Here is a 41355-nt window from a genome sequence, read left to right as displayed (position 1 = left end):
GTTCATCTGCAAGGCGTGGGCGTCACAACCGGAACGCTTCAAACTCGATCCGCTCCAGCAAATGCCGGGACTAAACAGCTAGAGCACTCCCGCCCTCTAAAGCGATTTTACATCATCCGGAAACTGGGCGCAGATCGAACCACCGAGGCAGAAACGGAGAACGCCAGCTCTGCGGAGTAAGGTACGGACTGCAACAACATTGCGCGACGGCGAAATTCGCCGCCGAAACTACGCTATTGCCGCCGTTTGTACCCTCACTCCCACTCAATCATCAACAGGAATGCTAAATACATGATTCTTCGTGTAAATTTCGTCAACTTCTTCTCAATATACCGTCAAAAATACCGTCGGATTCCTACGCTGTTGAAAAGGCTACAACAATGTAGCCGCTCGTTCGGCATGCACACTTTTGACTGCATCATCTATCGCGAATGTTTCGAGTAGCCCAGCCGGCTCAGTCGCAAGATGTTATGAATCGGACGCGACGGCCATAATCCGCACGACGGCTCCGAACTCAGCGTTCCAGGTACGCTCCGTCGGTGCGGCTTCATTGCAGAGCCCGGGTTTGGCGAACAACGGTTCCGCGTCGTGACGCGCCCCTTACATTTGACCTACATATATGAAAGGCGGATGGTGGGACACTCAGCAGATACCAACAGCATCGTGGCCGGAGAGACACTTCTTGTAGAAGATCACGGTATATCCGTGCAACGTCCCTTCCCCGCGGCTAATATAGCCAGCCGTCTCATAGAGTTTTTGAGCCCCTTCTTGGATTGTGGTCGTCTCGAGCACTATGTATTTGAATCCGAGAGCAACGGCTCGCGATTCCAATTTGCTAAGAATTCTCCTTCCAAGCCCTCGTCGTTGAAAGGCGGGATCGACCCGCATACGTTTGAGCTCTGCGATTTCTTCGTCGACAGGCTGCAATCCGCCCATAGCTGCGAGCTGGATACCAATATGCCCAACCACGAAGTCTCCGCCAGACTCGATATATACTTCTCCGACATTACGCAAATCATCCTCCCACACCCCTTCCGGACCATACACACCAACAGCCTCGGATGCACTCCTATGCAGGTGCCATACATTATCGACATCCCCACGTTCAAACCTACGAAAGACCACGTCGTCTTGAGACATCGACCATCACCTATTGAACGCCGGCGGGGCTGGAGCCGCGCCAGTTTTCACGCAGACAATTGCGCCAGCTAGCTTTGATCCGCCGCCGTTAGCAGCCGTTGTGAAAGCACAGCGGCCATGCTTTCCGACGCCTCAACTCCAGCGATGGGGCGACCTGGTTCAATCGTATGTTTAAAAGCCGTCTTCCGATGCATCCGGGTGAACCGATCCAGCGCATCGACACAGGATGCGTACAGCTCTCGGATTTCAGTGCCTTTCCGCTCCACGACGGGCGAGACGGTTGCTATTTTAGGAAAGGCTGCTTTGCCTTCAAGCCAGCCTGGCCAGACCCCCGCGCGCCTCTTATCTGATGACAACCAGCCAAAGACCGCACCAATGCATCCTCTGGGATAGTATTCTGACAGCCGATAAACATCCCGATAGAATTGCGGTTTTTGGCGGAAGATTTCTTCACCGACGAGTAGTACAGAGACCGCGACAACGCTGGCCGAGAACCGGCCACTTGGAGCCAGCCTATTCTTGAAAGGGTTTTTTCCGTAGAACTCGCGAAATTCGCCAAATAGACCAGGCGACATATAATCATGAAAGCGCGTCAGAATGTAATTCGCCGACTCCAGGCGCTCTAGGCAAGACACTGGCGCGCATCCGCCCTGACCTCGTCACGCAACGCAAGCAGGGTGTCGATTGCAAACTGCAAGTCTCTCTCAATGAGTTGGTGACCCAGGCAAAAATCTCGCTCCTCGACGCCAGCTGAGTCGAGACAATATACGCGCGGATCGCTCTCTACTGGATTGGTAAGGATCATATCTTCATAAGAAAGAACATCTATGCTAGGCTGCCGCTTGCAACTTAAGTCTGCAATACGCCTCAGACGCTCCCCTACCGCTAACTCGGCATCGTCATAGTTAAGTCCCGCAAATGCAGACATCTGGTAAGCAATATTCACGAGATATTGGATGTCTGTCTTGGCGACTCCAAACTCCGACTGGGTCAGATTCAGCAGGTGCGCCTCGTAGTCCTCTCCCGCTAGCATCATGTTAATGCTACGCCCAAGCGCCTTGACCGCTTCAGCTCGCTGTTCACTATTTTTGATCTCCGCGATACGGTGCGGGAGTTGGTCGGCGACAAAATCGCTAACAATGCCAAGCGGGCGTATTCGCAGGCGGTGATTGATGTTGTCAGCTCGGTGAGAGAAGATCCCCCGCACGGCCCGCTGATCTGGCAAGGCCGCGGAATAACTCGGCACGTTCATTTCTTAAGGGCTCCTTTGGGTCTTTCCTGGGAAGTCAAGGCGCGATGGAATTGCGCTCGGCAACATCGCTGTCAGCTTGTTGTGCGTGGCGGAGTTCGATGAGCGGCCCCGCTCGGTGGTTTCCAGACGCGGACAAAGGTTAGGGAATGGACTTATGGTGCAGGTCTGTGGCATCGATTGATCGAATCGAAGTCATTTTAACTCCGGCGTAAGGATTGCGAGACCCCGTGGTCGTGCGAGTCCTTTGCGGCGACCATGCAACCGGCATGCCAACAGAGGTTTTTTGCGGGGCTGCTCTTGAAAGACGGGAAAACATGGCACGACTGCCCCGCCGACAGAATACTCGCGGACTCAGCGTTGGTTTTCGAACAACCCCGTCTGTAACCGCACACGACTGAACTGTAAGACAGTTGTCGAGCACGTGAAAATAGATGCCTCGTGCGCCCTACAGATCACCCCTAAGTAGTAACTAGAAGCGGTGGGGCAGGCCGAGACCTCTCACGACAAAGGCACTCTGTTAGCCTAGGCGCCTGCCGAACGCGTGGGCGACGTTGGCATCAACCGGCGGGCTGATGCGTCGAGGGCAACAAGCGCGCCTGCCGCAACGCTGCCAGATCAGCCGAGCCGGTGCAGAAGCAAGCGACGGCCAACTGGCGGATGACGATCTCGAAATGCGCGACAACCGCCTCGGTGGACACCGTCGCCGCCCGCAGCACGCCGGCCGCCTGCCCGGCGATGTCCGCGCCCAAGCGGATGGCCTTGGCCACGTCGACGCCGTCGCGGATCCCGCCCGACGCGATCAGCTTCACCGCTGGCAGCGCCCGACGTACCACCTGCACGCTGGCCGGGGTCGGAATCCCCCAATTGGCGAACGCCATCGCCACTGCACGATCGGCGGCATCGCGGGCGCGCTCGCCCTCCACCGCGGCCCAACTGGTGCCGCCGACACCGGCGACATCGATCACCGCCACGCCCGCCTCGACGAGCGCAGAAGCCACCGACGCGGACAGGCCGGACCCCACTTCCTTGGCCACGACGGGCACGCCCACGCTGCGCGCGACGCGAGCGATCTGCGCCAAGACTCCGCGCCAGTCGCGGTCGCCCTCCGGCTGTACCGCTTCCTGCAGCGGATTGAGATGGACTATAAGTCCATCGGCCTCCAGCGCATCCACCGCCCGGCGCGCCAGGTCCAGCCCGTCGGCCTCGCGCAGTTGCGCGGCGCCGATATTGGCCAGCAAGGGGATGTCTGGGGCCAGGCGGCGCAACTTGCGCGTCAGCCCCTGAGAGTTGCGGGATTGCAGGCTCACGCGCTGCGAACCGACGCACATGGCGATCCCCAAGGCTTGCGCTGCCTCGCTCAGATGCCGGTTGATCGTCTCGGCGCGCGGCATGCCGCCGGTCATGGAGCTGATCAGCAGCGGCGCGCGCATGGTCTTGCCCAGGAGCGAGGCACGCAGGTCGATCTGCGTCAGGTCCAACTCGGGCAATGCGCAGTGTGCGAAACGGATGTCCTCCCACCCGGCGGCGACCGTGGCCGGCGCCATTCGCGGATCCAGTAGGATGTCAAGATGATCGTCCTTGCGCTGGCTCAGGGCGGTGTCGTTCATGCTCGCTCCATCAGTCGCATCGGGCGACGGCGTTGCGGCGGATCGGACCGATGGCAGCGCGCGCACGCCGCCGCCTCCCGCGCGTTCAGGACGGCCCATGCTGGCCTGCGTCGCTGCTATAGCGGCTAGGCGAGGTCTGGTAGTACTGCGCGCGGATAGCCGCCATGGCCTCGATCAACGGTTCCCATGGCAGGGGTAAGCGTGCTTCCGCCATCACCCGGTGCAGCATGCGCGTATGGCCGGCCAGCTCGTCGTTGAGGAACTCCAACACGGGCATGGCCGGATAGCGCTGCAGTAGCAGGATCGCCGCGTTGTCGGCGTCGCCAGCCGACCTGTCCTTGTCGCGTCCATGCAAATCGTTCTGCAGGCGCCCTATCGCAGAGATGAGCCGCAGGACCTGGCGAAACGCCGGGCGAGAGCGCATGGTCGCCATGTCCAGCCCCCACAACAGCGACAGGCAACACAACACGTTGCTGTAGGCGATCGAATCGATGCCGTTTTGCAGGTACTCGGCGTAGGACCAGCGTTCCGCCCCTGCCGCCTGCGCGTCTCCCCCGCGCAGCGCCGCGCAGTAGCACCGAGTATCGTCGAGAAGCTGAGTATAGTCGCGACGGTCATAGGCGAGCGCGGCCAGCGAAGCGCGCAGCACAGCACAGCCCTCGAATCCGGGGAGCGCGCACGGCACGCCCTGCCCCAGCGCCTGCTCTACCGCGGCGAGTTGCTCCGGCGCGATCAGGCCAAGGTCGTTGCAATCGTCGAGCCAAAACAGCAGCGCCAGTTCGCGATAGAACGCCACGATCAGCGTTTCGTCCTGCGGATCGCGGCCGGTGCGGGCGCTGGTGTCGCGCAGGCTCGGGTGGATTCGCTGCAGGATGTACTGGCCGCCCCTGACCGCTTCCAGGGCATGCTCGTCGGCGAATCCGATCAGGGAACGCCCCCACTCCAGCACCTGGGGCAGCGCGCGTTCGGGCTGGATCATGGCGCCACTCCTCGTCCCTCGGCTAGAACGCGCCGCCCCCAACGAAGCGCCAGCCATAACCCGGCGAGTTCGGCCACGCGCACGACCCGGGTGGGGCAATACAGTTCCTTGCCGATCCACAGCGGCGTCTGCGGCAACACATGCGCCGCATAGCGGGCGAGCATCCACTCCAGCGCTCGCGCCACCGCCTGCGCGATGCGCCGACGCCCTGTCGGCCCTTCGCTCCCGTCCATCACGTGCAACGCGAACAGCGCATAGGCAGTTTCCTCAAACGTGGACGCGTGACCGGCGCCCCAGCCGCCGTCGTGGCGCTGCGCCTGCAGCAGCGCCGCCAGCGCGCGCTCGTCGCGCCAACGGGCCCTGCCTTGCGCCAGCGCAGCGACCGCATGCGCGGTGGGATACAGCCACGAGACGTGCCATTTTTCGTTGTCCCATAGACCGTGCGGATTGCGATTGGCCTCGACGTAGGCGGTGGTGCCGGCGGCGGGCTTTCCCAACATGCGCAACGCATGCAGGGCGTGGATGTTGGTCGACACCGATGCGTTGCGCTCGCCGGGGAAGGTGACGAATAGCTCGCCGATTTCGAAATGGCGCAATGCGTCGACCGACACGTCCCGGCCTCCAAGGCGCAGGACGCACAACGCAACGGCGGTGTCGTCCGCATCGGCCGCGAAGTGCAAGGCCGGACCCAGACCGCGCACGCCCAGGCGGGCGTCGAGCTGCAGGACGATCACGCGCACCGCCTCGGCGAGCGCGGGATGCGCGAACAGCCCGGCCAGATGCAGGGAGTACAGCGACCAGCATGGCTCGAATACATTGATCGGCCAGACGTTGGGAACGACACCTTCTATGCCGCTGCACGTCGCCCGCGATGCAGCCTGCAGATACGCGTCGGCGCGCCCGACCTGCGGCGTGCTCCCCTGTGTCGCGGCGTGCGCACGCCACGCGGCGGTGGCCGCCGGACTGATGCCGATGCTGCCGTCGTCATCCGGGCATGCGGCGGTCGACGAGGTGCCCCAGGCCTCCCAGGAGTGCAGCAACGGATGGCCGCTCGGCAACGTCGCCACCGCACCTAGCTTGACCAGGCGCGCTTGCCGCAACGGCAACAGCGCCGGGTGGCGCGGAAACGCCACGCCGCCCAGCAAGGATGCGGCCTCGCTGCACAACTGCGGAAGAATCAGCTCCGCGCCGATCGGCGCGTCTTCCGGCACCGCATGCGCATAAGGATCGGGCTGGCGCTCGAGGAACCGAGTTGCAGTCTGGACTGCATCGGCAGCCCCGGGAAGAGGATCGGCACGCTGCAATGCCAGCAACGCCGCCCAGGTGGGCGCATGGCGGAACAGCGGGAAGTCCGTGCTTCCCCATCCCCCATCGGCTTGTTGCTGCGCGATGAGCCACGCGTAGGCATCCTGCCGACCGGTGACGTTGCCGTGGAACTGCAGAACTCGCGCCGTGTCGTAGACGGACGGACCGACGCTGCCGCCGTCGCTCATCTCGCTCAGCAGATGGCGCAGTTCGGAAAGGATCTGTTCGGACAGCGCGTTCACGCGGGATGTTCTTTCTGCAGGCGGTTGACGAGAATCAGGTTCGGGCAGACGCCGCGCACCTCGTCGCAGCCGTCGCCCGGCGCATGTGCAGCCCCGGACGGCAGCCCTGCTCCGGCGCGGGGACGCGCGCCAATGCCGGCGCCGGTCCGCCGAATAGGCTTGCGCGCAGCGCGCCGTGCGCCGCGGCCGCGCTGGGCAACCGTTGACCATTGCCGCGGACTCGGACACGGCGCAGCATGCACCGCTGCCGCCGGCCGATCGCTGCGGCACAGGGGCGACTCCATGCGGACGGGCGAGCTCATGCGCAGGGCGTGTGCTGGAAGAGATACGCTTTGGCCCGCTGCAGCATCTGCCCCAACCGTTCCGCACGCGGTCCCAATGGGGCGATGGCCTCCCCGGCGTCGCGCAATAGATCCAGCGCGAACTGGCGCGCTGCCTGCAGGCCCATGATCGAGGCGCAGGTCGGCTTCTGGGCTGCCGCGTCCTTGCCGGGGGTCTTGCCCAGCGTCGCGGTATCCGCTGTCGCGTCGAGAACGTCGTCGACCACCTGCAACGCCAGGCCGAAACAGGCGCTGTAGCGATCGAGCGCACAGTACAGCGCAGCGTGCGGGGCATCCTCCGCGATGGCGCATAGCGCGCCCATGCGTACGGACGCGCGCACTAGCGCTCCGCTCTTCATCCGGTGCATCGCCACGATCCTGTCCAGCTCGACGTCCTTTCCGACCAGCGACAGATCCATGGCTTGACCGCCTGCGGCACCCTCGGCGGACACCGCCTGCGCCAGTTCGCGCACGAGCGCTATACGGTTGTTGCCCGGCGCATCCAACCTCGCCAGGGCCAGAAAGGAGTGCGCCTGCAGCGCATCGCCAACTAGGATCGCAGTGGCTTCGCCGAACTTAACGTGCACGGTCGGAAGGCCGCGGCGAAGCACGTCGTCATCCATCGAGGGCAGGTCGTCGTGGACCAGGCTACAGGCGTGCATCATCTCGATGGCTGCGCCGACGTCGTCGAGCATGTGCGCCGGCGTCTCGGCCAGTGCGCCGGCAGCCAGACAGAGCAAGGCGCGGGTGCGCTTCCCGCCGTGCAAGGTGGCATAGCGCATGGCCGCCATCAACTCGGTCTCACCGTCATTTTCGGCGCAAAGGAGACGCGCCAGCGCCTGTTCGACCCGCTTTGCGCCGTCCTGCATCCAGATCTCCGGCAGCAGCCTGCCGGACGCGCCGCGCGCCTGAGCGCCCAATTCCCCGGGCGCGGAAACGCCAGTTCGGTCGTTGTGTAGCGTGGAACCGGTCTGCATGTTGTTCATAGTCCTTGTACCTGACACGGCCACTGCGAGCTCCGAACCGCCGCGGTATTGCCGGTGTCGCACTGAGTGCAGCGCGCCTTTCCGGCGCCGCTGCCCGCCAGACGGGGCATGCGATGCCAGCTCATGAGAATCCGATGCGGACTGCCATGGACGGATGTGCGGTCGGGTAATAGCGTCGGCCTTTTTCGACACCGCTCAGCAACCGCGGCCTCACCCCGGCCCCGTGCATGGTCAGCGCCAAGGCGATGCAGAACTGCACCATTTCCAGCCATACCAAGTGGTAGCCGATGCAGACGTGTGGGCCGGTACCGAACTGCAGCATGTCCACCGGCCGGATCGGCCCTGTGCGTTGAAGCCACCGCGCCAGCTGGAACTGATCAGGCGACTCGTGCAGCAGCGCCGAGGTCGAGAAATGCAGCAGCGGGATGCACAGATGGGTGCCCGCCGGAATGCGTCGTTGGCCGAGTTGCAATTCCTGCAGCGCGCGACGCGGCAGGAGCGTGGTCGCCGGATGCATGCGCAGCGTCTCGCGGAACAGCGCCTCGGCGACCGGACACTGCGCCAGGTCCGCGTGCCGGGTCGGTACCGCGCCCACGCGTAGCGCCTCCTCGACCAGGGCGTCCCACAGCACAGGCTGCCGAGCCAACTCGATCACCATCCAGGCCATCGTCGAGGCGGTGGTGTCGTGACCGGCAAGCAGCAGCAAGCGGATGTTGGCAACCAGTACGTCATCGGAGAGCACATCGTCACTGCGATCGAAGGCGCTCACCATGTCGTTGATCAACCCGGTGCGCGCGGCATGCGCGCGCGCGTCGCGGACGAACTGGCGCAGCTGCGCATCGATCCAGTCGCGGGCGGCGCGGCCGCGCCGCAAGGGCAGTCCGGGAAGGTCGATCGGGGGCGCGACGATCAACTGCAGCAGTTGCCGGTACTTTCGATGCCATCCCGGCAGATCCTGCGCGGGGATTCCCATGAGGCTGAAGATGAGCTTGAGCATCAGGTCGCCGGTTTCGCGCAGGATGGTTACGTCGCCGCGGTCGCGCCACGCCTGCACCCGCGCTCGGATGACGGGCGCGAACAGGTTGCCGATGCCGGCCTGGGTCAGCCCCTTGGGCAGGAACGCCGCCTTGATCGCATCGCGCGCCTGGCGGTGCGGGCCGCCGTCCTGGGCTACCAACGTTCCGCCAAGCAATTCGGGCGCGATCTCTTCGATCAGCGCCGAGGACACGTCCTTGTGCCGGAGCAGTGCGAACGCATCCGGATCCACGCAGGTCATCAGGTGTCCGGCAGGGCCGAAATCCAACCAGAAGTGGCTGCCCAGCGTCCGTTCCCCGCGCCGCAGCAGGCGCGGCAGGTCGCAGACGATGGCGGGAAGATGCCCGACCAAGGGAAAAGCGCCGGGCATGATTGGAATGTCGTGCCGCAGCCGGTGCCGACGGTCCAGTGGGTTGAGCAGCATGTCCATCAGCAGCGCGGCGCCGCGGCCGCTTCGGGGATGCCGCCGGCAGGCCGCGCTGCGGGGCTGTTGCCACCGTCGGCGAACGTCGGCACATGCGCCAGCATGCCGCCGTCGACGCACATGACCTGGCCGGTAATGAACGCAGCATCTTCGGAGAGCAGGAACGCCACCAGCGCGGCCACGTCCTCGGGGCGGCCGACGCGCGGCAGGAGCTGGTGCCGGCGCAGATGCCATTGCATGCACTCGTCCAGCTTGGCGAGGAGACGCTCGGACATGATGAGACCCGGCGCAACAGCGTTGCAGCGAATCTGCGCATGACCGTACTGGGTGGCGAGCGAGGCCGACAACATGTTCATCGCCGCCTTCGACGCGGCGTAGGACGTCTGCGCGGTGTCACCGCTGAGCCCCTGGCACGACGACATGTTGACGATCGCGCCACCGCCGCGGGCGATCATCCGTGGGATGGCCTGTCGGCAGCAGAGCAGCGTGCCGCGCAGATTGGTCGCCATAGTCTCATCCCAGACCGCCAGGTCCAGGTCGAGGATCGCGCAGTCGCGTGGGGTCAGATGCATAGCGCTGGCGTTGTTCACCAGCAGGTCGACCCCACCGAAGTGCCGCTCGGCCGTCTCGAATAGCGCTGCCACCGCCTCCGCATCGGCGATGTCCGCGGCCAGGGCCAGCGCGTGGCTCGCTTCGGCCGCGATCTGCGCGGCGCAGGCGATGGCCGCCGGGCCATCAATGTCGGCCGCCACCACTCTGCCGCCCTCTCGTGCGATGGCGAGGGCGCATGCCTTGCCGATGCCGGCGCCGGCGCCGGTCACCACGGCCACCTTGCCTTCAAACCGTCCCACCGTGTCCTCCTGAGTTGCCTTGGTTTTCGCGGCGTGCCGCTCAGTCTCCGCCGGAGAAGGCGCAGGGTCGGCGCCGGCGCGCTCGTCATCGCTAGCGTCGCTTTCGATGACCCGAATGGCGGCGACCGGGCACTGGCTGGCCGCGAGCCGCACGGCGGCGTGCAGCGCCTGCGGGACCGTCGCCACGCATGATTCGGCCACTCCGTCCGGTTCGCGCTGACGAAAGGTGCCCGGCAGCGTCAGCGCGCACTGCCCGGTGGTTCCGCACAGATCCTGGTCGACCACGACGCGCATCTCAGCCCCCCTGCGCATGCAGCCGCACCGGCAGCGCGCGGAACGTCCTGAGGAACGCGGAGGGCTCCCTGGTTGGCTGCTCGGCCAATGCCATCGTGGGAAAGCGCGCCTGGATCCGCGGCAGGCTCTCGGCCAACTGCACCCGGGCCAATTGCGCACCGAGGCAGAAGTGGATGCCGTGGCCAAAGCTCAGCATGATCTTCCCGTCGGTCGACATGCCAGGACTGGTGCCGTAGAACCGCGCGGGATCGAAGCGGTCGGGATCGGCGAAGGCGTCCGGGTCGCGATTGCCGGCCGCGATCAGCACGCGCACGTCCGCATTCTTCGGGATTACCACGCCGCCCAGTTCGATGTCGCGTTGGGCGATACGCGGAATGGAGCTGAACATGGCGGGCGCGTCGCAGCGCAGGACCTCTTCGACGAATGCCTTCACTCCCACGGCGTCCCCCTGAAGCCAGTGCCGCTTTTCGGGAAACGCCAGCATCGCCAGGACCCCATGGTCGATGCTCGCAGCAGTGGTGGCGAAGCCGCCCAGCAGCATGCCCCACAGCATGCTGATCAACTCCGCATCCGACAGCGTGTCGGCATCGTCGTCGTGCGCGCCGACTAGCATCGACACGATGTCGTGGCTGGGATCGGTGCGTTTGCGCTGTATGAGGTCGCCGAAGTAGGCCTGCACCCTGGCGCTGGCCGCGTCCGCCGCGGCGAGCTGGGGATCGCTGGCGTGCGGGCTCAGGCCTTCTAGAATGGCGCCGATGCCAGTGGCGAGCCCGAACATGTCGTCCTTGGGCATGCCGAACAGTTCGGCGAAGACCAGCATGGGCAAGGCCAGCGCGAATTCCCGATGCAGGTCCACCGCCTCCCCCCGCTCAAGCGCGGGCGCCATGCAGTCCAGGCGCTCTGCGACGATGCGCGCGATGCTCGGCCGCAGGTTGTCGATCTCGCGCATAGTGAAATCGCGCGAGATCAGCCGGCGCAGACGCGTATGCGTCGGTGGTTCCTTCATCGCTAGCGTGGACGCCAGCAGACTGAGCGACAGGCTGGTCGCCGCACGCGGGAAATAGCGCGCCAGTTCGCCCGGCGCTGGTCCCCGAAACGCATCGCCCGTGGCCTTGAGCACCCAGTAAATATCGACGTGGCGGCTCAACAGAAAGAGGCCCGACGCCGCGCGATGCACCGGATCGTGCTCGCGCAACCACCGCATGAACGGATAGGGGTCGTGGATACACGCTGGCGACGCCAGCTCGGCGAAGGCATCCCCGCATGCTGCCGTGGTTTCTTGCACGTCCATCTTGATTACCTGTTGGCTAGCTGATCTGACCGGCGCGTTCTAGGCGCGCCGGCAAATTGCAGAGAAGATCGCGATTCCGGGCGGCGTCCGCACATCACCAGAGCACCGGGAACTCCTCGAACCCGCCAGTGATGATCTCCTTGCGCAACTTCAGCGCTTCGGGCGCCACGGCCAGGCGCAGCGCGGGAAAGCGCCGAAAGATCGAACCGACCACCACCTTGAGTTCCAGCCTGGCCAGCGCCATGCCAATGCAGTAGTGCGACCCGTGGGAGAACGCCAGGTGGGGGTTTTCGTCGCGTCCGATATCGAAGATTTCCGGGTTATCGAAATGGCGCGGATCGAACGACGTCGCCGGCAGGCCGACGAGCACCTTGCTCTCCGCGGGAATATGCACGCCCGCGATAGTCACGTCGGTCCTCGGATAGCGCATGACGCCGTCCCAGCCCGCGCCCGGCGGGTACATGCGCAGGATTTCCTCCACCGCTTTGTCCACCAGGGATGGATCGCCGACCAGGCGTTCGCGCTGTTGCGGATGGCGGAGCATGGCCAGCAGGCCGAATTCGATCTGCGCAACGGTGCTCTCGTGCCCCGCCACCAGCATGCCCGCAGCCAGGCCGATCGCCTCTTCCTCGGACGCCTTGCCCTGGTCGACCGCCGCGAGCAGATCCGTCAGCAGGTTGTCGCCCGGATCCTGGCGCTTGTCCGACATCTTGCCGCGAATGTAGGCGCGCAGTTCTTCCCAAGCCAAGCGAGACGCGCTGCGCGGACCGCTTTCATGCTGATGCGTCATCACCTCGTCGGACAGTCCGGCGAAAAAAGCGTGATCCTCATAGGGCACGCCAATCAGCGCGCTGATGACCATGGCCGGAAGCGGAAAGGAGAGGTGGCGCTTCAGGTCGGCGGGCTGGGGCTGGGCAGCCAGCGTCTCGAACAACTGCGCGGCGATCGCCTCGACCTGCTGCGCGAGCAGTTTCACCCTGCGGTTGCTGAAGGCCGGCGCCACGATCGTGCGTAACCGGTCGTGCTCGCCCCCCTCGTGCGAGACCAGCCACCCCGGCGAACCGAGAATTACTGAATCCGGAGTGAATGCCGCTGGGGGCATTCCCGCGGGGCGGAACGCCGCATCGGACAGCGCCGCCTTGGCCTCATCGTAGCCTGTCACCCACCAGCCTTCGTGCCCGGACGGGAAGCGCACGCGGTGGATCGGACCGTTGGCGCGTAGCGCCAACATCTCGGGCGAGGGCTCGATGTGATCGACGCGCCACATCGGCAACGTCGGCAGTGGTTTTTGGGACATCGTGGCACTTCAGTCTCTAACCTATGGAAGGGCGAAAGGCGCTGCGGGCAGCCAATGACGCGAGACGGCATGTGGACGTCCGCGGCGTAGCCGACTTATCCTGCGCCTTCGAATTGAGGATAAGGCGAGTGTGGTAGGCCGGCCTTTGAGTCGTAGCCGGCCATCGACATTTCGTTCACAAGGGTCGAAGAGGGCGGCAGCCTGTTTGGCAGCGGCGGTTTCGCCGGGGTTCCCTTTCCATAGAATGCTATCTGATGCGGATTTGACATTTTCGGCGGCTCCGGCTTGCAACGAAGGAGTTTCAAAACTCGTGCCAATTTGGCGACCCAGCAGAGGAAAAAATATTTTACTATTTTCAGTGAGTTAGCCTGAGGCCAGACAGCTCGGCGAAATAGGTCGGTGTCGCGGACCCGACAAAAGGCGACAGAACAGGTCGGAAAGCGCTCACGCCAGACTGGCGACTTCATGAGTTGTCTGTCCCGGAACGATGGCAGGCCGGCTGACCTTTTTGAACCAAGGGCCACCTCTCATGTAGTCATCTGGGGCGAACGAGGCCTGCTCGATGATAACGTCTGCCTCGCGGGACCCATTTCGGATGTCATGCAGATGATCTGCTGAAGGATCGTGTGACTGGCAACGTATCGACGGAGATTCGCTAGCGCGGCCTCTGCTGCAGCGAAGCCGTCGATGAAAATGAGGAATTGGCGAAGGCCATCGTCGAGACGGTCGGCCGAAACTGATCACAGAAGGAGCGGCCTGAGCCGTAAGCGTTTGGGTGAACACGTCGCGCCGGCCTTGAGCTGGGCACGGTTGGGCTTACCGCCCAGCTCTCTCACTTACCTACCGCACAGACCGACCGCTTTTGCGCTTGGCCGGCGCGTGCTCATCGGCCCCTACGCTGTCCTGATTATGAATGACTGCCAACTCGTCCCCCATTGCGGAGATCAAGGCCGCGACGCGGCCGCGCGCGGTAGTTGCGTGAGTTCCTCAATCAGACGCCGGCCTTCCGCGATGGCAATAAAATCGATGCGCTCGTCGACCGGCAGAGGCGGAGCGTTGCGGCTGGTCTCGTTGCCCGGCCAAGCCTTCGAAGAAAAGTGCGATCCCATAACACGATCGTTGCCCGCGGCGAAGGAGCAGGGCAGACGATCAAGTCTGCCGCCTAAAGGGGGCAAGCCCCTACCGCCAATTGGTCAAGATGACCGGGCAAGCCCCCCGGCTATGTCGAGCAGGCGGCAAGGCAGGCGCCAGCGGCGGGTCCAGCCTGCGAACTGGCAGGCCGTGGCCCGCCCCCAGCCGCTGATTGGAGAGATGTTGCAGAAGGAGCGGACTCTGGCTGAAAAGGTAGTGAGGCCGGCGACAGGCTGGTCAGCTTGTTCGAGTCGCATGCCAAGATCATCGCCAGGGCGAACGCCGCAAGCGGCATGTCAGCAATTAATGGGCGTCGCCGGCGAGCTCATTGACGTGATTTTATATTTCTGATTCGTTTCAACTGCGGCTCAGGTCGACACTCTTCACCTGCCGCTCTTCCACGCCGCAGGAATGCAGGGAAATTCACGTTCCTGCCAGCGAGCATGCGCCAGATACTCAAGCGCGATTGCCTGAGAAAGGTAGACGATCTGAGTTGGCTGGATCGCACGCGGGAGGTCGCCCAGTGCGATTCCTAGGGTTTCGGCATACGCTATGACTGTACGGTAGCCCGTGAGGCCTCGCAGGAACACATGCGAGCGCGGGTCAGGCCACAATTGACCAATCTCGTTAAGCATCGAGCGGCAACCATTTACGGGAGCTAACATTTCACGGACGCGCGACCTCGCTTTGGCAATGTAGTCCGCGCGTGTTTTCAAGTGGAGGCGTTCGTAAGTCCAGCGGTGCGCTTTCCATTTCTGATCGGCGACCATTGCCCGCAGGAGTGAAACCGAGCCGCCTTCCAAGATAAGCAACGGCACGTGCTGATCAAATTGCGCTACATGATCGTGCAACAGGGAGTTCGCCTCTGCGGCATAGATCTCTCCAGCAATAACTGGCCTTTGAGCAAGGTAGATTCTACGGGTGAACCGCAGTTCGGCGTTTGAGGGTCGGCCGCTTCCGACAGCGAGTTCGGGATAGCATTGAATTCGGTCTAGAACGAGCACCGGCGCGCCCGTACGCTGAGCGAGCTCGAGGGACGCGGCGGTTTTGCCGGCCGTCGTCGGTCCAATAATGAGATGCAGTCGCGGACTCATGACAGCGCAGCAGCAAGACGATGATTCCGGACGTGCGCAAACGCGTGTTGTAGCCAAGGAGTAGACTCGGAAGGTTTCTCACTCTGATATCGGGAGAGTGTCGGAGGAGGAAGGCAGGTCCAGTCACTTACCTCAGCCGGGTTGCGCGCCGGGATTCCGTTGCATACAGCCACGCACAAATGATCAATTTCGCGCTCGATCAGTCCAGGTTCGACGCGCGCCTCATATTGAAACACGCCGGCTGGCCGCTGTCGGCAATCAAGTCCCATCTCTTCTTCGAGCCGGCGGTGAGCGGCAGTCAAAGTCGCCTCACTTGATCGGGGATGACCGCAGAACATATTATACCAACAACCCGCGAGTGATACTTCACTGCCGCCCGACGCTGCATCAGAATTCCAACCGACCTATTGACCAAAAAATCGACAATGCTCGGTGCAGAAGCCTCTTTTGTTTAGCAGTTACCTTGTCCTCGTCATCGACGAGCACGACTTTTTCCAGCGGGACTTGGAGGAGCCGCTCCCAGCCGGTATCGCAGCCGTGCCCTAGGGCCTCCTCATCTGTTTGCAGATGACTGAACCGAATGAACGAGCGATGACTGGCGCTGCAGCTCGGTACAAGGAAAGAACACGGTTAGGCTATATGGTGTCGAGCTTCGCCGCTCGGGGAAGGATTTCCAATCTGGTGCTTTCATCGTTTGAGCATGGCCGAGATGACATGCCGGACAAGGGGAGCATGTTGGGCGAACCGAAGCCCAGCATGGCGTGCAAGCCGTGCCACCGGTTGCTCGCTCGAGTAGAGACCGACGAGTATATTCGTAGCATGGTAGAGAGGCGCCGCAGACAGGCGCAGCCACCTTTCGTATCTGTGCAGCATGGCGGGATCGGCAATGTCACGGCCGTGGCGCCTTGCAGTTAAGACTGCATCGGCAAGTTGCTTTTGGCTGCTGAGACCGATGTTGAAGCCATGCGCAGTCACCGGATGCATTCCGATAGCAGCGTCCCCGATGAGTGCCGCGCTCGGAGCCTTGAATTTGTGCGCCCACGTGGTGACCAGCGGATAGGTGTGGCGGTTGCTTGCCAATTCCATCTTCCCGAGACGGCCTCGACACCGGTTCGTCAATTCCAAGAGGAACAAATCGTCGTTGAAGGCAAGCAGTCTGTCTGCCTCGCTTGAGGGCAGAGTGAGCAGCAACGAGGACATCCCCTCCCCGACAGGCAACATCGCTATCGTTTGATGATGATCGAACCATTCGGTTGCCACCTGGTGATGGGCGCCCTCATGTCGCACCCGGCAGATCAGCATCGAGTGGCCAAGCCGATTAATGTCGGCGCCGATGCCGAGCAGATCACGCGTGGGCGACAGGCGCGAATCCGCGGCAACAACAAGCCTGGCGCTCAACTGCATGCCGTCAGAAAGCGTTATCACTGCTCCTTTGTGGCTGGTCGTTGCACGGACAACCGGGTGGCCGCACAGCAGAAGTGGATCATCACGCAGCCGAACGACTTTGAACAAGGCATCGCGAATGCGGCAGTTCGGGACCAAGATTCCGAGGGGTTCTCCAGACGCTGTGGGAGCGTCAAAACGCAGTGCGAAAGCGCTCGAACCGTTGAGCACGCGCGCGCCATAAAGCGGCGATTTCTCCGAAGCTGGGATCGTATCCCAAGCGCCGAGCTGGCGAAGGATTCTGATGGAGGCGGAAGTCAGAGCGATTTCGCGGCCATCGAAAGGCGCATTCGCGAGACGGTCGATGGAGTTCTGTTCAACAACTGCCACCTTGAGTTGGCTTTGGGCGAGCGAAGCGGCGAATGAAAGGCCGACCGGCCCGGCTCCCACGACAACAATATCGAAGCTATGGTTAGGGCTGCACATCACCGTACCGCCATGGGTGGATTGTGCAGGGCAGATACAGGTTACGCTCGGACCGGTGCTGTGCGCCGCCTTCGGGCGACTGCGTCGCCCCAAGGCGCAGGGCAGTAAAACCCGAAGCATACCATCGGTTCAATCGCGGACGCGCATGATTGGACCGGTCATAGTTTCTTCGCAGCCAAGCGTAAGGCCAGCCAGCAAGCGAGCTTCTCACAGTGCCGGCTGTTGACGGGCAAAGCGCCACAATCACGCTGCGCACAGGGTCGGCGCGCGTCAGCCCAGACCCACGGAATGATCTGGCCGCCGCCCGCGCTCCCACATCGCCTAATCTGGCTCTGCTCATTCTTCGCGGCCGTTTTGATCGAAAGCGCGCGCGGCTCGTCGAAGCAGCAGAGCCGACCGCTACGGTGAAAAGCCAAAACCGTCGAGACGGTGACACTGGCGACCAAACTCCACTGAGCATTCGTTCTCCCTTGCAGGGCCGATAAACCACGGTGATGAGGAGATAGTCCTGATCTGAATCAGTCAGACGCGTTGGAAGGTAGCGCGGGCTCCCGCTCCACTGGTGATCGCGATCTCGCACTCCCGTACGCCGCGAACTCCGCACGTGCACTGGCAACGCAACCACTGTCTGAGAGAGGCTTTTCACAATCAACGTCAAGTCGGGCCTGGGAATTGCAAGCTGCTGAGCATCCGCACCTTGTTCCAGAACATGGACAGCGGCTTCATTCAGCGTTCCAGATCGTCATCCTGGTCGATGAGGATCCGCTCGGCGGCGCCGTCGAGATCCTGATATTGACCACTGCTCAAGGCCCACACAATGCCAGACAGCCCCAGCGCGCCGAGAAGCAAAGCCACCGGAATGAGATAGACAAGCGTCGTCACGACGGCTGCGCCGATGCATGAATGCCGGAACCAGCGGCTGTCGAAGAAACTCTCGTCATCCGGTTCGGCGCAAAGCCTTGCAGACGCAACGCGTTCCCGATCACAAGCAGCGAAGAAGCGGACATGGCAATCGCTGCGATAAGAGGCGTGGCGTGGCCCAGGATGGCGATCGGCACGGCGACGGCGTTGTAGACGATCGCAATGGCTATGTTCTGGCGGATCAGGTGCCCCGCCTTGCGCGAGACGTCCAGCGCGAGCGGCACTGCCAGAAGACTTTCGCGCAGGAATACGAAGTCGGCCGCATTGCGGCCAACGTCGGCGGCGGTGGCCGGTGCGATCGAGACATGCGCCGCGCTCAGTGCAGGCGTGTCGTTGAGGCCGTCACCAACCATCAGAACCTTGTGTCCGTCCTTGGCCAAGGTCTCGATGCCTTCGACCTTGCCTGACGGCAGCAGGCACGGAGCGAAGTCGTCGACACCCAGCATTTCTGCAACTTCGGCGCATGCGCCCCCAGTATCGCCCGACAGCATCTGCACCGACACCCCGGCGTCGCTCAATCGCTTGATCGCCGCGCCGGCGTCGGCGCGCAGCGCATCCTCGAAATTGAAGGTCGCGACAATGAGCCCGTCTTTTGTCAGCACCGTTCCGCCATAGCCATGTTTGCCTTCGCCGCCGGTCCGGGCCTTCCATCCAGCCCATCCGCGTCGACCTAGCCGCCAGGTGCTTCCGGCGTCGGTGGCTTCGATGCCAAACCCTGGATGCTCAGTGACGGCATCGAATTTGTGTTGCCCGCCAGGAGCGGCAAAGCCGGTTATGGCCTTTGAAAACGGGTGACGCGAATGCGCTGCCATGTCTCCCGCGATTGCCAGCATGGCCGGATCGATCGACGATGCATTGACCAGCCGGGGCTGGCCGAGCGTGAGGGTCCCGGTCTTGTCGAACACTGCTGTATCAATTGTCGCCAGGCGCTCCATGGCCGAACCGTCCTTGACCATGATGCCGTTCTCGAACAGGCGCCGCGCGGCGACCACCTGCACGATCGGCACGGCGAGGCCGAGCGCGCACGGGCAGGTGATGATCAGAACGGCAATGGCGATGGTTGTCGCCCGGTGCCAGTCGCCCGTCGCCGCCATCCAGCCAAGGAAAGTCACGAAGGCGGTGAGATGAACCACCGGAGCATAGAGCGCTGAAACGCGATCGGCGATCCGGCGATAATGCGCGCGGCCGCCCTCTGCGGCTTCCATGAGCCGAACCATTTCCGCCAGAAACGAATCTTTCGCGGCGGCTGTCGCCTCAATCGTCAGCGGGCCGGTCAGGTTGAGGACACCAGCCTGCACGGGCTCGCCTGCTGCAACGCTTCGGGGCGTGCTCTCGCCCGAGACAAGCGAACAGTCCAGATCCGATGCCCCTTGAAAGATTTTACCGTCGACGGGTATCCTTTCGCCGGCAGCAATCAGCAGCTGCATCCCTGGTTCGATCTCGCCAACCGGCAGATAGTCGCGTGCGCCCTCGCCGCGCAGCACCATGGCGCCACGCGCCGCAAGCTGCGATAGGCCTTTCACGGCGGTCCGGGCACGCTCCCGCATGACATGATCCAGCGTGCGGCCGATCAAAAGGAAGAACAGCAGTGATACCGACGCGTCGAAATAGGCGTGATCGCCATGGTTGATCGTCTCGTAGAGGCTCATCGCGTAAGCGAGCGACACCCCAACCGCGATTGGCACGTCCATGTTCATGCGGCCATGGCGCAGTGCATTCCAGGCCGAGCGGAAGAAGATGCCGCCGGCGAAGGCGAGCGCCGGGATGGCAATCAGCGCCGAGACCCAGTGAAACAGGTCGCGGGTAGCCCCTTCGGCGCCGGACCAGACCGAGACCGAAAGCAGCATGATGTTGCCTGCGGCAAAGCCCGCGACAGCAACGGCGCGGATCAGCTCGGCAAGCGTCTTGTCATTTTTATCGATCTCGGCGGCGAACAGATGCGCCTCGTAGCCCAGTCGTCCCAGTGAAGCGACGAAAGGCGGCACCTTGTCTCCACGCCATCGGATCGCGACCCGCTTCGTCGACAGGTTGACACGCGCGCCTTCGACATTATCGAGTTTCGCCAGCGCCGTCTCGATCGTCCGGATGCAGGCTGCGCAATGAACCATCGGCACTGAAAGATCGGTCTGACGAAGATCGTCGCCAAGCGAGCGGCTCGCGAGCCTGATTTCCTGGCTGGATGGCAGCACCGATGCCACGCTGCCCAGGTCCAGCGCCATTTCGGCGCCCGGTGCACAACAGCTCATTGCAGCGCTCCATGGGAGATCATGATCCGGCGGACGTCGCGATACGGTTTATCCAGGCCGGCGTCGGCGTCGATCTCGACGATCCAGACGCCGTCCTTGGGCATATGCTGCGCGGCGAATTCCTGGCCGGAGCCGAGCGCGAGCGTGACAGACTCGTCCTCTTTCTCGTAGGCCGGATGACGAAACAGCACCTTGACGCCATGCAAGGGAACCGGCTTGCCGGCGACGTCGGTGAGGCCATAGCGAACTTCACCCCATGCGATGGTCAGCTTGCCGGTCCAGCCAAGGGCTGCCTGTGCCCGTCCTTCCGTGGCCTTCTTGTTGAATTGCTGGCTCGCCACATAGGTGTTTTCGACGACGAGGCCAGTCCAGCTTGTGCTGGCGAGCGTCGCCATGGTCAAATTGACCGCGATGATCACGCCGAAAAAGGCGAGGATGATGGCCAGCATGTGCCTGCCGGTAAATTCACGAGGCTTTTGTACATTGGCGGTCATCTGGGGGCCTCCGGCGCGTTGAAGGTGGCGGTGTACTCGTTCGATTCGAAGCTGGCTCTGTCCTCGACGCGGAACTTGAAAGTCTGCGCCGGCGCGCGGATCTGGCCCGCGGGCTGGCGCACGAAGACCTTCAGCATTTTCAGGCGGTCGGGTTCGACCGGAATGGCGAATGAGCGGCCTGCCGGGATGTCGTCGCCGACGACGACCATGTCGGCGCCTTCAAGGCCCTGCATGGTGACGACGAGCGTCCGCGGCTCGGGGATCATGTTGAGCAGCTTGACGGTATAGCCATTGCGGATGGAGCCGTCGGACAGCGTGACGAACTGAGGATTGCGATCATGCAATACGTTCAGTTCGAGCCGATCGCGCGTCAGCAGCGAAAAGAGCAGGCCCAGGCCGATCAGCGACCAGATGCCCATGTAGACGTAGGTGCGTGGCCGAAAGATCTTGCGGATGTGAAAATGCGCTAACTTGTCGGAGAACAGGCCATCAGCGGTCCTGACCAGCGGCGGGTTGACTGAACTGGAGCCGCCCGCGGTCGCCAGCATCATGTTGGCGTTGTAATCGGAGAGCGTCGCGTAGGAAATCAGTCCGCGTTCCCTGCCGAGCTTGCCCATGACGCCGTCGCAGGCGTCGATGCAAAGCGCGCAGGTGATGCATTCGAGCTGCTGGCCGTCGCGAATGTCGATCCCCATCGGGCAGACCGCGACACAGGCATTGCAGTCGACGCAGTCGCCGACCGACTGTCCCGCGGCTTGCACCTTCTTGGCATGACGCGAACGCGGTTCGCCGCGCCAGTCATTGTAGGTGACGGTGAGAGAGTTTTCATCGAGCATCGCCGCCTGGATGCGGGGCCACGGGCACATATAGGTGCAGACCTGTTCGCGCATCAGACCGCCGAACGTGTAGGTGGTAGCCGTCAGGACGGCGACGGTGATGTAGGCGACGGGTGCGGCGGTGCCGGTGAAGAGTTCGCCAACCAGCGTCGGCGCATCGGCAAAATAGAAGATCCAGGCGCCGCCGGTCGCCACCCCAATGACCAGCCAGACGGCGTGCTTCGATACGCGCAGCATCAGCTTGCGGGCGGTCCACGGGCCGGCATCGAGTTTCATGCATGCGTTGCGATCACCCTCGATGGCGCGCTCGACGACCAGAAACAGATCGACCCATACCGTCTGCGGACACGCATAGCCGCACCAGGCACGCCCGACAGTCGAGGTAATCAGGAAAAGACCGACGCCGGCCATGACCAGAAGGCCGGCCACATAGTAAAATTCCTGCGGCCAGATCTCGATGAAGAAGAAGTGGAATCGCCGGTTGGCGAGATCGAGGAGCACGGCTTGGTCTGGGGCAAATGGACCTCGATCCCATCGCAACCACGGTGTCAGGTAGTAGATGCCAAGCGTGATCGCCATCACCAGCCATTTGAAGCGGCGAAAGCTGCCTGAGGCGCGCTTGGGGAAGATTTTCTCGCGTCTGGCATAATGCGGCTGGCGCGGATTGGGGGAATTCATGGCCGAGGCTTCGAGCCGTTCTATTCGCGTACTACTGCACACATGCGTCTCCACTCCCAGCCAATGTCCGAAGCGTGCCGCATTGATGATGCGGCGCAGCCGAAATGGTGTCGAGGCCCGGCTCGCGCCGGGCCTCGTCGCTTGGCAGGGGGAGGCCGAGAATAGGGCTTTCCTTCCTATTCTCCGCCGCCAAGCGAATGGACATAGACCGCAAGTTCCTTGACTTTGATCTCGCCGAGACGGCCGACCCAGGCCGGCATGACTCCCTGTTTCGGTGCACGGACCTGCGCGGCGATGGCTGCCTCGCCGGATCCATAGAGCCAGATCGCATCGGTCAGGTCGGGCGCGCCGAGCTCCTTGTTGCCCTTTGCTTTGTCGCCATGACAGCCCACGCAATTTTCAGCAAAGACCTTGGCGCCGGGCTCGATCAGACTTGCGTCCTGGACCTCGCCGGAAAGGCTGGCGACGTAGGCGCTGACCTGAGCGATCTGGTCAGCGGCTATGATGTCGCCAAAGGCAGGCATTTCCGACAGGCGCGTGTCCGGATCGGACGCGAAGCGGATCCCGTGCGTAATTGTCTGCTGGATCTGCTCGGCCTTGCCGCCCCACAGCCAGTCGTCGTCGTTGAGATTGGGAAAGCCCTTGGAACCTTGGGCGCCGGAGCCATGACATTGGACGCAATTGATCTTGAAGGCGGCGCTACCGGCGGCAATGGCGAATTCGCGCAGGGCATCATCCGAGACGATTTCCCAGACACTTTTCGACTCCACCGCCGCGATGTATTTGCCCTTCGCTGCTTCCGCATCCGCGAGCTCGTGCTTGACGTCATTGCGGCTCGAATAGCCGAGAACACCCGTCGTCGCCGAGTGCAGCAGCGGCCATGCCGGATAGGCGATCGTGTAGCCGATCGCCCAGACGATGGTGGCGTAGAAGATGGTGATCCACCAACGCGGAAGCGGGTTGTTCAACTCCCGGATGCCATCCCATTCGTGGCCGGTGGTTGGGACCCCAGAGATTGCATCGATATGCTCGTCGCTCATGATCACTCGTCCTGAAGCGGAATTCGGGCAGCTTCGTCGGCCTGAGCGCGGCTTCCGGGGCGGAGCGCGAAGACACTTGCCCCCGCAAAAAAAAGCGCCATGGCAAGCAGACCCCAGCTATCCGCAAACTCCCGCATCAAATTGTAATCCATGGAAAACACTCCTCAGCGGTAGCCGGCGGCTTCGTCGTAGTTCTTGAAATCGACCAACGTGCCGAGCATCTGCAGATAGGCGACGAGGGCGTCCATTTCAGTGACTTGTTGCGGATTGCCATCGAAGTCGCCCACCTTTGCTTTCGGATAGCGCTTCTCGAGGCCGGAGGTGTCGGCATTCGGGTCAGCCTGCGTTTTCAGATCGGCATTGGCGTTGGCAATCATGTCATCCGAATAGGGGACACCGACGCGCGCATTCGCAACCAGATGTGTCGAGAAGTCCTTCACCTCGATCGGTGCGTCCTTCAGGAAGGCATAGCTCGGCATGACCGATTCCGGCACCACGGAACGCGGATCCGAAAGATGCGCGACATGCCATGCATTGGAGTAGCGGTCACCGACCCGGGCCAGATCTGGCCCCGTCCGCTTCGATCCCCATTGGAAGGGGTGATCGTACATCGACTCGGCTGCCAGGCTGTAGTGGCCATAGCGCTCGACCTCGTCGCGGAACGGCCTGATCATCTGGCTGTGGCAGACATAGCAGCCCTCGCGCACATAGATGTTGCGTCCGGCAAGTTCGAGCGGCGAGTAGGGACGCATGCCTTCCACCTTCTCGATCGTGTTGTCGAGATAGAAGAGGGGTGCGATCTCGACGATGCCGCCGACGGTCACGACAAGAAGGGAGCCTACGAGAAGAAGGGTGGCGTTCTTCTCGATAATGGCATGTTTGTCCATCAAGCCCATTGGTTTGGCTCCCTGGCAGGCTGCAGGACAGGCGCGGCACCCGACATCGGCCTCTCCTCACGCTGGTGGCCGAGGATGGTCATGGCGATATTCCAGGCCATGATCAGGGCGCCGGAGAGGTACATCGCCCCGCCGATGGCGCGCATGACATAGTAGGGGTGCATGGCGGCAACGGTCTCGGCGAAGGAGTAGACCAGGAAGCCCTGCTCGTCGTATTCGCGCCACATCAGGCCCTGCATGATGCCGGACACCCACATGACCGCGGCGTAGACGACGATGCCGAGCGTCGCCAGCCAGAAGTGCCAGGTGACCAGCCGCAGCGAATAGAGCCTGTCGCGGTTCCAGAGCTTCGGAACCATGTAGTAGATCGCGCCGAAAGAAATCATGCCAACCCAGCCGAGCGCGCCGGAGTGCACGTGACCGATGGTCCATTCGGTATAATGCGACAGCGAGTTAACCGCCTTGACAGCCATCACCGGGCCTTCGAAGGTCGACATGCCGTAGAAGGCGACGGCCATCACCATCATGCGGATGATGGGATCTGTGCGGAGCTTGTCCCAGGCGCCGGACAGCGTCATCAGGCCGTTGATCATGCCGCCCCATGACGGCATCCACAGCATGATCGAGAACACCATGCCGAGCGTCTGCGCCCAGTCGGGCAGAGCGGTGAAATGCAGGTGGTGCGGCCCGGCCCAGATGTAGAGGAAGATCAGTGCCCAGAAATGGATGATCGACAGCCGATAGGAATAGACCGGCCGGTTCGCCTGCTTGGGCACGAAGTAATACATCATGCCGAGGAAGCCGGCAGTCAGGAAGAAGCCGACGGCGTTGTGGCCGTACCACCATTGCGTCAGGGCATCCTGGACCCCGGAAAAGGCGGAGTAACTCTTGGAGCCTAGGAGAGAGGCCGGCATCGACAGGTTGTTGATCACGTGCAGCATCGCGATGGTGACGATGAAGGACAGATAGAACCAGTTGGCGACGTAGATGTGCGGTTCCTTGCGCTTCAGGATCGTGCCGAGGAACAGGATGAGATAGGCCACCCAGACGATGGTCAGCCAGATGTCGACATACCATTCGGGTTCGGCGTATTCGCGGCTTTCGGTGATGCCGAGCAGGTAGCCCGTCGCGGCCATGACGATGAAAAGCTGATAGCCCCAGAACACGAACCAGGCGAGATCACCGCCGAACAGGCGGGCGCGACAGGTGCGTTGAACGACGTACAACGACGTGCATAGCAGCGCGTTGCCGCCGAAGGCGAAGACGACGCCGGACGTATGCAGCGGCCGCAAGCGTCCGAAATTGAACCAGGGCTGAATGTTGAGATCGGGATAGGCCAGCTGCAGCGCGATGACCACGCCGACCAGCATGCCGATGACGCCCCAGAACATGGTGGCGATGGCGCCGTAGCGGATCGGATCATCCATATAAGCGGATCGGTCGATCGGAGTTGCCGGCTTGAACTCCGTGTTGCGCAACAAGATCCCGGTGAAGGCAGTAAGGGCAAAAAACAGCACCCACATGTGCTGGCGGAAAGGTCCGTCAATGCCGAAGCCGGCAGCCACCAGGGCTGCAAAAGCAAACAAGCCCACCACGACGATCGCTGTCCCGAATTTCATCGCAACTCCTGATCCCGAATCGGGCGGACGCCCAATCCGCTGTGCATCAATTGCGCAGCTGGCCTCTGCTCGCCCTGATCCATGTCAGGCGCCAGGTTTGTTCGGTAGAATCGAGTTCGCGCAAATCAGAAGGTGGCATACGGAAGCGCGCGACGGGCCTGCCCCGCTCACGACAAGTGGATTGAAGTCGAGCGAACGTCGAGGCGGGCGATATGTCGAGGCGTGCCCTCCGCGACTTGGAAGTACTGCTGCTAGCGTCGCTTGGAACGGCTCGGGAACGACGTAAATGGCGACATCGTCACTACCATTGCGGGTACGAGGACCTCAACGATCAATGCTTCATCGGCGAGCGAAACACTCATGGCGGGTGGCTAGCTTATCCGATAAGGGTCGCGGATGCTCTCGTGTCCATGCTACCGGGGCTCGAAGGCTGCAGCGACCGTTCGAACGCAGCATGTCCTGCCGCGGCTTCGGGGTTGGCGGCGCAGACCCCGCCGCTTGGGGTTATTCAAACTGCCGCGGCCTTCGGCCGCCGCAACGCTGCTCCAGCCGGCCGACGCTCTCCACCATCACATGGCGTTTGTTCTCGATCCGGATCACGCCTTCAGCTCGCAATCGAGTCAGCTGCCGGCTCACGGTCTCATTCGTCAGTCCAAGGAAATCAGAGATGTCGGCACGAGTCAGCGGCAGATCGAAGGACGCCGAGCTGGCAGTCGGATTAACATTGGAATCGATATTCAGGGCGATCATGAGAAGAAAACTCGCCACCTTTTCCGATGCCGTCTTGCGTCCGAGCGTCACCATCCATTCGCGTGCTGCGTCAAGTTCGTCCAGCGTCTGCTTGAGCAGGCGGCGCTCGAGTTCCGGTGAATCCTTCATCATCCGTTCGAGGGCTGGCTTGGGGAACGAACACAGCGTGACAACAGTTGCCGCTTCCGCACTGATCTCACTCTCCACCTTGAAGGGTCGCCCCAGAAAATCCGGTGCAAACTGGAGAGCTACGATCTGCTGGCGCCCGTCCGAAAGGCTCTTCGTCAGCTTCACCACGCCTGAAAGCACATTCGAATAGCTGCCGACAGCCTCGCAGTCGCCGATAAGTTCGACTCCTGGCTCGATCTTATGCCGCGACGAAGTCTTGGCGAGCCAAACCAAACGCTCTGGATCGAGCGCACCGCAAATACCACGACGCCTTCCCTCGCAAGAGCGGCAAAGAACGGGAATGCCGGAACTGTGAATGTCTTGCCGTAATGTCATGCGCTCGCTCTACCCTCTCCCAAGCACCGACAGGATAGCAATCCAGGGTAGAAAAATCCTTGCGGCAGTTTGTCCGAGCTGCACTTGATCGAAATCAGGGCGTTGGCCGGCCAACCAGTCAACAGTTCCAGCTATGCAAACATGGTGACCACGACATGCAGTCGAAAGTAGCTGCCTGGATTGTCGAAAACGTCCCTCGCTACACCAGCTATCCGACGGCACCGCATTTCCATGGGGGCGTCGATGCTGCGGCTTATCGTGGCTGGCTGGAGGCGCTCGGCGGGGACGATGAGATATCGCTCTACGTGCACATCCCATATTGCGACAAACTTTGCTGGTTCTGTGCGTGCCACACAAAGCAGACACGCCACTACGAACCGGTTACTACCTATCTGCGGTCATTGCATGCTGAGATCGCCACCGTCGCCGGTCTTGTCGCAGGCAAGGGCCGCGTGCGTGCTATCCATTTCGGCGGCGGTTCGCCGACGATGCTCAAACCCGAAGATATGGTGGCGTTGGCAACCGTCCTGCGCAACAGCTTCACATTTCTTCCCGGCGCCAAGATCAGCGTCGAAATCGAACCCAACGATATGGACGAAGCCCGCCTCGACGCGCTTGCCGAAATCGGCATGACGAGGGCGAGCCTCGGCGTGCAGGATTTCGATCCGAAGGTGCAAAAGGCCATTAATCGCGAGCAGACCTTCTTGCAGACCAAAACAGTTGTCGACGGCGTTCGGTCCCGCGGCGTCGAATCGGTCAACCTGGACCTGCTCTACGGCTTGCCGCACCAGACCAGGGAGAGAGTCCTGTTTACAGTCATGCAGGCGCTGACGCTGCAGCCGGACCGGATCGCCCTTTTTGGCTACGCCCATGTGCCATGGTTCAAGAAACATCAGACCATGATCGACGAGGCCTGGTTGCCAGGCCCGGAGGAGCGGCTTGCCCAATCGCAACTGGCAGCACGCGCCATCCTCGACCAAGCATACGAAGCAATCGGGCTCGACCATTTCGCCAAACCGAACGATGCGCTGGCCCTGGCGGCGCGCGCCGGGACTCTGCGTCGCAACTTTCAGGGCTATACCGAGGATCGCTGCGAAACTTTAATCGGCCTCGGCCCCTCGTCCATCAGCCAATTCAAGCAAGGCTACGTCCAGAACATGCCTTCAACCGGCGAATATGGCCGCATGGTGGATCAGGGTGGGTTGGCTTCGGTCCGCGGAATTGTTTTTTCCAACGACGACCGCGCTCGCGGCTGGATCATCGAGCGGCTGATGTGCGATTTCGGCTTCTCGGCAGTCGAATTGGTGGAACGCTTCGGCAAAGCCGGCCAGAAGCTCCTTCTCCGGTCGAGTACCGTGGCCCTCGACAACCCCGTCCGATTGCTTGAACTCGATGGCGACCGTTTCGTCGTGCCGGTGGAAAGTCGTCCCTTTGTCAGGAGCGTCGCTGCGAAGTTCGACAAATATCTCGAAAGCGGAAAGGCCAGGCACTCGGTGGCAGTTTGAGCCAGAGTGCGTCGCAGACCGGGCAGGGTCCATCATCGGTGACCTTTCGCCATGCCACGATGTTGTCAGCGCACCCCTCTCGTTGAAGAATCAATGACAAGCACGCAGGGATACGAATCGGATCGGAAAAACCTAAGCTGACGCGCTGCATCCACGCTGCCTCCACACGACGCTGCCGCCTTAATGGTTGTCTTCCCGGTCGAGATCGGCCGCCGCATGATGGCGATGGACCATCGCTTGGCGACAGCTCGGCCTCATATGGATGGACCCGCCGAGCGGGCGGTGCGCCACCATTGCACTTGACCAACTCTCTGCTGCGGTCATTTGGAATCTGAAGCTGGCTGAGACCGCGACTTGCCCGGGACGCTGGCTGTCCCCATACCTTCTTTTCTGGCCTTGGCAAACGCTCGGTCGCCTTCCAGAAATCCCGCCAGCATGAAAGGGATGAGTTCCGCCACCGTTTCAGACTCGCCGTAGGTCTGACGATAGAGCGCAGCATACGCATTGAGTTCTTGGCTCAACTCCGCGCTCACAGTGATGGTGATCTTCAAAGGCGTTCGATCTGGAAGCTTACCAAGTTTCAAGTTGGCCATAATCACTCCCGTTCAACTTTGTACGGCCGCAGCAAAAGGTCCTTGTGCACGATGACGCGCAGCGGCCAGCCTGGTCGGATAGTGATGGTGGGCTGAACATTGAGATTCTTCTCAGTTATGCGCTGGCCGGCTCGACTGACATTCTGCTGGGCGGATTCGCGGATCGCCTTGACCAGATCGCTTTCATTGTCTCCGAGGCTCAATTCGGTGCCCACGCCAAGCAAGGTCGCAAGCGCAACCCCCTTGATCAGCTGCCAGGTGTGGAAATCCACCTTGTCCTCAAGCCCTGCATATCCGGCGCTGTCTGTTGCCGGCAGATTGTCGATTTCGATCGAGGAACCGTCCGGCAGGATTATTCGCTGCCAGACCAGCAATGCGCGCCTTTGCCCAAACGCCACCACGCTGTCATAGGTGCCGATCAGCCGTGAACCTTGTGGAATGAGCAAGATGCTGCCCGTGACTGTGTCTTGGACATTCTCTGTGACCTGCGCGACGACAAGGCCGGGTAGGTCGGAATTGATGCCGGTGATCAGGCTAGCCGCGATCACGCTGCCAGCCATCAGCTGGTAGGGCGAAGCAGACGTCTGCAGCGCATGCGGATTGTAGATCCCGCTTGTGCTCCGCTGACTGACAAAATCCAGCTTGCGCTGTTGGTTGTTCTGATCGCCTTCGGCTGGAGCGACGGAAGCCGATGCGCCTGTCGCTCCCGGTTGCGGAACCGCTTCAGGCCGCTGCTGTACACTCTCCCCGCCGCCGGCGAGATCTGTCGGTCTCGGTCGATTGTCGATTCGGAACAACACTTGCGACTCGCGCGCTTCGATCGCCTGCTGGGCAAGGCGTTGATCCTCGGCGGAGACCTCCTGTCCCGGCGCGATGCCGAGTTGGCGCTGCCGCTCGAGGATGGGGCGGCCGAGATCACCGGGTAGCGGCGGTCCAAGCACCGGGGCCTCAGACTTGACGCCGGAATAATCCCTGGGCAGCCCGTCGAGTCCGTCGGCGGTGGGCTTGTGGTCAGGATGGTAGAGGTCTTCCGCATGCCCTTTGAATCGCAATGCCGGTCCCTGAAGCGCAATCATCATGACGCCCAAAATGGCACCGCATCCGGCGGCAGCGATCGCGACAATCACACCTCGCCTGAAGCGCACAGCCGCGCGGGGTGAGGCGCGCAGCTGGAGCTGGTCGGGATCAAGTTTCGGCGGCGCATTGGAGTGGGACGTATCGGTCATGAGCCTTGTCCCCTCACCTGCCAAAACCGGCAAAGAGTGGCATCCGACGCGGCAATTGCCGACCGTCAATCCTTGTGATGCGCACGACCTGCTGCGGCTTGGCGCCGAGGCGCAGTTCGGCCGCGGCGAACAGGCGATCGACGATGTAGTAGTTGCCGCGCATGCGGTAGTTGACCAGCTGATTGCCGCCGTCGGCCCCGACGATGAAGAGCGGCGGCGCCTCGCCCTGATCGATGCGGCGCGGGAATTCGATATAGACCTTGCTGCCGTCGTCAAAGGCCCGTGTCGGTCTCCAGGGCGGTGTATCGCCGGCTATTGAATAGCGGAATCGGATATTTTCGAGCGCAACATTCGACGCGACCGGCGTAGCAGCCTCGGCCTGAACGTTTCGCCGACGCAGCGCAAGGATCTGGTCTTCGCTGTAAGTCCAAGAGATGGCCGCCATTGCGGTCTTCTCCGTGCTTTGGAGCTGCAAGTGATAGGTGCGTCGATCCGTGGTGATCACCAGATTTGTGGTAAGCTCGGGCGCAAACGGCTTCACCAAAACATGGGTGCGCTGACTGTCAGCGGTGCCACTGACGGTATCGCCTATGACCCACCGGACCGTGTCCCCGGCGGACACGGCTGTCAGCTTCTCGCCCGGCTGCAGAGCGATATCGGTGACGCGCTCCGGCGCGGCAAAGAGCTGATAAAGCGCACCGTCGGTGAAGGGATAGATCTGGACCGCGTTGACATAGCCATACCTGGTTGGCTGTCGGGTTGCGGCCTTGTTGGCATCGGCAACGCGTTCTTCAGGTGAGCGCTTGTCGTCGGCGACCTTGACCGGGTCAGGCTGCAACTGGCCGGGCAGCGGTAGCGGCTTTGGCACCTCGACGATCTTGACCGGTTGCTCCGGCGGCTTCTCGATCGACGCTGCTTTGAAGTCGGCAGCGTCATAGGAAATCTCGGGCGGTGGCACCGGCTTGGATGCGCAGGCCGACAGCACCGCGGCTGAGGCCGACAGGATCAGCGAGGCACGGACCGATGGGGCTCTATTTGTCATTGGCGGGCTCCTTGGGGGAAACGGATGACGGCGCGGCGCTGTCGAGCTCGCGCGACCAATCGATGGCGTTGATGAAGACGCCGAGCGGATTCTTGCGCAGTTGGTCCGTATTGCTTGGCGGCCGGATCATGACCGTGAGGATCGCCGTCCAGCGGGTCGTGCTGACAAGGCTGCCGCGCTCAAATACCTGCTCGGTCCATTTGACCTGGAACGAACTGTCGGAAGCCCGCACCACGCTGGTCACTTGGACGGACACGCTGCGCGTGCCGATCTGACCGAAAGGGTCGTTCGCCTTGGCATATTCGTTGAGGAAGTGCGCGCCGCGGTCGGTGGCAAAGTCATAGGCCGCCAACCAGTTTTGCCGCACCAACACCGGATCGGTGGAAACGGAACGGATATTCTGGATGAAGCGGCCAAGATGCCAGGCGATCTGGGCATCCGTTGGCTCGTAGTCCCGGATTGCCGAGGCTACGGCGCGCGTCTCGCCAAAGCGGTCGACCTCGACGACGTATGGCACAACCCGGCTCTGCATGGACTGCCAAATGAGCCCGCCCGAGAGCCCGGTTGCCAACGCCAGGCAGCCAAGAGCCATCAGCCGCCAATTGCGGGCCTGCACCCGCGATGAGCCGATGCGCTCATCCCACAGGTGGCCCGCCCTCTGGTACGGTGTAATGGGCTCGGGTGTCTTGCCGTAGCGTTGAACGGATCGCTTGAAGAGCATCTAGTCGTCCTTGTCGTTGAGAGAGGGATTGGCGCTACCGCCCGGTCTGTCACCATCACGCACGGCCTGTATGGCGGCGTGGCGGTGGGCTCGCGCAGACTGCTGGGAACGCAGGCGCCTGGCCCAGCCAGGGGCCGCGTCGGCGGTCGAACCCGCAGCACTTTCAGTCATCGACGCGAAAGACGACCCGCCGGTCGCGGTCCATGCGGCTTGGCGCCCGGCATCGGCGCTGCGTCCGAAGGTTCCCGCGGCAGATCGTGCCGCTCGCATCGCGGCGCCACTGGCGGCACCTGCCACGCCCTGCATCCCAGCAGCCACACCGGACAGGCCGGAGTCAGGCGAGGTTGCACGCCCCAACTGCCATGCTGAGGAAGCTGCCGAGCCGATGGTCGTGCCGGCTCGAATTGCGGCAAGCCCGCCATCAGCTGCCACGCGCGCGCCAGCGACCGCGGCACCTCCGGCAACGAGTGATGCACCGGCCGCGGCCGCGGCCGTACCCAGTGCGGCGCCCGCACCAAGCTGCGGGGCGCCGGAGACGAGACCGGATGCTATTCCAGGCCCGAAGATCCCTAGCCCAAGAAGCGCCAACGCGCCCAACACCTGCGACATGGCTGCGGCCAAATCCGGCTCCTTGCCGTGCAGCGCGGAAGCGAACTCGCCGAACAGTGTGGAGCCGATGCCGACGACGACGCCAAGCACCATCACCTTGATGCCCGACGAGATCACGTTGCCGAGCACACGCTCGGCCAGGAACGCCGACCGGTTCCAGAGTGCGAAGGGCACCAGAACGAATCCGGCGAGAGTGGTGAGCTTGAACTCCAGAATGGTGATGAAGAGCTGGATGGAAAGAATGAAGAAGGCGATGATGACCAGGAACCAGGCCACGAGCAGCACGAAAATGGTGAGCGCGTTGCCGAAGATTTCAGGAAAGCCAAGAAGCTGGCTCGCCTGATCGAGCAGCGGCCAGGCGCCCTCAAAGCCTGTGGCGGCAATACGTCCGGGCCGCAGGAGATTGTCGGGGGAAAGATTGTCGGCAGAAGCGTGGATGCCCAGCCCGGCAAAAGAGCGGTATATAATGTCGGCGAGGTTCTTGAAATTGTTCAGGATGAAAGCGAAGACGCCGACATAGAGCACCTTGCGAATAAGGCGGGCGAGAATGTTGGGCTCGCCGGCGAATGCCCAAGCGAGCCCGGCCAACGTTATGTCGATGCCGATCAGCATCGTGGTGAGGAAGGCGACATCGCCCGACAGCAGACCCAACCCGCTTTCGATATAGCGGATGAAAGTCTCCATGAAGCGATCGATGACCCCGAGGTCGTTCATTCCGCCTTCCCCCTCGTGAAAGAACTGGTGATCAGTTGGCGGGATAGGCCGTGCCGGTGCCGAGGAATCGCTTTGTCGTCTGGCGGGCGGCTTCTTCAGACTGCGCCTTGCGAGCCGCGTCCTCCGCCTCAGCGCGAAACTGCGTCGCGAGCAGCGTCTGGATCTGCATCTGCTGCTTGGTTGACAGCGCGATCAGTTGGTTGGTGGCCTGGCTTGCCTCAAGCGCACCGGCAGCACCCTGGCTGCGGTTGACGAGATCAGCAAGCAGGTCGCGATCGCCGCGGACGTTCTCGAGGATCTGCGACTGGACACCCATCGTCTGCCGGAACGCCTGCATGGCGCTCTGCCAGCGCTCGCGCGCTGCGGTTGCCACATCGCTGACCTTGATCGTAGCGTCGTAGCTTTCGGGATATTGATGGCGCCACTGGTCCTGCAGCTTGCCCAGATCAAAACTCAGGCCACTCGCCTGGTCCATGAGGCCGTCGATCCGCTGCAGCGAACCGGTGAGCTGGCCCACCGAAGAAAAATCCAGCCTCTGAAGGTTGCGCGCCATGTTCTGCAGCATGGTCGCCTGGTTCTGGAGCGACTGGATCTGGTTGTTGATCTGCTCCAGCGAGCGCGCCGCCGTCAGCACATTCTGGCTATAGTTCGACGGATCGAAGACAATGAGCGCATAGGCTGGCTGGACATAGTCGGCCATCGGTTTGGCGAGGAGGGAAAGGGTGATCAGGCCGGAAAGGAAACGGCGCCGCATCATGACGATTGCTCCATGTCTGGTTGAGGGAATTGGCGGAGAAGCTCGGCGGCCCACTCGTGACCGCGGGCATTTAGGAAGTGGAAGGCAAAGCCGTCCTGCCCGTGCTCCGACAGGATCCTGTCGATCAGGGTCTGGCTGGCGGGATCGGAGGCACCGCATAGCGCAAGCGCGATGGCGCCCAAGCCCAGGTCGAACAGACGATTGCCGCGGCGCGATTGAAGATAGTAGTGCCGCTTCGGCGTGGCGCGCGCGACCAGTTCGATCTGCCGCTCGTTCAGGCCGAAACGCTCGTAGGCTTCCCGTGCCTGCGGTTCTACGGCACGATCATTGGGAAGAAAAATGCGCTGCGGGCAGCTCTCGATGATAGCCGGTGCGATTGCAGAGCCAGCGATGTCGGCCAGTGACTGCGTGGCGAAAATGACGGAGACGTTCTTCTTGCGCAGTACCTTCAGCCATTCGCGCAGGCGGGCGGCAAAGAGCGGATTGTCGAGATAGAGCCAAGCCTCGTCTAGCATGAGCAAGGTCGGTCGCCCATCGAACCGCGCTTCGAGGCGATGAAAAAGATAGGTGAGCACCGGCAGAACAGCGCCTTGGCTGTGCATCAGCTCTTCGGTCTCGAAGCACTGCACATCCGACAAGGCCAGCCGATCGTCATCCGCGTCGAGCAACCGGCCGAAGGAGCCGTCGAGCGTGTAGGGCATCAATGCGGACTTCAGCGCGTTGGACTGAAGCAAGAGCGACAGGCCGGTGAGTGTGCGTTCCTGTGCCGGCGCGGTTGCAAGACTGGTGAGCGCCGACCAGATTGCCTCTTTCGCCTCTGGGGTGACGGTGACGTTCTCATGAGCGATGAGTCCGGCGATCCATTCGGCCGCCCAGCTGCGGATGGCCGGATCATCAACCTTGCGCAGCGGCTGGAAGGCAAGCGCACCGTGCGCACGCAGCGCGTGGTGCTCTCCACCCATGGCAAGAATTGCGGCGCGGGCTGAATTGCCTTTGTCGAAGACATAGACCTGCGCGCCGGCATAGCGTCGGAACTGCAGCGCGAAGAGGGCAACGAGAACCGACTTGCCGGCACCAGTCGGTCCCACGATCAGCATGTGGCCGACATCGTCGACGTGGGTGGAGAGCCGGAACGGTGTCGACCCGCTGGTTGAGGCGAAGAGAAGCGGCGGGGCCTCTGCCTGGATTGCCTTGGCGAGATGCTCGTTCGCCGCCGGGCCGGCCCACGCCGAGGAAAGCGGCATCAAGTGGGCGAGGTTCAATGTGTGAACGAGCGGCTGGCGCACATTCGCGTAAACATGGCCGGGCAACGAGCCGAGCCAGGCCTCGACCGCATTCACGCCTTCACGGATCGTGGCGAAGCCGAGGCCATTGACGACGCGCTCGACCGCGCGAAGTTTGGCCGCGGCGGCTTGATGGTCCTCGTCCCATACCGTCACCGTCGTCGTCAGATAGCCAAACCCGACATGATCGCCGCCTAACGCCTGGAGTGCGGCGTCGGCATCGAGCGCCTTGTTTTCGGCGTCGCTGTCGACGAGCGGGACAGGTTCACTGGTCACCACCTCGCGCAGGATGGCCGCGATCGATTTGCGCTTGGCAAACCACTGCCGCCGCAGCCGTGTCAGCGTCTTGGCGGCCTCCGTCTTGTCGAGCGGAATGAAGCGTGTCATCCAGCGATAGGCGAAATCCTGGTGGTTGAGCGCGTCGAGAATTCCGGGCCGTGTGACATTCGGAAAACCGAGAATGGTGAGCGTGCACAGATGTTGGTCGCCAAGCATCGGCTCCCATCCGCCAGTAAGCGGCGCATCGACCAGGATGCCGTCGAGATAGATCGGTGTTTCCGGCACGGCGACGGGATGGCGGCTGGTCGAGATCGTGCCGTGGAGGTAAGTCAGCGTCTCGGCATCATCCAGTGCGCGTATTTCGGGCATCAAGCCCGACAGGAGATCCTGCACGCGGCCGGTCTCGTCCCGGAACCGCGCCAGTTCCTGGCGCCACTCTCTCTCGCCTTGTGAATGATGCGAGTCGACGAGAGCGCTTTGCGCCCGCGCCTGGCTATCCGGCGGCGGCATGAACGCCAGCGTCAGGTGGTAGCGGCTCTCGTAGTGCGCGACCTTGCCTTGAAAGGCCGCGCGCCGTTCTTCGTCGACCAACCATGACGCAGCGTCGGGGAAGCGCGAGTCTGGATAGCCCAGCGCCTCGATGCGCTCGGCCTCGAAGAACAATGCCCAGCCAGAGCCGAGACGTCTGAGCGCATTATTGGCTCGCGCGCAGATGCCGATGAGTTCGGCTTCTGTTGCACTCTCGAGATCAGGGCCGCGGAATGCGAATGTGCGCTGGAAGCTGCCGTCCTTGTTGAGCACGATGCCTGGTGCTATCAGTGCGGCCCAAGGCAGATGATCGGCAAGCCGGTCGGCCTTGCCCCGATATTCCGAAAGATTCAGCATGCAAGCCACCCCCTCAGGCGAAGGTGGCGGACGAGCACGCCGGCGAAGTCCGGGTCGCGGCGGGCCACGAAGACAGCCACAGTGTGCCCGCAGATCCACAGCACCAGTCCGGCAATCCACTGCTGCAAGCCAAGCCCGATGGCCGCGGCAACGGTGCCATTGAGGATCGCCACCGCTCGTGGCGCGCCGCCGAGCAGGATCGGTTCGGTCAGTGCCCGGTGAACCGGAACCTCGAAGCCTTCTATGTGCTCTCCGACCAGCATCAGACGAGTGCCCCGCCGCCAAAGGAGAAGAAGGAGAGGAAGAAGCTCGATGCGGCAAAGGCGATCGACAGACCGAAGACAATCTGGATGAGCCTACGGAACCCACCTGCCGTGTCGCCAAAGGCGAGTGTCAGGCCGGTGGTGATGATGATGATGACCGCGATGATCTTGGCGACCGGACCCTGCACCGATTCCAAGATTTGCTGCAGCGGCTGCTCCCAAGGCATGCCGGAGCCGGCGGCGTATGCCGGAAACGTGAGAAGAAACACGAGCGCGGTGGCCCAGAGAAAGCGAAGCTTCTTGCGCATGAAGTGACCTTTCAGAGTTGCTGGAGTTGCGGAAGCGTGAGCTGGGTGACGGCGTAGTCGCCACTGCCGTCGAGGCCAGTGACCTCGGCGATCGCCTCGATGCGGCGCGAGGATCCGCGGCCAGCGATGAAGACGATCAGATCTATTGCCTCGGCGATGAGCCGGCGGGGAACGGCGACCACGGCTTCCTGTGCGAGCTGCTCGATGCGGTAGAGGGCAGACCGCGCCGAGTTGGCATGAACCGTGGCAATGCCACCTGGATGACCGGTGTTCCACGCCTTCAGCATGTCGAGCGCTTCGGCGCCTCTGATCTCGCCGACGATGATGCGATCGGGTCTGAGGCGCAGTGTCGAACGCACGAGATCGGCGAGCGTGACCGAACCCCGCCTCGTCCTCAGGGCAACGCAGTCTTTTGCTGCGCATTGAAGTTCGCGCGTATCCTCGATCAGGATCACCCGCTCGTCGCAGTCGGCGACGACGGCCAGAAGCGCATTGGCAAGGGTTGTCTTGCCCGAGGACGTGCCGCCTGCGATCAGGATGTTGCGCCGTTCGCGGACGGCTCCCTTCAACGCATCGGCCTGCAGCGGCAGCATGACGCGGTCGGCGACATAATCGGCCAGGGTGTAGAGTTTTGCGGCAGGCTTACGAATAGCAAAGCAGGGCGCCAACACCACGGGTGGCAGCAGGCCTTCGAATCGCTCGCCCGACGGCAGTTCGGCGCTGACGATCGGCTTATCCGCATGCGCTTCGGCGCGCACATGGGAAGCGACGAGGCGGACGATCCGCTCCGCCTCGGCAGGATGGATGTGCACGCCTGTGTCGACCAGGCCTTCTCCGAGCCGATCGAGCCGCAGTGCTCCGTCGGGATTGACCATCACCTCGATGATCAATGGATCGGAGAGCGCTTTGGTGATCGCCGGACCCATGGCGGTGCGCAGCATCGCGCTGCGGCGGTGGTCGGCTTCAGGATGAGAGTTCACCCTTCCCCTCCCACGTCATTGTCTTTGCCAAGCGATCGTTTTCCGGACGCGATCTGCCGACCCACCTGCTCGACAAATTTGTCGAAGCGCTCTTGGCCAACGGCCTGCGTTGCCCTGTCCGGGACCGGCGTGTGGGCGTGAAGCGTGATCGAAAAGCGAATGAAGAGCGCCAGGCTCTCCAGCATCATCTCGACGTCGCGCCTGACATAAGCGAGGTCGCGAGAAAGACGGTCGAGCCGTACCCCGTAGCGTTTGTCGAGCTCATTCTCGCCACGGCGTTCGATGAAGGCTTCTACCGCCTTCGCGACAATCGCCGATTTGGTGGTCGAAGGATCACGACTGAGTTTGTCCAGCTTCTCGCTCAGCTCAAACTCAAGCAGAAACTGGTGACGAATGCGGCGGGGCTTCATGTGGCTTGTTCCAGCTGCCAGCGCCGGCGCGCCGGCGACGGGAACAAGCATCCGCCAGATGCCCACGAAAGCTTATCGCCGTTATCTACGCCGAAGTACGCCGTCAGGAAGCGGCGTTCAGAAACCGGGCACGATGTCTTTATCGTCGCCCCTTCCCTCGTTGATGCCATAGGCGCGGGCAGCCGTCGAAATCCGATCCATGACACGCTTGTCGGCGACCGGCTCGCTATCATCGTCAACAGACTTGAAGAGATCGCCCTGGTCAGCTTCTTGAGAAAGCACGACTTGATCTTCTGGCAGAGCTGGATGTCGCTGCTGCTGGACGCCGCCCTCGTCCCCGATCGCCGCGTCGGCAATCTCGTCGCCTGCAGCCAGACGGCTGTCAACGCCGCGGACCTGTCCAGTCCAATCGTCCGGGCGCGAAGCGGGACAGTCGGCGTAAGTGCCGTCCCGCAGCACCGGGGATGGTAGCACGCGTTCCGTGAAATTCCGATCCTGGTAGTAGCGCAGCTTCTGCGCGCGCAATGGCGGCAGCCCTGAAATCAGCACCAGCTCGTCGTTCTGGGGCAGCTGCATCACCTCGCCAGGAGTCAGCAGCGGTCGGGCCGTTTCCTGGCGGCTGACCATGACGTGCGACAGCCAGGGGGCTAGACGATGGCCGGCATAGTTGCGCATGGATCTCAGTTCCGTCGCCGTGCCGAGCGCGTCCGAGATGCGCTTGGCCGTGCGGTCGTCATTTGAGGAAAAGGCAATGCGCACATGGCAGTTGTCGAGAATGGCACTGTTCTCGCCGTAGGCCTTGGATATCTGGTTCAAGGATTGCGCGATCAAGTAAGCGCGAATGCCGTAGCCGGCCATGAAGGCGAGCGCGGTCTCGAAGAAATCTAACCGACCGAGCGCCGGGAATTCGTCGAGCATCATGAGGAGCCGATGTTTGCGACCCTTAGGGTCGCCCTCAAGGCGCTCCGTCAGGCGTCTGCCGATCTGGTTCAGGATCAGTCGCACCAAAGGCTTGGTGCGCGAGATGTCCGATGGCGGCACGACCAGATAGAGCGACATCGGTCGCTCGGCATCCATAAGATCGACAAGGCGCCAGTCGCAGGCCGATGTTGCCGCCGCAACCGTCGGGTCGCGGTAGAGCCCAAGAAACGACATGGCGGTCGATAAAACACCCGAACGCTCGTTCTCCGATTTGTTCAGCACCTCGCGTGCCGCCGAGGCCACCACCGGATGGACCTCAGGCTTGTCGGGCGTGCCCAGGTGGTTGGTGGTCATCATCCGCTGCAGCGTCGCGGAGAAGGAACGTTGCGGGTCCGACAGGAAAGTGGCGACGCGGGCAAGCGTCTTTTCCTCTTCGGCATAGAGAACGTGCAAAACGGCGCCGACGAGGAGGGAATGACTTGTCTTCTCCCAGTGGTTCCGGCGATCCAGCGCACCTTCCGGATCTACCAGGATGTCGGCGATGTTCTGGACGTCGCGGACCTCTTGCGGACCCTTTCGCACCTCGAGCAACGGGTTATAGCGCGCCGACCTGGGATCTGTCGGATTGAAGAGAAGACAATAGGAGAATTTCGACCGCCAGCCGGAGGTCAATTGCCAATTCTCGCCTTTGATATCGTGAATGACGGCCGACCCGGTCCAGGACAGAAGCGTTGGAACAACCAGTCCGACGCCCTTGCCTGATCGTGTTGGGGCAAAGGCCATGACGTGCTCGGGCCCGTCATGTCGCAGATAGCGATCCTTAAGCTTGCCGAGGAAAACGCCGGCCGGTCGAAACAGCCCTGCCCCCTCGATCTCCTGAGTCGTCGCCCACCTCGACGAGCCATAGGTCGTCACCGATCCGAGCTGTCGCGCGCGCCAGAGCGAGCCCGCGATGGCTGCGGCACAGCCCACGAACCCACTGGCGCCGGCGAGCGCACCGGCCTTATCGAAGACCTCGGGCGCATAGGCGTCGAAATGGTACCACCAGTCGAACAGTTTCCACGGCTTGTAGATCGGCCAGCCAGCCACGACAAACCACGGCGTGCCGAGTGGCGGCTGATGACCCAGCATGTGGGCGCACCACTGCGTGGCCGCCCACACGCCGAGCATGACGATTGCGAATACGACGGCGATCTGCCCGATCAGCAACTTCGTGGGCGTCATTGGCTTGCTCCGCTGTTCTGAACGTCGGGGAGCAAGCATCGCGCGGAGCGATGTGAACTGAAATGCACACTACGCACGACCAGGTGCGATGGGGAATGGGCCGGATCGCTCACAGAGCAGCCTTTTACGCGCCTGGAGCCCGCGCCGCAGACTGGGGTCACCGGCCGTGGCCGCCCTCGGCGATCGCGATCTATTCTGTGTTTTTGCTTCGTCTGATCAAAACGCAGGCATGCGTTTAGCGCGAGATACGACCCACAGGCAGCTGAACGGGTCGGCATCTCCTCGACATCCAAGTGGCCGATGACGCGCTTTGCTCCGGCGTGTGTCGTATGGACGGGCCATCACAAATCATTCGACGGTAACCGATTTTGCGAGATTGCGCGGTTGGTCGACATCTTTGCCCATGAAGACAGCCGTGTCGTAGGCAAGAAGCTGTATCGGCAGGGCAAAGATCATTGGCGCGATAATCTCGTCGACGGTCGGCAGCACAATCGTGTGCATCGTTTTGAGTTTCGAAGCAGCGGCCCCTTTCTC

The 41355-nt window shown here is 62.4% G+C and carries 35 protein-coding genes and 3 pseudogenes; 1 reads left to right on the top strand and 37 read right to left on the bottom strand.

The window, feature by feature from the left end:
- Positions 1 to 642: 642 nt before the first annotated feature.
- From AC0L2U_RS32045 to AC0L2U_RS31930, 24 genes and pseudogenes are all read right to left on the bottom strand, one after another.
- Positions 643 to 1140, bottom strand: a complete 498-nt coding sequence (locus tag AC0L2U_RS32045) for a GNAT family N-acetyltransferase (protein ID WP_473603332.1) — start codon at positions 1138 to 1140, stop codon at positions 643 to 645.
- Between the two features lie 68 nt (positions 1141 to 1208).
- A complete protein-coding gene (locus AC0L2U_RS32040) occupies positions 1209 to 1775 on the bottom strand; it encodes a hypothetical protein (protein ID WP_473603331.1) in 567 nt (188 codons plus the stop codon).
- Entirely contained in the window at positions 1763 to 2392 is a 630-nt protein-coding gene (locus tag AC0L2U_RS32035; protein ID WP_473603330.1) for a hypothetical protein, read from the bottom strand. Before AC0L2U_RS32035 ends, AC0L2U_RS32040 begins: the two co-directional genes overlap by 13 nt.
- A 557-nt stretch (positions 2393 to 2949) precedes the next feature.
- Complete coding sequence (gene fni / locus AC0L2U_RS32030; protein ID WP_473603328.1) at positions 2950 to 3999, bottom strand: type 2 isopentenyl-diphosphate Delta-isomerase; 1050 nt, start codon at positions 3997 to 3999, stop codon at positions 2950 to 2952.
- 85 nt (positions 4000 to 4084) lie between these two features.
- Positions 4085 to 4978 carry a terpene synthase family protein gene (locus AC0L2U_RS32025; protein ID WP_473603327.1) on the bottom strand — a complete coding sequence of 298 codons (894 nt, stop codon included), beginning with the start codon at positions 4976 to 4978 and terminating at the stop codon, positions 4085 to 4087.
- Positions 4975 to 6525, bottom strand: a complete 1551-nt coding sequence (locus tag AC0L2U_RS32020) for a hypothetical protein (RefSeq protein ID WP_473603326.1) — start codon at positions 6523 to 6525, stop codon at positions 4975 to 4977. Before AC0L2U_RS32020 ends, AC0L2U_RS32025 begins: the two co-directional genes overlap by 4 nt.
- A 298-nt stretch (positions 6526 to 6823) precedes the next feature.
- Positions 6824 to 7822: a polyprenyl synthetase family protein gene (locus AC0L2U_RS32015; RefSeq protein WP_473564481.1), complete on the bottom strand. Its 999-nt coding sequence runs from the start codon at positions 7820 to 7822 to the stop codon at positions 6824 to 6826.
- Between the two features lie 130 nt (positions 7823 to 7952).
- On the bottom strand, positions 7953 to 9296 hold the full coding sequence (locus tag AC0L2U_RS32010) for a cytochrome P450 (protein ID WP_473603325.1): 1344 nt from the start codon (positions 9294 to 9296) through the stop codon (positions 7953 to 7955).
- Positions 9296 to 10141, bottom strand: a complete 846-nt coding sequence (locus AC0L2U_RS32005; protein ID WP_473603334.1) for a glucose 1-dehydrogenase — start codon at positions 10139 to 10141, stop codon at positions 9296 to 9298. Before AC0L2U_RS32005 ends, AC0L2U_RS32010 begins: the two co-directional genes overlap by 1 nt.
- 168 nt (positions 10142 to 10309) lie before the next feature.
- A pseudogene (locus tag AC0L2U_RS32000) lies at positions 10310 to 10435 on the bottom strand (ferredoxin); the annotation flags it as partial.
- 1 nt (position 10436) lies between these two features.
- Entirely contained in the window at positions 10437 to 11726 is a 1290-nt protein-coding gene (locus AC0L2U_RS31995; protein ID WP_473603324.1) for a cytochrome P450, read from the bottom strand.
- Between the two features lie 94 nt (positions 11727 to 11820).
- Positions 11821 to 13023 (bottom strand): cytochrome P450, encoded by a 1203-nt coding sequence (locus AC0L2U_RS31990; RefSeq protein WP_473603323.1) that lies wholly within the window; start codon positions 13021 to 13023, stop codon positions 11821 to 11823.
- 1514 nt (positions 13024 to 14537) lie between these two features.
- Positions 14538 to 15248 (bottom strand): isopentenyl transferase family protein, encoded by a 711-nt coding sequence (locus tag AC0L2U_RS31985; RefSeq protein WP_473603322.1) that lies wholly within the window; start codon positions 15246 to 15248, stop codon positions 14538 to 14540.
- Positions 15245 to 15589 (bottom strand): annotated as a pseudogene (locus AC0L2U_RS31980) (NUDIX domain-containing protein); the annotation flags it as partial. The gene AC0L2U_RS31985 and the pseudogene AC0L2U_RS31980, both read right to left, overlap by 4 nt.
- 346 nt (positions 15590 to 15935) lie before the next feature.
- On the bottom strand, positions 15936 to 17117 hold the full coding sequence (gene ubiM / locus AC0L2U_RS31975; protein WP_473603321.1) for a 5-demethoxyubiquinol-8 5-hydroxylase UbiM: 1182 nt from the start codon (positions 17115 to 17117) through the stop codon (positions 15936 to 15938).
- 726 nt (positions 17118 to 17843) lie between these two features.
- The gene (ccoS, locus tag AC0L2U_RS31970) at positions 17844 to 17999 is read right to left on the bottom strand and encodes a cbb3-type cytochrome oxidase assembly protein CcoS (protein WP_473603320.1); all 156 of its coding nucleotides are present in this window, start codon (positions 17997 to 17999) and stop codon (positions 17844 to 17846) included.
- Complete coding sequence (locus AC0L2U_RS31965) at positions 17996 to 20284, bottom strand: cation-translocating P-type ATPase (protein ID WP_473603319.1); 2289 nt, start codon at positions 20282 to 20284, stop codon at positions 17996 to 17998. Before AC0L2U_RS31965 ends, ccoS begins: the two co-directional genes overlap by 4 nt.
- Positions 20281 to 20778: a FixH family protein gene (locus AC0L2U_RS31960; protein WP_473603318.1), complete on the bottom strand. Its 498-nt coding sequence runs from the start codon at positions 20776 to 20778 to the stop codon at positions 20281 to 20283. Before AC0L2U_RS31960 ends, AC0L2U_RS31965 begins: the two co-directional genes overlap by 4 nt.
- Positions 20775 to 22292: a cytochrome c oxidase accessory protein CcoG gene (gene ccoG, locus AC0L2U_RS31955; RefSeq protein ID WP_473603317.1), complete on the bottom strand. Its 1518-nt coding sequence runs from the start codon at positions 22290 to 22292 to the stop codon at positions 20775 to 20777. The genes AC0L2U_RS31960 and ccoG overlap by 4 nt, the downstream gene beginning before the upstream one ends.
- A 176-nt stretch (positions 22293 to 22468) precedes the next feature.
- Positions 22469 to 23332 (bottom strand): cytochrome-c oxidase, cbb3-type subunit III, encoded by an 864-nt coding sequence (gene ccoP, locus AC0L2U_RS31950; protein WP_473603316.1) that lies wholly within the window; start codon positions 23330 to 23332, stop codon positions 22469 to 22471.
- 2 nt (positions 23333 to 23334) lie between these two features.
- On the bottom strand, positions 23335 to 23484 hold the full coding sequence (locus tag AC0L2U_RS31945; protein ID WP_473564455.1) for a cbb3-type cytochrome c oxidase subunit 3: 150 nt from the start codon (positions 23482 to 23484) through the stop codon (positions 23335 to 23337).
- 12 nt (positions 23485 to 23496) lie between these two features.
- The gene (ccoO, locus tag AC0L2U_RS31940; protein ID WP_473603315.1) at positions 23497 to 24228 is read right to left on the bottom strand and encodes a cytochrome-c oxidase, cbb3-type subunit II; all 732 of its coding nucleotides are present in this window, start codon (positions 24226 to 24228) and stop codon (positions 23497 to 23499) included.
- Positions 24219 to 25847 (bottom strand): cytochrome-c oxidase, cbb3-type subunit I, encoded by a 1629-nt coding sequence (gene ccoN, locus AC0L2U_RS31935; RefSeq protein ID WP_473603314.1) that lies wholly within the window; start codon positions 25845 to 25847, stop codon positions 24219 to 24221. Before ccoN ends, ccoO begins: the two co-directional genes overlap by 10 nt.
- 504 nt (positions 25848 to 26351) lie before the next feature.
- Positions 26352 to 27101 carry a Crp/Fnr family transcriptional regulator gene (locus AC0L2U_RS31930; protein WP_473603313.1) on the bottom strand — a complete coding sequence of 250 codons (750 nt, stop codon included), beginning with the start codon at positions 27099 to 27101 and terminating at the stop codon, positions 26352 to 26354.
- A gap of 155 nt (positions 27102 to 27256) precedes the next feature.
- Here AC0L2U_RS31930 and hemN point away from each other — a divergent pair, with 155 nt between their 5' ends.
- The gene (gene hemN, locus AC0L2U_RS31925; protein ID WP_473603333.1) at positions 27257 to 28606 is read left to right on the top strand and encodes an oxygen-independent coproporphyrinogen III oxidase; all 1350 of its coding nucleotides are present in this window, start codon (positions 27257 to 27259) and stop codon (positions 28604 to 28606) included.
- Positions 28607 to 28926: 320 nt separating this feature from the next.
- Here hemN and AC0L2U_RS31920 read toward each other — a convergent pair whose 3' ends face one another.
- From AC0L2U_RS31920 to AC0L2U_RS31860, 13 genes and pseudogenes are all read right to left on the bottom strand, one after another.
- Complete coding sequence (locus AC0L2U_RS31920; protein ID WP_473603312.1) at positions 28927 to 29199, bottom strand: DUF2274 domain-containing protein; 273 nt, start codon at positions 29197 to 29199, stop codon at positions 28927 to 28929.
- Between the two features lie 2 nt (positions 29200 to 29201).
- Positions 29202 to 30425, bottom strand: a complete 1224-nt coding sequence (locus AC0L2U_RS31915; protein ID WP_473603311.1) for a TraB/TrbI/VirB10 family type IV secretion system protein — start codon at positions 30423 to 30425, stop codon at positions 29202 to 29204.
- A gap of 13 nt (positions 30426 to 30438) precedes the next feature.
- The gene (gene trbG, locus AC0L2U_RS31910) at positions 30439 to 31467 is read right to left on the bottom strand and encodes a P-type conjugative transfer protein TrbG (RefSeq protein ID WP_473603310.1); all 1029 of its coding nucleotides are present in this window, start codon (positions 31465 to 31467) and stop codon (positions 30439 to 30441) included.
- Complete coding sequence (trbF, locus tag AC0L2U_RS31905; RefSeq protein WP_473564449.1) at positions 31457 to 32188, bottom strand: conjugal transfer protein TrbF; 732 nt, start codon at positions 32186 to 32188, stop codon at positions 31457 to 31459. The genes trbG and trbF overlap by 11 nt, the downstream gene beginning before the upstream one ends.
- Entirely contained in the window at positions 32189 to 33511 is a 1323-nt protein-coding gene (gene trbL, locus AC0L2U_RS31900; RefSeq protein WP_473603309.1) for a P-type conjugative transfer protein TrbL, read from the bottom strand. It lies immediately after the preceding gene.
- A 31-nt stretch (positions 33512 to 33542) separates the two neighbouring features.
- The gene (gene trbJ, locus AC0L2U_RS31895; protein ID WP_473603308.1) at positions 33543 to 34268 is read right to left on the bottom strand and encodes a P-type conjugative transfer protein TrbJ; all 726 of its coding nucleotides are present in this window, start codon (positions 34266 to 34268) and stop codon (positions 33543 to 33545) included.
- Entirely contained in the window at positions 34265 to 36715 is a 2451-nt protein-coding gene (gene trbE, locus AC0L2U_RS31890) for a conjugal transfer protein TrbE (RefSeq protein ID WP_473603307.1), read from the bottom strand. The genes trbJ and trbE overlap by 4 nt, the downstream gene beginning before the upstream one ends.
- Positions 36709 to 36978 (bottom strand): VirB3 family type IV secretion system protein, encoded by a 270-nt coding sequence (locus AC0L2U_RS31885; protein WP_473603306.1) that lies wholly within the window; start codon positions 36976 to 36978, stop codon positions 36709 to 36711. The genes trbE and AC0L2U_RS31885 overlap by 7 nt, the downstream gene beginning before the upstream one ends.
- Positions 36978 to 37286, bottom strand: a complete 309-nt coding sequence (locus tag AC0L2U_RS31880) for a TrbC/VirB2 family type IV secretion system protein (RefSeq protein ID WP_473564444.1) — start codon at positions 37284 to 37286, stop codon at positions 36978 to 36980. The genes AC0L2U_RS31885 and AC0L2U_RS31880 overlap by 1 nt, the downstream gene beginning before the upstream one ends.
- A gap of 11 nt (positions 37287 to 37297) precedes the next feature.
- Complete coding sequence (trbB, locus tag AC0L2U_RS31875) at positions 37298 to 38266, bottom strand: P-type conjugative transfer ATPase TrbB (RefSeq protein ID WP_473603304.1); 969 nt, start codon at positions 38264 to 38266, stop codon at positions 37298 to 37300.
- Positions 38263 to 38676: a CopG family transcriptional regulator gene (locus tag AC0L2U_RS31870; protein ID WP_027164075.1), complete on the bottom strand. Its 414-nt coding sequence runs from the start codon at positions 38674 to 38676 to the stop codon at positions 38263 to 38265. The genes trbB and AC0L2U_RS31870 overlap by 4 nt, the downstream gene beginning before the upstream one ends.
- A gap of 117 nt (positions 38677 to 38793) precedes the next feature.
- Entirely contained in the window at positions 38794 to 40821 is a 2028-nt protein-coding gene (locus AC0L2U_RS31865; RefSeq protein WP_473603303.1) for a conjugal transfer protein TraG, read from the bottom strand.
- A gap of 348 nt (positions 40822 to 41169) precedes the next feature.
- A pseudogene (locus AC0L2U_RS31860) lies at positions 41170 to 41355 on the bottom strand (SIS domain-containing protein); the annotation flags it as partial.

The sequence above is a fragment of the Mesorhizobium sp. WSM4808 genome (genome assembly GCF_055811675.1).
The sequence above is the reverse complement of the archived record's forward strand: the minus strand, read 5'-3'. Positions and strand labels throughout refer to the sequence as shown.

What these genes read in the sequence shown, in the direction of transcription:
- AC0L2U_RS32045 (WP_473603332.1), bottom strand. Translation starts at nt 1,140, where the DNA reads ATGTCTCAAGACGACGTGGTCTTTCGTAGGTTTGAACGTGGGGATGTC.
- AC0L2U_RS32035 (WP_473603330.1), bottom strand. Translation starts at nt 2,392, where the DNA reads ATGAACGTGCCGAGTTATTCCGCGGCCTTGCCAGATCAGCGGGCCGTG.
- fni (WP_473603328.1), bottom strand. Translation starts at nt 3,999, where the DNA reads ATGAACGACACCGCCCTGAGCCAGCGCAAGGACGATCATCTTGACATC.
- AC0L2U_RS32025 (WP_473603327.1), bottom strand. Translation starts at nt 4,978, where the DNA reads ATGATCCAGCCCGAACGCGCGCTGCCCCAGGTGCTGGAGTGGGGGCGT.
- AC0L2U_RS32015 (WP_473564481.1), bottom strand. Translation starts at nt 7,822, where the DNA reads ATGCAGACCGGTTCCACGCTACACAACGACCGAACTGGCGTTTCCGCG.
- AC0L2U_RS32010 (WP_473603325.1), bottom strand. Translation starts at nt 9,296, where the DNA reads ATGGACATGCTGCTCAACCCACTGGACCGTCGGCACCGGCTGCGGCAC.
- AC0L2U_RS31995 (WP_473603324.1), bottom strand. Translation starts at nt 11,726, where the DNA reads ATGGACGTGCAAGAAACCACGGCAGCATGCGGGGATGCCTTCGCCGAG.
- AC0L2U_RS31990 (WP_473603323.1), bottom strand. Translation starts at nt 13,023, where the DNA reads ATGTCCCAAAAACCACTGCCGACGTTGCCGATGTGGCGCGTCGATCAC.
- AC0L2U_RS31985 (WP_473603322.1), bottom strand. Translation starts at nt 15,248, where the DNA reads ATGAGTCCGCGACTGCATCTCATTATTGGACCGACGACGGCCGGCAAA.
- ubiM (WP_473603321.1), bottom strand. Translation starts at nt 17,117, where the DNA reads ATGTGCAGCCCTAACCATAGCTTCGATATTGTTGTCGTGGGAGCCGGG.
- AC0L2U_RS31965 (WP_473603319.1), bottom strand. Translation starts at nt 20,284, where the DNA reads ATGAGCTGTTGTGCACCGGGCGCCGAAATGGCGCTGGACCTGGGCAGC.
- AC0L2U_RS31960 (WP_473603318.1), bottom strand. Translation starts at nt 20,778, where the DNA reads ATGACCGCCAATGTACAAAAGCCTCGTGAATTTACCGGCAGGCACATG.
- ccoG (WP_473603317.1), bottom strand. Translation starts at nt 22,292, where the DNA reads ATGAATTCCCCCAATCCGCGCCAGCCGCATTATGCCAGACGCGAGAAA.
- ccoP (WP_473603316.1), bottom strand. Translation starts at nt 23,332, where the DNA reads ATGAGCGACGAGCATATCGATGCAATCTCTGGGGTCCCAACCACCGGC.
- AC0L2U_RS31945 (WP_473564455.1), bottom strand. Translation starts at nt 23,484, where the DNA reads ATGGATTACAATTTGATGCGGGAGTTTGCGGATAGCTGGGGTCTGCTT.
- ccoO (WP_473603315.1), bottom strand. Translation starts at nt 24,228, where the DNA reads ATGGGCTTGATGGACAAACATGCCATTATCGAGAAGAACGCCACCCTT.
- ccoN (WP_473603314.1), bottom strand. Translation starts at nt 25,847, where the DNA reads ATGAAATTCGGGACAGCGATCGTCGTGGTGGGCTTGTTTGCTTTTGCA.
- AC0L2U_RS31930 (WP_473603313.1), bottom strand. Translation starts at nt 27,101, where the DNA reads ATGACATTACGGCAAGACATTCACAGTTCCGGCATTCCCGTTCTTTGC.
- hemN (WP_473603333.1), top strand. Translation starts at nt 27,257, where the DNA reads ATGCAGTCGAAAGTAGCTGCCTGGATTGTCGAAAACGTCCCTCGCTAC.
- AC0L2U_RS31920 (WP_473603312.1), bottom strand. Translation starts at nt 29,199, where the DNA reads ATGGCCAACTTGAAACTTGGTAAGCTTCCAGATCGAACGCCTTTGAAG.
- AC0L2U_RS31915 (WP_473603311.1), bottom strand. Translation starts at nt 30,425, where the DNA reads ATGACCGATACGTCCCACTCCAATGCGCCGCCGAAACTTGATCCCGAC.
- trbG (WP_473603310.1), bottom strand. Translation starts at nt 31,467, where the DNA reads ATGACAAATAGAGCCCCATCGGTCCGTGCCTCGCTGATCCTGTCGGCC.
- trbF (WP_473564449.1), bottom strand. Translation starts at nt 32,188, where the DNA reads ATGCTCTTCAAGCGATCCGTTCAACGCTACGGCAAGACACCCGAGCCC.
- trbL (WP_473603309.1), bottom strand. Translation starts at nt 33,511, where the DNA reads ATGAACGACCTCGGGGTCATCGATCGCTTCATGGAGACTTTCATCCGC.
- trbJ (WP_473603308.1), bottom strand. Translation starts at nt 34,268, where the DNA reads ATGATGCGGCGCCGTTTCCTTTCCGGCCTGATCACCCTTTCCCTCCTC.
- trbE (WP_473603307.1), bottom strand. Translation starts at nt 36,715, where the DNA reads ATGCTGAATCTTTCGGAATATCGGGGCAAGGCCGACCGGCTTGCCGAT.
- AC0L2U_RS31885 (WP_473603306.1), bottom strand. Translation starts at nt 36,978, where the DNA reads ATGCTGGTCGGAGAGCACATAGAAGGCTTCGAGGTTCCGGTTCACCGG.
- AC0L2U_RS31880 (WP_473564444.1), bottom strand. Translation starts at nt 37,286, where the DNA reads ATGCGCAAGAAGCTTCGCTTTCTCTGGGCCACCGCGCTCGTGTTTCTT.
- AC0L2U_RS31870 (WP_027164075.1), bottom strand. Translation starts at nt 38,676, where the DNA reads ATGAAGCCCCGCCGCATTCGTCACCAGTTTCTGCTTGAGTTTGAGCTG.
- AC0L2U_RS31865 (WP_473603303.1), bottom strand. Translation starts at nt 40,821, where the DNA reads ATGACGCCCACGAAGTTGCTGATCGGGCAGATCGCCGTCGTATTCGCA.